51 protein-coding genes and 2 riboswitches (1 of these 53 cut by a window edge) are annotated in these 56,460 nt (G+C 64.8%); of the genes, 15 read left to right on the top strand and 36 right to left on the bottom strand.

The window, feature by feature from the left end; all coding sequences use genetic code 11:
• A protein-coding gene (locus tag B015_RS0117905; RefSeq protein WP_018429106.1) for a glutathione S-transferase family protein crosses the window boundary here: on the top strand, positions 1–661 show its 3' portion. 329 nt of this gene lie to the left of the window's left edge; 661 of the gene's 990 nt are visible here — the last part of the coding sequence; the start codon falls outside the window, past its left edge; its stop codon occupies positions 659–661.
• Positions 662–689: 28 nt separating this feature from the next.
• Here the strand turns inward: B015_RS0117905 and B015_RS0117900 are convergent, their stop codons facing one another.
• Positions 690–1,190, bottom strand: a complete 501-nt coding sequence (locus B015_RS0117900) for an NUDIX domain-containing protein (RefSeq protein ID WP_026227421.1) — start codon at positions 1,188–1,190, stop codon at positions 690–692.
• Between the two features lie 53 nt (positions 1,191–1,243).
• Here B015_RS0117900 and B015_RS0117895 point away from each other — a divergent pair, with 53 nt between their 5' ends.
• Positions 1,244–2,173, top strand: a complete 930-nt coding sequence (locus B015_RS0117895; protein WP_018429104.1) for a metallophosphoesterase — start codon at positions 1,244–1,246, stop codon at positions 2,171–2,173.
• Here B015_RS0117895 and B015_RS0117890 read toward each other — a convergent pair.
• From B015_RS0117890 to B015_RS0117865, 5 genes are all read right to left on the bottom strand, one after another.
• On the bottom strand, positions 2,163–2,771 hold the full coding sequence (locus B015_RS0117890; protein ID WP_018429103.1) for a hypothetical protein: 609 nt from the start codon (positions 2,769–2,771) through the stop codon (positions 2,163–2,165). The genes B015_RS0117895 and B015_RS0117890 overlap by 11 nt on opposite strands.
• Positions 2,772–2,936: 165 nt before the next feature.
• Positions 2,937–3,737: an alpha/beta fold hydrolase gene (locus B015_RS0117885; RefSeq protein ID WP_018429102.1), complete on the bottom strand. Its 801-nt coding sequence runs from the start codon at positions 3,735–3,737 to the stop codon at positions 2,937–2,939.
• 130 nt (positions 3,738–3,867) lie between these two features.
• Positions 3,868–5,610 (bottom strand): hypothetical protein, encoded by a 1,743-nt coding sequence (locus B015_RS0117880; RefSeq protein ID WP_040456298.1) that lies wholly within the window; start codon positions 5,608–5,610, stop codon positions 3,868–3,870.
• A 193-nt stretch (positions 5,611–5,803) separates the two neighbouring features.
• Positions 5,804–7,471: a 2-isopropylmalate synthase gene (gene leuA / locus B015_RS0117875; RefSeq protein ID WP_018429100.1), complete on the bottom strand. Its 1,668-nt coding sequence runs from the start codon at positions 7,469–7,471 to the stop codon at positions 5,804–5,806.
• A 357-nt stretch (positions 7,472–7,828) separates the two neighbouring features.
• Complete coding sequence (locus B015_RS0117865; protein ID WP_051091914.1) at positions 7,829–8,911, bottom strand: AbrB family transcriptional regulator; 1,083 nt, start codon at positions 8,909–8,911, stop codon at positions 7,829–7,831.
• Between the two features lie 182 nt (positions 8,912–9,093).
• Between B015_RS0117865 and B015_RS0117860 the strand changes: the two genes are divergently transcribed.
• Positions 9,094–10,083: a tripartite tricarboxylate transporter substrate binding protein gene (locus B015_RS0117860; RefSeq protein ID WP_018429097.1), complete on the top strand. Its 990-nt coding sequence runs from the start codon at positions 9,094–9,096 to the stop codon at positions 10,081–10,083.
• Positions 10,084–10,198: 115 nt separating this feature from the next.
• On the opposite strand, the gene B015_RS0117855 is transcribed toward B015_RS0117860, so the two are convergent.
• The 8 genes from B015_RS0117855 to B015_RS0117820 all read right to left on the bottom strand — a co-directional run bounded on the left by B015_RS0117855 (position 10,199) and on the right by B015_RS0117820 (position 19,402).
• On the bottom strand, positions 10,199–10,498 hold the full coding sequence (locus B015_RS0117855; protein WP_018429096.1) for a putative quinol monooxygenase: 300 nt from the start codon (positions 10,496–10,498) through the stop codon (positions 10,199–10,201).
• A 100-nt stretch (positions 10,499–10,598) separates the two neighbouring features.
• The gene (locus tag B015_RS0117850; protein WP_018429095.1) at positions 10,599–11,555 is read right to left on the bottom strand and encodes a cation diffusion facilitator family transporter; all 957 of its coding nucleotides are present in this window, start codon (positions 11,553–11,555) and stop codon (positions 10,599–10,601) included.
• Positions 11,556–11,623: 68 nt separating this feature from the next.
• A complete protein-coding gene (locus B015_RS0117845) occupies positions 11,624–13,813 on the bottom strand; it encodes an anthranilate synthase (protein WP_018429094.1) in 2,190 nt (729 codons plus the stop codon).
• 243 nt (positions 13,814–14,056) lie between these two features.
• Positions 14,057–15,064, bottom strand: a complete 1,008-nt coding sequence (locus B015_RS0117840; RefSeq protein WP_018429093.1) for an iron ABC transporter permease — start codon at positions 15,062–15,064, stop codon at positions 14,057–14,059.
• Between the two features lie 53 nt (positions 15,065–15,117).
• Positions 15,118–16,062 carry an ABC transporter substrate-binding protein gene (locus B015_RS0117835; protein ID WP_018429092.1) on the bottom strand — a complete coding sequence of 315 codons (945 nt, stop codon included), beginning with the start codon at positions 16,060–16,062 and terminating at the stop codon, positions 15,118–15,120.
• Positions 16,063–16,080: 18 nt separating this feature from the next.
• Positions 16,081–16,896: an ABC transporter ATP-binding protein gene (locus B015_RS0117830; RefSeq protein WP_018429091.1), complete on the bottom strand. Its 816-nt coding sequence runs from the start codon at positions 16,894–16,896 to the stop codon at positions 16,081–16,083.
• A 107-nt stretch (positions 16,897–17,003) separates the two neighbouring features.
• Positions 17,004–17,211: riboswitch (cobalamin riboswitch) on the bottom strand.
• 32 nt (positions 17,212–17,243) lie between these two features.
• The gene (locus B015_RS0117825) at positions 17,244–18,410 is read right to left on the bottom strand and encodes an MFS transporter (protein WP_018429090.1); all 1,167 of its coding nucleotides are present in this window, start codon (positions 18,408–18,410) and stop codon (positions 17,244–17,246) included.
• 134 nt (positions 18,411–18,544) lie between these two features.
• A complete protein-coding gene (locus tag B015_RS0117820; protein ID WP_018429089.1) occupies positions 18,545–19,402 on the bottom strand; it encodes a LysR substrate-binding domain-containing protein in 858 nt (285 codons plus the stop codon).
• Between the two features lie 96 nt (positions 19,403–19,498).
• Here B015_RS0117820 and B015_RS0117815 point away from each other — a divergent pair, with 96 nt between their 5' ends.
• Positions 19,499–20,404 (top strand): EamA family transporter, encoded by a 906-nt coding sequence (locus B015_RS0117815; protein WP_026227417.1) that lies wholly within the window; start codon positions 19,499–19,501, stop codon positions 20,402–20,404.
• A 48-nt stretch (positions 20,405–20,452) separates the two neighbouring features.
• On the opposite strand, the gene B015_RS0117810 is transcribed toward B015_RS0117815, so the two are convergent.
• Positions 20,453–22,915 (bottom strand): membrane-bound PQQ-dependent dehydrogenase, glucose/quinate/shikimate family, encoded by a 2,463-nt coding sequence (locus B015_RS0117810; RefSeq protein ID WP_018429087.1) that lies wholly within the window; start codon positions 22,913–22,915, stop codon positions 20,453–20,455.
• Positions 22,916–23,085: 170 nt separating this feature from the next.
• Between B015_RS0117810 and B015_RS0117805 the strand changes: the two genes are divergently transcribed.
• Together B015_RS0117805 and B015_RS0117800 are read left to right on the top strand one after the other, a co-directional pair.
• Complete coding sequence (locus B015_RS0117805; protein WP_018429086.1) at positions 23,086–23,541, top strand: MarR family transcriptional regulator; 456 nt, start codon at positions 23,086–23,088, stop codon at positions 23,539–23,541.
• A 222-nt stretch (positions 23,542–23,763) separates the two neighbouring features.
• On the top strand, positions 23,764–24,531 hold the full coding sequence (locus B015_RS0117800) for an isocitrate lyase/phosphoenolpyruvate mutase family protein (protein WP_018429085.1): 768 nt from the start codon (positions 23,764–23,766) through the stop codon (positions 24,529–24,531).
• A 103-nt stretch (positions 24,532–24,634) separates the two neighbouring features.
• On the opposite strand, the gene B015_RS0117795 is transcribed toward B015_RS0117800, so the two are convergent.
• On the bottom strand, positions 24,635–26,017 hold the full coding sequence (locus tag B015_RS0117795; RefSeq protein WP_018429084.1) for an FAD-containing oxidoreductase: 1,383 nt from the start codon (positions 26,015–26,017) through the stop codon (positions 24,635–24,637).
• On the bottom strand, positions 26,014–26,478 hold the full coding sequence (locus tag B015_RS0117790; RefSeq protein ID WP_018429083.1) for a membrane protein: 465 nt from the start codon (positions 26,476–26,478) through the stop codon (positions 26,014–26,016). Before B015_RS0117790 ends, B015_RS0117795 begins: the two co-directional genes overlap by 4 nt.
• 153 nt (positions 26,479–26,631) lie before the next feature.
• Between B015_RS0117790 and B015_RS0117785 the strand changes: the two genes are divergently transcribed.
• The 3 genes from B015_RS0117785 (at position 26,632) to B015_RS0117775 (ending at position 28,547) form a co-directional block, all read left to right on the top strand.
• Positions 26,632–27,186, top strand: coding sequence for a sugar O-acetyltransferase (locus B015_RS0117785; protein ID WP_026227416.1), 555 nt, complete (start codon positions 26,632–26,634; stop codon positions 27,184–27,186).
• A gap of 59 nt (positions 27,187–27,245) precedes the next feature.
• Positions 27,246–27,392: riboswitch (FMN riboswitch) on the top strand.
• A 76-nt stretch (positions 27,393–27,468) separates the two neighbouring features.
• Positions 27,469–27,942, top strand: a complete 474-nt coding sequence (locus tag B015_RS0117780) for a 6,7-dimethyl-8-ribityllumazine synthase (protein ID WP_018429081.1) — start codon at positions 27,469–27,471, stop codon at positions 27,940–27,942.
• Between the two features lie 143 nt (positions 27,943–28,085).
• Positions 28,086–28,547, top strand: coding sequence for a GFA family protein (locus tag B015_RS0117775; RefSeq protein ID WP_018429080.1), 462 nt, complete (start codon positions 28,086–28,088; stop codon positions 28,545–28,547).
• Here B015_RS0117775 and B015_RS0117770 read toward each other — a convergent pair.
• A complete protein-coding gene (locus B015_RS0117770) occupies positions 28,544–29,236 on the bottom strand; it encodes a winged helix-turn-helix transcriptional regulator (RefSeq protein ID WP_018429079.1) in 693 nt (230 codons plus the stop codon). The genes B015_RS0117775 and B015_RS0117770 overlap by 4 nt on opposite strands.
• 162 nt (positions 29,237–29,398) lie before the next feature.
• Between B015_RS0117770 and B015_RS0117765 the strand changes: the two genes are divergently transcribed.
• Positions 29,399–30,571 carry an acyl-CoA dehydrogenase family protein gene (locus tag B015_RS0117765; protein WP_018429078.1) on the top strand — a complete coding sequence of 391 codons (1,173 nt, stop codon included), beginning with the start codon at positions 29,399–29,401 and terminating at the stop codon, positions 30,569–30,571.
• Between the two features lie 172 nt (positions 30,572–30,743).
• Here the strand turns inward: B015_RS0117765 and B015_RS0117760 are convergent, their stop codons facing one another.
• The 9 genes from B015_RS0117760 to B015_RS0117720 all read right to left on the bottom strand — a co-directional run bounded on the left by B015_RS0117760 (position 30,744) and on the right by B015_RS0117720 (position 41,506).
• Complete coding sequence (locus tag B015_RS0117760; RefSeq protein WP_018426510.1) at positions 30,744–32,423, bottom strand: formate--tetrahydrofolate ligase; 1,680 nt, start codon at positions 32,421–32,423, stop codon at positions 30,744–30,746.
• A 209-nt stretch (positions 32,424–32,632) separates the two neighbouring features.
• Complete coding sequence (locus B015_RS0117755; RefSeq protein WP_018429077.1) at positions 32,633–33,814, bottom strand: DUF2333 family protein; 1,182 nt, start codon at positions 33,812–33,814, stop codon at positions 32,633–32,635.
• A 13-nt stretch (positions 33,815–33,827) separates the two neighbouring features.
• Positions 33,828–35,114, bottom strand: coding sequence for a DUF6638 family protein (locus B015_RS0117750; protein ID WP_018429076.1), 1,287 nt, complete (start codon positions 35,112–35,114; stop codon positions 33,828–33,830).
• Between the two features lie 64 nt (positions 35,115–35,178).
• On the bottom strand, positions 35,179–35,592 hold the full coding sequence (locus tag B015_RS0117745) for a DUF559 domain-containing protein (protein ID WP_026227414.1): 414 nt from the start codon (positions 35,590–35,592) through the stop codon (positions 35,179–35,181).
• Between the two features lie 58 nt (positions 35,593–35,650).
• Entirely contained in the window at positions 35,651–37,561 is a 1,911-nt protein-coding gene (locus B015_RS0117740; protein ID WP_018429074.1) for an AAA family ATPase, read from the bottom strand.
• A 1-nt stretch (position 37,562) separates the two neighbouring features.
• Positions 37,563–38,309, bottom strand: a complete 747-nt coding sequence (locus B015_RS0117735) for a hypothetical protein (RefSeq protein ID WP_157632780.1) — start codon at positions 38,307–38,309, stop codon at positions 37,563–37,565.
• Positions 38,302–39,450, bottom strand: coding sequence for a hypothetical protein (locus tag B015_RS0117730; protein WP_018429072.1), 1,149 nt, complete (start codon positions 39,448–39,450; stop codon positions 38,302–38,304). The genes B015_RS0117735 and B015_RS0117730 overlap by 8 nt, the downstream gene beginning before the upstream one ends.
• A gap of 247 nt (positions 39,451–39,697) precedes the next feature.
• On the bottom strand, positions 39,698–40,786 hold the full coding sequence (locus tag B015_RS0117725; RefSeq protein WP_018429071.1) for a hypothetical protein: 1,089 nt from the start codon (positions 40,784–40,786) through the stop codon (positions 39,698–39,700).
• 111 nt (positions 40,787–40,897) lie between these two features.
• Positions 40,898–41,506, bottom strand: a complete 609-nt coding sequence (locus B015_RS0117720; protein ID WP_018429070.1) for a thymidine kinase — start codon at positions 41,504–41,506, stop codon at positions 40,898–40,900.
• Positions 41,507–41,716: 210 nt separating this feature from the next.
• Here B015_RS0117720 and choX point away from each other — a divergent pair, with 210 nt between their 5' ends.
• From choX to B015_RS0117700, 4 genes are all read left to right on the top strand, one after another.
• Complete coding sequence (gene choX / locus B015_RS0117715) at positions 41,717–42,652, top strand: choline ABC transporter substrate-binding protein (RefSeq protein WP_018429069.1); 936 nt, start codon at positions 41,717–41,719, stop codon at positions 42,650–42,652.
• 262 nt (positions 42,653–42,914) lie between these two features.
• The gene (gene choW / locus B015_RS0117710) at positions 42,915–43,769 is read left to right on the top strand and encodes a choline ABC transporter permease subunit (RefSeq protein ID WP_026227413.1); all 855 of its coding nucleotides are present in this window, start codon (positions 42,915–42,917) and stop codon (positions 43,767–43,769) included.
• Positions 43,766–44,950, top strand: a complete 1,185-nt coding sequence (gene choV / locus B015_RS0117705; protein WP_018429067.1) for a choline ABC transporter ATP-binding protein — start codon at positions 43,766–43,768, stop codon at positions 44,948–44,950. Before choW ends, choV begins: the two co-directional genes overlap by 4 nt.
• A gap of 108 nt (positions 44,951–45,058) precedes the next feature.
• The gene (locus B015_RS0117700; protein WP_018429066.1) at positions 45,059–46,093 is read left to right on the top strand and encodes a serine hydrolase; all 1,035 of its coding nucleotides are present in this window, start codon (positions 45,059–45,061) and stop codon (positions 46,091–46,093) included.
• 55 nt (positions 46,094–46,148) lie between these two features.
• Here the strand turns inward: B015_RS0117700 and B015_RS31170 are convergent, their stop codons facing one another.
• From B015_RS31170 to B015_RS0117675, 5 genes are all read right to left on the bottom strand, one after another.
• Positions 46,149–46,661, bottom strand: coding sequence for a hypothetical protein (locus B015_RS31170; protein WP_018429065.1), 513 nt, complete (start codon positions 46,659–46,661; stop codon positions 46,149–46,151).
• Positions 46,658–47,002, bottom strand: coding sequence for a hypothetical protein (locus B015_RS0117690; protein ID WP_157632779.1), 345 nt, complete (start codon positions 47,000–47,002; stop codon positions 46,658–46,660). Before B015_RS0117690 ends, B015_RS31170 begins: the two co-directional genes overlap by 4 nt.
• Before the next feature lie 250 nt (positions 47,003–47,252).
• Positions 47,253–48,212, bottom strand: coding sequence for an AraC family transcriptional regulator (locus B015_RS0117685; RefSeq protein WP_018429063.1), 960 nt, complete (start codon positions 48,210–48,212; stop codon positions 47,253–47,255).
• A gap of 167 nt (positions 48,213–48,379) precedes the next feature.
• Entirely contained in the window at positions 48,380–48,619 is a 240-nt protein-coding gene (locus tag B015_RS0117680; RefSeq protein ID WP_018429062.1) for a YdcH family protein, read from the bottom strand.
• 96 nt (positions 48,620–48,715) lie between these two features.
• A complete protein-coding gene (locus B015_RS0117675; protein ID WP_018429061.1) occupies positions 48,716–49,069 on the bottom strand; it encodes a DUF1428 family protein in 354 nt (117 codons plus the stop codon).
• 187 nt (positions 49,070–49,256) lie between these two features.
• Here B015_RS0117675 and clpS point away from each other — a divergent pair, with 187 nt between their 5' ends.
• Positions 49,257–49,562 carry an ATP-dependent Clp protease adapter ClpS gene (gene clpS, locus B015_RS0117670; RefSeq protein WP_018429060.1) on the top strand — a complete coding sequence of 102 codons (306 nt, stop codon included), beginning with the start codon at positions 49,257–49,259 and terminating at the stop codon, positions 49,560–49,562.
• Between the two features lie 71 nt (positions 49,563–49,633).
• On the opposite strand, the gene B015_RS0117665 is transcribed toward clpS, so the two are convergent.
• From B015_RS0117665 to B015_RS0117650, 4 genes are read right to left on the bottom strand one after another with little or no spacing between them, the layout of a single operon-like run.
• Positions 49,634–51,700: a membrane protein gene (locus tag B015_RS0117665; RefSeq protein WP_018429059.1), complete on the bottom strand. Its 2,067-nt coding sequence runs from the start codon at positions 51,698–51,700 to the stop codon at positions 49,634–49,636.
• Position 51,701: 1 nt separating this feature from the next.
• The gene (locus B015_RS0117660) at positions 51,702–54,521 is read right to left on the bottom strand and encodes a DUF4159 domain-containing protein (RefSeq protein WP_018429058.1); all 2,820 of its coding nucleotides are present in this window, start codon (positions 54,519–54,521) and stop codon (positions 51,702–51,704) included.
• Complete coding sequence (locus B015_RS0117655; protein WP_018429057.1) at positions 54,518–55,432, bottom strand: DUF58 domain-containing protein; 915 nt, start codon at positions 55,430–55,432, stop codon at positions 54,518–54,520. Before B015_RS0117655 ends, B015_RS0117660 begins: the two co-directional genes overlap by 4 nt.
• Complete coding sequence (locus B015_RS0117650; RefSeq protein ID WP_018429056.1) at positions 55,432–56,436, bottom strand: MoxR family ATPase; 1,005 nt, start codon at positions 56,434–56,436, stop codon at positions 55,432–55,434. The genes B015_RS0117655 and B015_RS0117650 overlap by 1 nt, the downstream gene beginning before the upstream one ends.
• Positions 56,437–56,460: the final 24 nt, after the last annotated feature.

Here is a 56,460-nt window from a genome sequence, read left to right as displayed (position 1 = left end):
TGGCCTGGATTACCTGCACCAGATCTACACCATGGCCGATCCGACCTATTCCGGCCGCGTGACCGTGCCGGTGCTGTGGGACAAGAAGGAAAAGACGATCGTCTCCAATGAATCGTCCGAGATCATCCGCATGTTGAACTCGGCTTTCGACGAATGGGGCGACGCATCGGTCGATTTCTATCCGGAAGGCCTGCGCAGCGATATCAATGCGGTCAACGAACTCGTCTACGGCTCGATCAACAATGGCGTCTACCGGGCCGGTTTCGCCACCAGCCAGGTGGCCTATGAGGAGGCGTTCAACGAGCTGTTTGCCGCCCTCGATACGCTTGAGGATCGGCTGTCGCGCCACCGCTATCTGGTCGGCGAGCGGATGACCGAGGCCGACTGGCGGCTGTTCACCACGCTGGTGCGTTTCGATGCCGTCTATGTCGGCCACTTCAAGACCAATTTGCGCCGGATCGCCGACTATCCCAACCTGTCGAACTACCTGCGCGAGCTCTATCAGGTGCCCGGTGTGGCCGAGACGGTCAACATGCTGCACATCAAGGCGCACTATTACGGCAGCCACGCCACCATCAACCCGACCGGCATCATCCCGCTCGGGCCGGAGCTGAACCTCGACGCCCCGCACAACAGGGGGAAGTTGCTGAAGGCGGCGTGAGGGACTTGGCGCGCGCGTCGCCAAAAACTTACCAATAGGGCGACGCTTCCTTGCCTTCGAACACCTCGGCGATCCGTCGCAGCGTCGCCGGCGTCGTCCCTTCCGGCAGCGCATCGAGCGGGAAGAAGCCGGCCTCGGCGATTTCGTGGTCGGGCAGCTTCGGCCTGTCCTGCCGGAAGGCCTGGATCAGATAGAAGCCGACGTGATCCCGTTTCGTCGCCTTGTTGTTGAGGTGGATCGACCTGAGAACGGGCGGACCGGCAAGCGCGATGTTGCCTTCCTCCTCCAGTTCGCGGGCAAGTGACTCGGCAAAAGTCTCGCCGATCTCGACGCCGCCGCCGGGCAGCTGCCAGCCGGGCACATAGGTGTGGCGAATGAGGAAGACGGAGTTGGTCGCCGTGTCGTGGACAAGACCGCGCACGCCAAGCGTCATCGGTCGCCGCATCAGGAAATAGACGTGGAAGAGGCGTCCGCGCAGCCGTGACCACATACTCTGGCGCGGCTGATCTTGCCTTGCAGCATTTGCCATCAGCGCCACCGCCATGGGTGGAAAGCGGCCATCGCCTGACCTACAAGGGAGTAATGTTCAGGCTTGCGCATATTTCCGACGCCCATCTTGGTCCGCTTCCGGATGTAACCTATCGCGAACTCGCCTCCAAGCGGGCGGTGGGCTACGTCAACTGGCAACGCAACCGTCGTCGCCATCATCATGACGGCGTCGTCGACGCCATCGTCGCCGACCTCAAGGCGCAGTCGCCCAGCCATCTCGCCGTCACCGGCGACCTCGTCAATCTGGCGCTCGACGGCGAGATCGGGCTCGCCCGGATGTGGCTCGAAACGCTGGGCGTGCCGGAGGATGTCTCCGTCGTGCCCGGCAACCATGATGCCTATGTGCCCGGAGCCTTCGACAAGGCCTGCGTGGCCTGGGCGCCGTGGATGCGCGGCGACAATGCCGTGGGGCCGGTCAACCAGCACAGCTTTCCCTATCTTCGCATACGCGGCAATGTCGCGCTGATCGGCGTGTCGACCGCGCGCGCCACGGCGCCCTTCATGGCAAGCGGCTTCTTTCGCGATGGCCAGGCCGACCGGCTCGCAACGATCCTCGACGAAACCGGCAGGCAGGGGCTGTTCCGGGTCATCATGATCCATCATCCGCCGGTGCGCGGAGCGGTCGGCCCGCACAAGCGGCTGTTCGGCATCGGCAAGTTCCAGAAGGTGGTCAGGGGGCATGGCGCCGAGCTTGTGGTGCATGGCCATTCGCACCTGCCGACGCTGTACTGGATTCCGGGGACCAAGGGTGCGGTGCCGGTGGTCGGCGTCGCCGCAGCCGGTCAGGCGCCCGGCGCGCTCAAGCCGGCGGCGCAGTTCAACCTGATCGACATCTCGGGCGAGCCCGATGCATGGAACGTCTCGCTGACCCGGCGTGGCCTGCTGTCGGCGGCCGCGCCGGTTCAGATTTCGACGGTGGATCTGAGTTCCGCCGCGCGCCCGGAGGCGCTGGTCAGAAGCTGACGCCGGTCGCGGCGACCCGCAGCCAGTAGAGTGCGGCCATGAGTGCAATGCCTGCGGCAGCACCCGCGACCAGCAGCCCGAAACCGGACAGCAGGCCCGGCCAGGCGGGGTGGCGCAAGCGCCGCATCGCCGGTTCGGCTTCCATCACCGGCTCGCGGGCAAAGCCCTGCGTCGCCGGCATCGCGCCGCCCTCCATCATCTGCTGGCGCTCGACGATGCGTTCGGCGATGTAACGCGTCACCTGCTCGGCAACGCGCTTGACGTCGGTGGTCTCGGCCAGGACGACGCGGCCAATGCGGGTGTCGCGCACGAAGCGGAAGGTGCGGCGGTCGCGGCCGAGCGCGACGTGGCTGACCGCGTCGATCCACAATCTCGGCTGCAGGCCGGACGAAATCGCGAAGTCGAAATTGTCGATGTCCTTGGGAACGTCGGCAAACACCTGCTCGAGCTCGGCGGCCAGCAGTTCCAGCCGCATGCGATGGGCGTCGCGCAGGTCGACCACCACATCGGTGCGGTCGGCCGCGGCGTTCTTGACGTCGCGAATGGCATCCGACAGCGCATGTGCTGTCCGGATCGCGCTCACGTTGTCGTCCTTCATCGCTCCGGTTCCTTGCACGGCGCGCCGAATTTCGCCGGCGTCACCTCGTTAAGCAAGAGTTAACATAGTTGCGATCGCGGCGGAATTGTATCCGACGCGTTCAATCGCCGAGCGTGCAAAAGGTTTTCTGCGCAGGCGCTTAGCCGCTGTCCTGCATGAACTGATTCAGGCTTCGCAGCCGGTCGCAATCGGCACCGCGCGTTGCCGGCGGCGGCTCATGCGGCGGATGATCTCGGCTACCAGCTCAGGCGTTTCTTCCGGCAGCATGTGCCCGACCTCGAGCACGTGATGGATCATGAAGCGGGCCGGTAGCCCGTCGGCCTGGCTGTAAGGCAGCACTGCATCGTCGGTGCCCCACACCACCATGACAGGCATCGGCAGGGCGGCGATGGCTTCACGCGGAATGACCCCCTGGCGGTTGCCCGCGGTCATGGTGTCGGCGAAGGCAATCAGCTTTTCCGACTGGCCGGGCCGGCTGCGCATCTTGGCCAGCGTTGCAACGGCGTGTTCGTTGACGCGGCTGTCCGGGCTCGACATTTCGGCGAGGCAGGCACGGATATCCTCGGGCGCGGTGGCGGCCGCAAATCGCCGGAGCAGGGGGGCATTGATGTCCGGGCCGTAGCCGCCTGGCGCCAAGAGCGTCAGTGACGCGACGCGTGAGGGTTGGGCGAGGGCTGCAAGGGTTGCGACTGCTCCGCCCATGGAATGGCCGATGAAATGGGCGCGCTCGATGCCGCGCTCGGCAAGATCGGCAAGCACGGCATTGGCTGCGACCTTCGCCGACCCAGCCTTGGGAAAGTCGATCGACAGGCCGTGTCCCGGCAAATCATAAGCGATTGTCGTGAATGCACCGTCCAGGCAATCGACGACATCCTTCCAGATGTCGCAGCAACCACCGAAACCGTGAAGCAAGACCACCACATTCTTGCCGTCCCCTCGAACGGCCGCATGGATGGAGTAATTCATCTTCCTTGAAAAAACCTAAGCCCGACCCCGGTTAGAAACTTTAAATATGAAGTATGCAAATGCAATACGCTGTATGAGCGTATTCGGGCGTTATTATGCAGAAAATGGGTCCGATTAAAAGACCGTTAACTCAGCTTTGCTGGCCCAGACCCGCGGCGCGCAACGCTTTCGTCAGCGACTTGGTCAGCTCCTCCGGATACCTGCCCTTGGCGAAGGCGGCGGCGGGGTCCGTGGCAAAGGCCGGATAGGTCGCGGCAATCTCCTTGGCGAGATCGGAGGCCGTCTTCTTGTCGTTGACGAAATTCGCGGCGATCAGCCGGGCGGCCAGGTAATGCGGCCGCTTGGCGGTGGTCAGCGCGTTGGCGGAGCGTGCTGCTGCGTAACGATTGCCGAGCATGAACTCGCCGAGGAACAGACCATAATCCCACCAGCTCGGATGGGCGCTCGAGCTTTCGACGGCGCGCTTGATGATCGGCACACCCTCGCTGTAGCTGCCTGACAGCACCAGGGCATAGCCATAGGCGGCCGCCATCGTCAGGTCGTAGGTGTTGAGTTCATAGGCCTTGCGCATCCAGCGGATCGATTCCGCGGGATCGCCGACGCGCGACTGAAGGTAGCCGTAGGAGCGGTGGGCGAAGGGGCTGGTGGCGCCGGTCTGCACGGCCGAATGAGCGAGCGCGAAGGCACCCTCGGCGGTGGCGTCGGGCGGATAGGTGTAGTTGTCGGTCACGCTCTCCAGCTGTAGGGACGCCATTTCCGAATAGATGACCGGCGACTTGGCGCCGCGCCTCGACAGGTCTTCCAGGCACTGGTAGGCGGCGCGGTGCTTGGCCGAGCTCTGGTCCATATAATAGTCGTCGCTCAGCAGCAGGCAGGTCATCAGGCCGCGCTGCAGGCCGTTCTGCTCGATATAGGCATAGATCATGCCGGAGACGGGAACAGCCGAGGTGACGATCTCGGCGATGCGGTCGTCGATGGCGTCGGGCCTGATGTCCTGAGGCGTCAGCACCCGCGACAGCAGGATGCGACCGCTGGCCATATGCTGGAGTTCGATCAGTACCGAACCGGCGCTCGGGCCTGGATTGACGGTGAAGTCGAAGTCGGTCGGATCGACGCGGCGCTGCCGGTCGGTCTGGTCGCGGGCAATCAGGTCGATCGTGTCGAAGCCGGAGAGGGCGGTTCTCAGCACGGTCGCTACCCTTGCCGTATCGCCGCCTTCCGAGCCCGGATGGATATGCACCGCGGGCAGCTGGTCGACCGCGTTGCTGATGCTCGAGGTGGCATTGCGGAAATCGGTCATGCCGGCGATTTCGGCGCCGATGGGACCGCCGATGTTGCGGAACAAAAGGATGCCGAGCATGACGATGACGAGCGCCATCGCCGCCCAGAAATAGCGCAGCTGGCGGGTGACGCTCGATCCCTGCAGGGCAGGGTCCAGGCCCTGTTCATCGCTGTGTCGATGCTCGGGTTCGGCTATTTCGGCCGCTGCCGGCTCTTCCGCGGGCGTCTCGGTCGTTTCGGGCGGGCATTCGACCACGGCCTCGTAGGTCGGCACATAGTTGCCGCGCGGGATGGAGACGCGGATCGGGTCGCTGGTTCCCTCGGCTGCGTAATACTGAGCGAGAAGTTCGCGCAGGCGACCTGCCTGGACGCGCACCACGGCATCGGTGGCGGAATCGAACTCGGCGTCCTTGCCGAACACGTCGACGGCAATGGCAAAGCCCTTCAGCCGCTCGGCGTCGCCGGCGAGCTCCCTTTCCACGAGATAGCGTAGCAGTTTGCGTGCCCGATCGGACCGGGCAAAGGTCTCGCTGGCAACAAGCCGCTCAAGCGCTTCGCGCACTGCGGGGGCAGCAGGCGTGGAGGCAACCAAGTATCGACCCTTTTCGAACCGGTACGAACAGCCAGATCATAGTCGGCTGGCGCTTGGGCACAAGCGCGCCGGCACCAGATGGACAAACGCCCCGCCCGTTATCCACGGGCGAGGCGCATTTGATCTGGCATTAACCTTAACAAGCCTGTCCGAAAGCCGGGATCGATTTCCCGACGGCTTGCCGTGCCTGCATTCAGCGCGCCAGGATTCGATTGGCTGCCGATACCACCGCTTCGAGCGAGGCCGCCACGATGTTGGTGTTGATGCCGGCGCCGAACAGGCGGCCACCGGGATATTCCACCTCCATGTAGCAGATGGCGGCGGCGTTCGAGCCGCGCTGGATCGAGTGCTCGGAATAGTCGAGCACAGACAGGTCGATGCCGAGGTGGCGGGAAAGGGCGTCGACGAAGCCGTCGATGGGGCCGTTGCCGGTGCCGGAGATCACCATTTCCTTGCCGTTGTCGGTGATGGTCGCCTCGACGACGCGGCGACCCTTGAGCACCGTGTCGGGGAAGGTCTGGTGATCGACGAACTTCAGGCGCGCGGCCGGCTGGTCGACATAGACCTCGAGGAAACGCTCATGGATGCGCTTGGGCGAGACTTCCTTGCCTTCGCTGTCGGTGATCGCCTGGATGTCCTGGCTGAACTCGACCTGCAGCGAGCGCGGCAGATTGAGGCCGTAATCGGCCTGGAGCACATAGGCGATGCCGCCCTTGCCGGACTGCGAGTTGATGCGGATGATCGCCTCGTAGCTGCGGCCTACGTCCTGCGGGTCGATCGGCAGGTAAGGCACTTCCCACAACGGCTTGTTGGCAACCTTGATCGCCTTCATGCCCTTGTTGATGGCGTCCTGATGCGAGCCGGAGAAGGCGGTGTAGACCAGCTCGCCGACATAAGGGTGGCGCTCCGGAATGACCATCTGGTTCGAATATTCGTAGACCTGCTTGATCCGCTCGATGTCGGAGCAGTCGAGCATGGGGTCGATGCCCTGGGTGAACATGTTGAGCGCCAGCGTCACGACGTCGACGTTGCCGGTGCGCTCGCCATTGCCGAACAGCGTACCTTCGACACGGTCGGCGCCCGCCATCAGGCCGAGTTCGGTGGCGGCGATGCCGGTGCCGCGATCGTTGTGCGGGTGCAGCGAGATGATCAGGTTGTCGCGATTGTCGAGGTTGCGGCACATCCACTCGATCTGATCGGCATAGATGTTTGGCGTCGCCATCTCGACGGTCGACGGCAGGTTGATGATCAGCTTGTTGTCGGGCGTCGGCTTGACGATTTCGGCAACGGCGTTGCAGATCTCCAGCGCGACTTCCAGCTCGGTGCCGGTGAAGCTCTCGGGCGAATATTCGAAGCGATAGCCGCCGCCGGCCTTGGCGGCCATGTCGGTGATCATCTTGGCGGCGTCGGTGGCGATCTGCTTGATGCCCTGGACATCCTTGGCGAACACCACGCGGCGCTGCAACTCGCTGGTCGAGTTGTAGAAATGCACGATCGGCTTGTGGGCGCCGTCGAGCGCCTCGAAGGTGCGGGTGATCAGTTCCGGCCGGCACTGAACGAGAACCTGCAGCGACACGTCGTCGGCGATGTTGCCTTCCTCGATGCACCAGCGGGCAAAATCGAAGTCGGTCTGCGAGGCGGATGGGAAGCCGATCTCGATTTCCTTGAAGCCCATGTCGAGCAGCAGCTGGAACATGCGCGCCTTGCGGTCGTGGCCCATCGGGTCGACGAGCGACTGGTTGCCGTCGCGCAGGTCGACCGAGCACCAGATCGGGGCCTTGTCGATGATCCTGGAGGGCCAGGTCCGGTCCGGCAGGTCGATCTTGTGATAGGCTTGGTACTTGACTGCGGCGGACGGCATGCCGGCGCTGCGGCTGGACGCGGGAGTGGTCTTGCTCATTGTCGGTCTCGTTCTCTTGGCCGCCATGCACGACAGAGCGCACATGCTTCAGCGGTCTTAAATCAGAAATTCGGTTCTGTTGTGAAGAGCAAAGGAGCACATGCCTCGGCGGCAAATTCGACCGCCGGACGCTCCCTTAACGAGCCCGGCGATCGCCGATAAGGCCGAGAAGAAGAAGAGCCGAAGAAAGGGCGCGCAGCGTCTCGCCCGCAAAAGCGGCCGGACGGGAGGTGTTGTTAACCTGGCGCGAAGTCATGGCGCTTCCTTACAGGAGGGCACCGGCTGGCGCAAGGGCAAGCTGGGGAAGACCTGTTGTTCTCACGTCTTGATCGTCCGTGCCACCAGCCGCGCCAATGCGGGGCCGAAGATGAGCACGAGCAGGAAGCGCAGCATCTGCAGCGTCAGCACGAAGGACAGGTCGACGTTGGAGGCGGCAGCGGCGATGATCGCAATCGAATCCATGCCCCCTGGGCTGGTGGCCAGATAGGCCGTTAGTGGGTCGACGCCGAGCAGGTGGTGCAGGCCCCAGGCCAGCATGCCGCAGAAGGCCATCAGGGCGGCAATGGAGCCTACCACCTGGGGCAGGGCGCGCGCGGCGTGGCGCAGGATCGGCCGGGTGAAGTTGAGCCCGATCGACCAGCCGATCAGGCCGTAGCCGACGGCCAGCAGCCATTCCGGCAATTGCAGCTCCAATCCGAAGCCGAGATGCAGTGCCGTGCCCAGGATCATCGCGCCGACGAAATAGGGCGAGGGGATGCGCAGGACATGGCCGAGCGCACCGCCGACGACGGCAACGCCAATCATCGCGCCGAACGCCTGCCAGTGAATGGCGGGAAACCATTCGATGGCTGCGAGCTCTACATCAGACGTGTCGACCCAAAGGCGCGCCACCAGGGCTGCCGCCACCGAAACCATGATGACGCGCAGATACTGCATGAAGGCAACCAGCCGGGCGTCTGCGCCGAAGGCATCTGCCATCAGCACCATGGCGGTGGCCGCGCCCGGCGCCGAACCCCACACAGCGGTCGTGCCGGGCAGCACCTTGAGGCGCGAGATGAACCAGCCGAGGAAGCTCGAGGCAACGACGGTGGCGATCGCCGATCCCAGGAACAGCGGCCATTCGGACAGGAAGGTCGAGAAGATGCCCGGCGAGATCGAATTGGCGACCAGGCAGCCGATCAACGCCTGTGCTGCGATGAACAGCGATCGCGGCACCCTGACGGTCGCGCCATTGCTGCCGAGCGCGATCGCCGCCAGCATCGGCCCGACCAGAAGTGCAGCCGGCAGATGGACCATTTCCAGCGCACCGGCGAGCAGCACCGAACAGGCAAGCAGCAAAAGCCATTGCTGCCAGGGCCTGATGGCGGACAATGGGGCTGATGGCTGCGGTTCGGGCTTCATGATGCCCTCTTAGACCCATTCGCTCGGAAATGTCAGGCCCGGCCGGCGCCGAATGATGGCGATCGAAAGCTGTGTTTCGATCTGCCCCCAACGTTGAATTGACAGCGTATGCGAAGCTCATACGTTCGGCAGTCCAGGCGGTGGCAAGGAGGTGCTGCCGCAAAGATGGGAGATGCGCACTGATGACTTCGAAGTTCACTCGCCGTGCGGCGCTGGCCCTCGGGCTTTCCGCTGCCCCGCTGCTCGCCATGGCCCCTGGCGCCGGTGCCCAGCAGTTCCCCGACCGTCCGGTCACCCTTGTCATTCCGTTCGCCGCCGGCGGGTCGACCGACGTTGTCGGGCGCATCATCGCGCAGAAGATGTCCGACGATCTCGGTCAGCAGGTGGTGGTCGAGAACGTTGCCGGCGCCGGCGGCAACATCGGCGCCGACCGTGTCGCCCGCGCCGATCCCGACGGCTACACCATCCTGATGGGCACGGTTGCGACGCATGCGCTGAACCCGCTGATCCTCAAGACCAAGCCCTACGATCCGGAGAAGGATTTCGCCCCCGTGTCGCTGCTGGTCGTGGTGCCGAACGTGCTGGTGGTGAATCCCGCGCTTCCGGCCAAGAACGTCGAGGAACTGATCGCGCTGCTCAAGGCCGACCCGGAGAAATACTCCTATGCCTCGTCGGGCAACGGCACGCCCCTGCACCTGTCGGGCGAACTGTTCAAGGCCATGGCCGGCGTCAACATACAGCACATTCCCTATAAGGGGGCTGGGCCGGCGCTCAACGATGTCGTCGGCAACCAGGTGCCGATCATGTTCGACAACCTGCCGTCGTCCTCGGCCCACATCAAGGGCGGCACGCTGCGGGCGCTGGGCGTGACGACTGCCGAGCGGGCGGCGTCCTTTCCCGACATTCCGACCATCGCTGAATCAGGCGTGCCTGATTACGAGACCTATACGTGGAATGCGCTGTTTGCGCCGGCCGGCACGCCCAAGGAGGTGATCGACCGGCTGAACGCCTCGGCCAACAAGGCGATGAAGGACCCTGCTGTCATCGAAAAGATGAACGGCTTCAGCGCCAGGATCGTCGGCTCGACGCCGGAGGAACTGGCCGCTCATGTGAAGGCCGAGCTCGCCAAATGGGCGCCGGTGGTCAAGAACGCCAACATCAGCATGGAGTGATGCTGCGGGCCGGCCATGCTCGAGCCTTGAAGGCATGGCCGCTCGAATTGTTCTTGTCCGGCAGGCGGTTGGCTCAATCGCCTGCCAATCCGATTCAACGGCTGGTTTGCCCGGGTCAGACCGATGCGAGGCCGAAACCGCCGACCGGCTCCGTCTCGATGCTGGTGTCGAAGCCTGCGATCAGCGGCATCGCCTGCTTGATCGCGGCTTGCACCGCGGGCAGCTGCAGCGACGCCTTGTGGCTGTCCTTGCTGTCCCAGACTTCCGTGACCCAGATCGCGTCGGCATCCGAAGGATCCCTTGCAATCACATAGCTCAGGCAACCCGGCATGGCGTCGGTGCTGGCGAGCAGGATATCAAGCAGCTCGTCGCGCTTGCCGGGCTGCGCCCGCATCTTTCCGATCAGGCCGAACATTTCTGGACCTCGCATATGCCTATCCGTTCGACGGGATGGAGCTTCCATTTGACGGATTTGTCCAGCCGTATGGGACAAGCGAGGCCGTCATTGCTGACAGTTACGCGAACGGCACCGCGACCGTGCCCTTGGGCAGCTTGGCCTCGTCCTCGGGCTCGACATGGATGATGACGCGCACCGAGGGGATCTCTTCCTTCAGCGCGTCCTCGATGCGGTCGCAGATGACGTGGCTGTCGCCCACGCTCATGTCGGCGTCGACCACGAGATGGAACTCGATGAAGGTGGCGCGGCCGGCAATGCGGGTCTTGAGGTCGTGGACCTCGATGGCGCCCTTCGAGTTGGACGAGATGATGTCGCGGATGCGCATGTGCTCGTCCAGTTCGACGGCGCGGTCCATCAGCCCGTCCATGGACGAGCTGATGACGTGCCAGCCCTGCCACAGGATGTTGAGCGCCACGATGACGGCGAGAACCGGATCGAGGATCGTCCAACCGGTGGCGATGGCGCCGACCAGGCCGATCAGCACGCCGGCCGATGTCACCACGTCGGTCATGATGTGATGGCCGTCGGCGACCATGGCCGGCGAACGCTCGGCGCGGCCGACACGGATCAGCATGCTTGCCCACACCGCGTTGATGACGGCAGCGGTGCCGTTGATGCCGAGCCCGAGCCAGGACTGCTGGGTGTCCATGGGGTGGCCCCAGCTGCGCCAGACCTCGAACAGGATGAGCAGGGCGGCGACGACGATCAACACGCCTTCGAGCACGGCCGAGAAATATTCGGCCTTGTGGTGGCCGTGCTGGTGATCCATGTCGGCCGGCTTGTGGCTGACCTTGATCGCCCAGAAGGCGGCCATGGCGGCGACGACGTTGACGATGGATTCGAGCGCGTCCGAATAGAGCGCCACCGAGCCGGTCAGCTGCCAGGCGAGGAACTTCAGGCCCATCACCAGCGAGCCGATGATGATCGACCAGAAGGCAAGCTTGGCGATGCGCTGCTTGGCCGATGTCGACTTGCCAACGGTGGCTGACGAACTCTGGGTTTCGGTCTGGATCATGATCTCGCTTCGGTAACTGGCTTCGCCCCGCGGCGCGTGGCCACGAGGCGAAAGGTCTTGATTTCGGGCTAGGCCGCTTTTTCCTTGGCCTTGCGCGGCATGTGCGCGACGACGTTCTCGATCATCCGCATGCCGGCGTCATGGCCGAGCGTCATGATCGATTCGGGATGGAATTGCACCGCCGCGATCGGCTCTTTCTTGTGTTCAAACGCCATGATGACGCCGTCCTCGGTTTCGGCGGTGACGACGAAGTCCGAGGGCAGCCGCACCGGGTCGGCGAAGATCGAGTGATAGCGGCCGACGGTCACTTCCTTGGGCAGGCCGGAGAAGACGATGCCGGGTTTGGAGACGCGGATGCGCGACGGCTTGCCGTGCATCGGCACGGCCAGCTGGCGCAGCTCGCCGCCATAGGCTTCGGCCAGCGCCTGCAGGCCCAGGCACACACCGAAGATCGGCAGATCGCGGTCGCGCGCCTTCTTGATCGTCGCCGCCGTGTCGAAATCCTTGGGCGTGCCGGGTCCGGGCGACAGCACCACGAGATCTGGCTTGATGCGGTCGAAGATTTCCTCCGGCACCGGCGAACGCACGGTCGAGACGTCAGCGCCGGTCTGGCGGAAGTAGTTGGCGAGCGTGTGGACGAAGGAGTCCTCATGGTCGACGAGCAGGATCTTCACCCCTTCGCCGACGCGCGCGGTGGTGCGCTCGGTGCCTGCGGAGTTGCCGGTCTTGGCGTCGCGGATGGCGGAAAGCATGGCTGAGGCCTTCAGTTCGGTTTCGGCTTCTTCTTCTTCGGGAACGGAATCGTAGAGCAGGGTGGCGCCGGCGCGCACCTCGGCGATGCCGTCCTTGATGCGGATGGTGCGCAGGGTCAGGCCCGTGTTCAGGTCGCCGTTGAAATGCACCATGCCGATCGCACCGCCATACCAGGCACGTGGGCTCTTTTCATTGTTCTCGATGAAGCGCATGGCCCAGAGCTTGGGCGCGCCCGTCACCGTCACCGCCCAGGCGTGGCTGAGGAACGCGTCGAAGGCGTCCATGCCCTCGCGCAGGCGGCCCTCGATGTGGTCGACGGTGTGGATCAGGCGCGAATACATCTCGATCTGGCGGCGGCCGATGACACGCACCGAGCCCGGCTCGCAGACGCGGGACTTGTCGTTGCGGTCGACGTCGGAGCACATGGTGAGCTCGGATTCGTCCTTCTTCGAGTTGAGCAGCTTGAGAATCTGCTCTGAGTCGGAGATGGCGTCGTCGCCGCGCTTGATGGTGCCCGAGATCGGGCAGGTCTCGACCCGGCGACCGTTGACGCGCACGAACATTTCGGGCGACGCGCCGATCAGGTATTCGCCTTCGCCGAGGTTGATGAAGAACGAGTAGGGCGAGGGATTGATGTTCTTCAGCCGACGCGAAATCTCCGAAGGTGCGGTCTCGCAGCGCTCGTAGAACATCTGGCCGGGCACGACCTCGAACAGATCGCCGCGCTTGAAGCTGTCCATCGCCCGGCGCACCAGCTGGGCGTATTCGCCCGGCTCATGGTCGCCGCGCGGCGGAATGCGGTCGGAGGTCTTGAACGGTTCGACGACGCTGTCGCGAGCGACGCCAATGGTCGAGAAGTCTGCGCCGGCATAGTCGTAGCGGTCGTGCCAGGCCTTGGCCGAATAGTGGTCGACGACAAGGATTTCGTCGGGCAGGAACAGCACCAGGTCGCGCTGGCTTTCCTTGCGTTCGAGCTTGTGCTGGACGGGGTCGAACTGGAAGGCGAGATCGTAGCCGAAGGCGCCGTAGAGGCCGAGATTGCTGTCGTCGTCGGTCTTGAACAGGGCGGTGATGGCGCGCAGCACGGTGAACACCGAAGGCACGCGCGAGCGCTCTTCCTCGGTGAAGACGCGGCCGGGCGTTTCGACTTCGAGCTTGATCAGGCGTGCGCTGGTTTCGCCGATTGTCACTTCCGACAGGGCAGCCAGCGTCTTGCCGATGACGGGCAACAGGGCTTCGCCGCGCGCGTTGAGCGCTTCGATCTTCATGGCGCGGCCGCGGGCCGAGATCACCAGCGGCGGGTCGATGATGGCGGTGTCCCAGCGGGTGTAGCGGCCAGGATATTCGTAGTTCGAGGAAAAGACCGCGCCACGCCGGCTGTTGAGTCCGTCGAGATAGGTCTCGATCGCCCCGGCATAGGCGGTCTCGTGGCGCTCTCTCGTGATCGCAATGCCACCTCCGGTGACAAAGCGCTCAGCGCCATTTTCGAGGATTTCCACCGTCATTCCCGTCTCCATCTCTTGCCGCTGGAGGTTCCGGAGCCTGGTTCGAAAAAAGCAAATGGCCGCCCGGAATTCCCGTTGCGGCCACCACAATTTTCACGCGCACGCGCTTCAAGAGGCCGCTGTCAGCTGGCCCGCCACCAAGTGTTCTGGAGCGAAGTCGTGTTCATGGGCAAATGCATAGCGGCGAAAAATCGGCGGCGCAACCGGATTTGCGTCGTGTTGCATTGCATTACCAACTGTCCGTCAATTTGTTGTCCGGCGGCGCATCAGCACCACGAAAGCCACGCCGCCGATCAGTCCGGTGACGATGCCGAGCGGCATGTCCTGCGGCGGCATCACGGTGCGGGCGGCCATGTCGGCGGCGATCAGGAATATGGCTCCGACCAGCGCCGACAGCGGCAGAACCCGGCGGTAGTCGCCGCCGACGAAGAAGCGCACGATGTGCGGGATCATCAGGCCGACGAAGGCGATGACGCCCGAATAGGCGACCGCACAGCCGGTCAGCAGTGCGCAGACGACGAAGACCTTGAGCCGGAAGCGACGAGCCGGGATGCCGAGCGCAGTCGCGCTCTCGTCGCCGAGCGTCATGGCGTTGAGGTTGCGGGTCTGCATCAGCAGCCAGGCGCCGCCAAGCACCAGGGCGATGAGCGGGTAGGGCAGGTGGCTCCATTGCGCCAGGCCGAGGCCGCCGAGCATCCAGAAGATCGCCACATGGGCGGCCTTTGGGTCGCCGATGAAGATCGACAGGTTGGCAGCGGCGGAGATGATGAAACTCACCGCCACGCCGGCAAGGATCAGCTGCCCGGCAGACTGCACCCGCGTCAGGTTGGCGATCGCCAGCACCAGCGCCGTCGCTGCCATTGCGCCGGCAAAGGCGAAGACCGGCACGGTTGCCGTGCCGAACACCATGCCGACATGGATCAGCGCCATGATGGCGCCGAAAGCCGCGCCCGACGAAATGCCCAGCAGATGCGGGTCGGCAAGCGGGTTGCGCGTCACCGATTGCAGTGCCGCGCCCACCAACGCCAGCGATGCGCCGACGACAGCTCCCAGGATGACGCGCGGCGCGCGCACGTCCCAGACGATGTTTTCGCGACCGCTCGACCAGACCACCTCGACGCTGCCAGGTATCAGCTTGTTGGCGATCACGCCCCACACGGTCTCGAGCGGGATCGCCACCGGGCCGACGCCGACGGCGATGACCATGGCGATGACGAGCGCGACCACCAGCCCCGGGATCAGGGCCGGCATGGCATGGATCAGGACATGTCGCGGCCCTGCGACGAGGTGGCGGTGCGACACGGTCAGCCGGCCCGCACAGCGGCTGCGAGGCGCTTGATCGCTGCGATGTTGCGCGGCCCCGGCGTCGCCTCGTTGTATTCGAGCACGAAGAAGCGGTTGTTCTTCACCGCTGCGATGTCCTTGAAGGCCGGGTTGGTGCGCATGAACTCGATCTTCTGCTCTGCGGTCACTTCGCCATAGTTGACGATCACCACCATGTCGGGGTTGCGCTCGATGACAGGCTCCCAGCCGATCTCGGCCCAGCTCGACTCGACGTCGTCGGCGATGTTCCTGCCGCCGGCAGCCTCGATGATTGCCGTCGGCATGGCGTAACGACCGGCGGTAAAGGGCTTCTGCTCGCCGGAATCGTAGAGGAACACGTTCACCGGCTTGTCGAGCTTGGGCAGCGTCGCCTGGAAGTCGGCGAGCTCCTTCTCGTAGCCGGATACCAGCGCATCGGCCTTCTCGCGCACGCCGAAGATCGCGCCGAGATTGAGCAGGTCGGCATACATGTCCTGAAGCGATGACTTGTCCTTCTTCATGATGTGGATGCAGCTCTCGGTCAGCTCGTAGACCGCGATGTTGAAGGGCGCGAGCGTCTCGGGGGTCACGTCGCCGCCGACCTTCATGCCGTAGTTCCAGCCGGCGAAGAACAGATCGGTGTCGACGCCGAGCAGCACTTCCTTGGTGACGTATTTCGGCGCGAGCTCGGGCAGTTCGCCCACACCCTTGCGCAGGTTTTCGTCCAGCGTCTTCCAGCCCGATATGCCGGAATAGCCGACCATGCGGTCGGCGAGGCCGAGCGCCAGCATCATTTCGGTCAGGTTGACGTCGTGCGAGACGGCGCGCTTGGGCGCGGCTTCGAAGGTCACGTCGCGGTTGCAGCTCTTGACGGTGACGGGGAAGCCGCTGGCCATTGAGGAGGCGCAGGTGGCGAGCAGGGCGGCGGCGATGAGGGGCAGGCGCATTGGGGCTCCTTTGGTTTGTCAGCGTTCGAGATGGAAGGAAAAGCGCGGGCGGCCGGTGACGGGATGGTCGTCGAGGGTGGCGCCGACGGCAAAGCTCCGGCGGATGCGCTCGGGCGTCAGGATCTCGGCAGGTTTGCCGCAGGCGATCGCGCGGCCGCCATCCATCACCAGCACGCGGTCGGCATGGGCGGATGCGAGCGCCAGATCGTGCAGCGAGACGATGACGGTGCAGCCGAGATTGCCGAGCAGTTCCAGCACCTCGAGCTGGTGGCGGATGTCCAAATGGTTGGTCGGCTCGTCGAGGATCAGAAGATCGGGCCGCTGCACCAGCGCACGGGCAATCATGACGCGCTGCTTTTCGCCGCCGGACAGCGAGTTGAAATCGCGCGCAGCAAGGGCGGTCAGGCTGAGCAGGGCAAGAGCGGCCTCGACTTTTTCGTAGTCGTCACCGCTGGTGCCGAAGCCGGCCGCATGCGGTGTCAGGCCCAGCTCGACGATCTCGGCGACCGTCAGGCCGAAGTCGGAGGCGCTTTCCTGCAGCACGGTTGCGATGCGGCGGGCGCAATCGCGCGGCCTCATTTTCCAGATGTCGGCGCCGTCGAGCCGGACAGTGCCCGTAACCGGCCTGTGGTAGCGGTAGAGGCAGCGCAGCAGGCTCGACTTGCCGGCGCCATTGGGGCCGACGATGGCCAGCAACTCGCCAGGCGCGACCGACAGCGTCACCGGTTCGAGGATGGGCCTGGAAGCGCGCGGCCCCCAGCTTACGCCGTCGAGTTCGAGAAGTGCCGGGGTCGAGCCGACAAGGCGGCTAGCGGCGTGGACGCGATCGAGCATGCCCTGTCTCCGCGATCAGGCGGAGCAGGCAGAACGATCCGGTCAGCGCGCCGGTACCGAAAAGGGCAGTCGCAACCATCATCATCTCCGCGGCACACCCCGGCCGGTTGAGTTAATCGGATGATGGCAGGTCTCCTGGCTTGCGGGTGATCGCGCCTCGGAGCCTTCCCGGCCTGACGACCAGTGGCAGTTTTCCGAATTGCTATCCGCTCACAGTTGCGGGGGCAGCCACGGTTTCGCGTCGAGGACGTCTCACCGTGTTCCCATTTAACCTGCCGCCCGGAGACGGCAGGAACCATCATTGTCGTCGCTACAGCAGCGACGGGATGCTGACAATCGCTAAAGCGTCATGCCGCCTGCTGAATTGCGTCACGGCGCTCGATGGCGAAGGAAAATACGGCGACGCCGAAGGCGGAGAGCGCGATGGCGGCGCCGACGAGCGGCAGGTCGGCATAGCTTACGCCCATCGAAATTGCCGCACCGCCGACCCAGGCGCCGGCGGCATTGCCGGCATTGAAGGCGCCCTGGTTGAGGGTGGCGGCGAGGTTCGGCGCTTCGGATGCGGTTTCGACGACGCGCATCTGCATCGGCGGCACGATGACGAAGGTGATGACGCCCCACATGAAGACGAGCAGGATCGCCGCCGGCGCCGAAGTGCTGAGTTCGGCAAAGGCGACGTGGATCGCCGCCATCACCACCAGTGCGCCGATGGCCGTCGGCATCAGCTTCCAGTCGGCCAGCTTGCCGCCGATGATGTTGCCGATAGTCATGCCGCCGCCGAACAAAAGCAGGATCCAGGTGACTGATTCAACTGACAGACCGGTGACGTCGGTCAGGATCGGCTTGATGTAGGTGAAGACGGCAAACAGGCTGCCCGATGCCAAGGCCGAGATGATCATGGCGAGCCAGACCTGCAGCTTGCCCAGCACCTTGACCTCGCCCGCCACGCCGCCCTTGCCGGGAGGGGCGACACCGGCCGGCACCAGGAAGGCGATGGCCGCGACCGAGATCAGGCCGATGACGACGACGGCGTAGAAGGTCATGCGCCAGCCGAAGGCCTCGCCGAGCGCGGTGCCGCCGGGCACGCCCAAAATGTTGGCGAGCGTCAGGCCGGCGAACATCAGGGCGATGGCGCTGGCGCGCTTGTTGGCAGGCACAAGGCTTGCCGCCACGACCGAGCCGATGCCGAAGAAGGCACCGTGGCCAAGCGCGGTGATGACGCGCGCCGCCATCAGCGTCCAGTAGGTGGGAGCTACGGCGCAGAGCAGGTTGCCGAGCACGAACAGCATGGCAAGGCCGATCAGCACCGGCTTGCGCGGCAGTTTCGCCGTGCCGATGGCGATGATCGGGGCGCCGATGACGACGCCGAGCGCGTAGCCGGTGACCAGAAGGCCGGCGGCCGGGATCGATACGCCGAGGTCGGCTGCGACCTCGGGCAACAGCCCCATGATCACGAATTCGGTGGTGCCGATGCAAAAGGATGCAACGGCCAGAGCGAGGATCGGCAAGGGCATGGACGGACTCGGGGGAGCTGAAACGATTTAGGTCTACTTTTTCCTCATGCCGGCCACGGTGCAAGCGATGTTGGTGCATTGCAGCAATGCGTGCCGTGCATGGCAGCCATTCGGCGGCAGCAATCCGGCTTAGGTCAGGACTGTTGCGTCAGGTCGCGGCGAAGGAATTCGTAGAGCCGCTCGACGGCCGAATTGCCGGCCTGCGGGTTGCGCAGGATGCCGATCTCCATCTCCGGCAGGGGCGGCAGGCCTTCGGCTTCGCCGATGATGCGCAGGCTGGGCGGCACGCTGCGCTGGGCGAGGCCGGCGACTGCCAGTCCCGCCTGCACGACGGCGATCAGCCCAAGCAGGCTGGCGCTGGAATAGGTGCTGCGGAACGAGCGGTCGGCGGCACCCAGCACCTGCAGCACGATGCGTCGCGCCAAGCTGCCCGGCTCGAACAGGGCGACGGGCAGGGGATCAATCTCCCAGGCGACATGGTTGGGCGAGGCGACCCAGACCAGGCGCTCGCGCTGCAGCACCTCGATGGCCTGTTCGGGGCTGCGGGTGATGATGGCAAGGTCGAGCTTGCCGTCGGCGAAGGTCTTGATCAGCGAGGTCGACTGCTCGCAGACAAGTTCGACATTGACCAGCGGGTGGGCTGCGGCAAAGCGGGACAGCACCGGCGGCAGCAGGAAGGCGGCATAATCATCAGGCACGCCGAGCCGCACGCTGCCGGCTTCCTCGGGCCGGGTGACGCTGGCCCAGGCTTCGTCCGACAGTTTCAGCAGGCGGCGGGCATAGGCCAGCATCTCCTCGCCGATCGCATTGGTGGTCACCGCGCGCGGCCCGCGGACGAGCAGTTGCTTGCCGACGCTCTGCTCCAGCCGCTGCATCTGCATGCTGACCGCTGACTGGCTGCGGCCGACGCGCGCGGCGGCATTGGAAAAGCTGCCGCTGTCGGCAACGGCGACGAAGGTCCTGAGCAGGTCGAGGTCGAGCGGCATTGCCATGGCGGTATCAGCATTTCGAATAGGGTTCGCCAAATCTATTCGTTTGAATGAAATCGTCAATCAGGGCTTGTTTGGGTGTCGCCAAGGAAGATCAGCATGACCAACATCTCCCGCTTTCCCGCCCTCAACCTCACTGTCGCCATGGCGATTTCAGGCACTGTCGGCGCCTTCGTCACCGAGGCGGGCGTCGACCCGGTCACGACGGTCTTCTGGCGCTGCCTGTTCGGCTCGCTGTTTCTCGGCGCCTGGTGTTTTTTGCGCGGCTATCTGCCTGACAATTCGCTGTCCTGGAGTCGCCTGGCGCGCGCCGCGCTGTGCGGCGTCTGCATGGTGTTCAGCTGGACGGCCTTCTTCGCCGGCTTCGCCAAGACCTCGATTGCGGTGATGACCATCGTCTACCACATCCAGCCGTTCTTCGTGGTGCTGATCGGCGTGTTGTTCCTCAAGGAGCGCATCACCGCCGACCAGATCGCCTGGATGGCGGCTGCCTTCTTCGGTGTCGTGCTGGCCAGCGGCCTCGTCGTCTCGGACAATCCGGTCACGACGACCTGGATGATCGGCATCGCCATGGCGCTCGGCGGCGCCTTCCTCTACGCGGTCGTCACGATCCTGGCCAAGGGCCTGGGCGAGCAGCGGCCCGAGATCACGGTGCTGTGCCAGACGGTGGTCGGCGTGGTCATGCTCGCGCCCTTCGCCAATTTTGCCGGTGACATCGCGCCCGCCTCATGGGGCTGGCTTGTCGGCATCGGCGTGCTTCATACCGGCATCGCCTATGTGATGATGTTTTCGTCCTATCCCAGGCTTTCGACGCCAGTCATCGGCGTGCTCACCTTCGTCTATCCGGTCGTCGCCATCATCATCGACTGGGCGATCTACGACCATCCCATCGGCATCGCCCAGGGACTGGGCATGGTCCTGATCGCGGTCGCCACGCTCGGCGTGCGGCTCGGCTGGCGGTTGCCGGTGCGCCGGGGCGGCACGGCCTTCGCCAGCCAGAAATGAAAAAGGGGCGCCCTGAGGCGCCCCTTTCAATATCTATGCCCTGAGCAATCAGTTCTGCTTGGGCAGCCGGTAGGCGACGATGTAGTCGCCGCGGTCGGGCGACTGGCGCGCTCCGCCAGCGGAAATCACCACATATTGCGCTCCGCTCTCGTGCGAGACGAAGGTCATCGGGGTCGACTGCGCGCCAACAGGCATGCGGCCCTTCCACAGTTCCTTGCCGGTCTCCACGTCGAGCGCGCGCAGATAGTAGTCCTGCGTGCCGGCGTAGAAGACGACGCCGCCCGAAGTGGCGATGGGGCCGCCAAGCGTCGGCATGCCGATCGGGATCTGCAGGCCCATCTTCAAGCCGAGCGGACCGGTATCTTCAAGCGTGCCGGCCGGAACCTGCCAGGCGATCTGGCGGGTTTTCAGGTCGATGCCGGTGAAGGTGCCGTAAGGCGGCTGGTGGCAGGGAACGCCGAGCGGCGACATGAAGCCGTTCTTCATGGCGCCATAGGGCGTGCCCTTCTGCTGCGACAGGCCGTCATGGGCTGCCGAGCCGCCATAGTTGTCGGTCTCCTCGCGCGGCATCAGCTGGGCGAACTGCGGCATGCGGATGTCGTTGACGATCAACAGGCCACGCGCCTCGTCGATCGCCGCACTGCCCCAGTTCATGCCGCCGTAATAGCCGGGGAAGATGATCGAGCGTGTCAGGCCGGGAGGCGTGAACTCACCCTCGTAACGCATCTTCTTGAACTCGATGCGGCAGTAGAGCTGGTCGTAGGGCGTCGCACCCCACATCCTCGCCTCGGTGAAGGGCGCGGTGCCGATCTCGGGCATGCCTACCGAATAAGGCTGCGTCGGCGACAGGAAGTCCTCCGGCACGCCGCCGGTCTGCGGGACAGGGCGCTCCTCGACTTCGGCGATCGGCTTGCCGTCGCGGCGGTCGAGCATGAAGATCTGCCCGCGCTTGGTGATCTGGATCAGCGCCGGAACGGTGCCGCCCTTGCCATCGGGCACGTCGTAGAGTGCCGGCTGGGCAGGAACGTCGTAGTCCCAGATGTCGTGATGCACGGTCTGGAACTTCCAGCGCTCGCGGCCCGTGGCGATATCCAGCGCCACGACCGAGGCGGTGTAGTCCTCGGCTGCCTTGGAGCGATGCGCGCCAAAGAAGTCGGGCGTCGCGTTGCCGGTCGGCAGGTAGACGAGACCAAGGGCTTCGTCATAGGCCGGCGTCGACCAGACGTTGGGCGTGCCGCGCGTGTAGCTTTCGCCTTCCGGCGGCAGCTTGGTGATTGCGGGGTTGCCGAGATCCCAGGCCCAGACCAGCTCGCCGGTGCGGGCCGAGAAGGCGCGCACTGCGCCCGAGGGTTCGCCTGTCTCGACATTGTCCCACACCCAGCCGCCGACCATGATCAGGTCGCGCATGACGGTGGGCGCTGAGGTCTGGAAGTAGAAGCCGTCCTTGATCTCGCCCATGCCCTGCTTGAGATCGACGATGCCGCCGGTGCCGAAATCCTGGCACAGCTCGCCGGTCTTGGCGTCGAGCTGGATCAGGCGGGCGTCGATGGTGGTCATGACGATGCGGGCGGCACAGGCCTTGGCCTGGGCGACCGGCGTTGTCTGCGCGACCGGGCTTGCCGGCGCCAGCGGATCGGCGGGGGCAGCTGCATTGGCCGGCGCGGAGTTTCCGGCTTCAGCCGTTGCCGGACCCGGCTCGTAGTAGCTCACGCCGCGGCAGCGCTGCCACAGCGGCGACTTCGCCTTGGGATCGAACTTCCACTTCACGTCGCCCGTATCCGGGTTCAGCGCATGGACGATGTTGTTGGGCGAACAGGTGTAGAGCGTGTCGTCGACGAACAGCGGCGTGCTCTGGTCCTGCGCGCTGCCCTGAGGGGTGTCGCCCGAGCGGAAGGTCCAGGCGACCTCGAGCTTGTCGACGTTGTCGCGGTTGATCTGGTCGATCGGCGCATAGCGCGTGCCCGCCGGGGTGCGGCCGTAGTGGCGCCAGTCGGTGGCGCTTGCGGCGGCCGGGGGCACGGTCGGCTTGGGCTCGGCTGAAGCCAGTGCATTGCGGGTCACGCCATGCGGGGTAAAGCCATAGAAGGCAGTTGCCGCAAGTGCCGCGACCAAAAGGGCTGCGAGCGCGAAAGGACCAGCCTTACCGGGGCGGGGGGTGCCGACGCCAGTCGGGAAGAGGGGGGCGAGCAACAGCGCCGGGATGGCGATGACGGCGGGTGCCACCAGGCGCGGGATCAGCGGCCAGAATTCGAGACCGGATTCCCACAGCGCCCAGGCGACGGTCGCCAGGAAGACGAAGCCGTAGAGCCAGAGGCCTGCCTTGCGGCGCATGATGTAGAGGATGCCTGAAGCGATGACGCCGAGGCCGGCGAGCGCGTAATACCACGATCCACCCAGGCCGATCAGCTGGACACCGCCATAAACGAGCGGTGCCCCGATGATGACCATGAGCAGGCCGAATAGAACCAGAAGCCAGCTGCCGCCGCTCCCGCTTTTCTGTTGTTCTGCCATTTTGGTTACCTGCGAAGATTATCGGACGGTTCGACGCCGCCCGGATGGGTGACGTCGGCTGCGATTGCTCTTGCAGGTCTTGCGCGTACGTCTCCTCGCCCGGCCGTCGCGCTTTTTCTATCTTCAAGAATCTAATCGCATCCTAATAGATAATATGCTATCTTTCTCGAATGTCCAATGCCTCCGCCGCACGCGCCAATTTCGCCAAGAATGTCACATCGGTCGCCCGGCTGTGGCGGCGCGCGGCTGACCACGCGCTCGACGATTGCGGGCTGTCGCACGCCACCGCCATGCCGCTGGTGACGCTGTCGCGGCTGGGCGACAACATCCGCCAGGGCGTGATTGCCGATCATCTCGGTTTCGAGGGGCCGTCGCTGGTGCGCATCGTCGATATCCTTGCCGCCGATGGGCTGATCGTGCGTGTCGGCGATCCCGGCGACCGTCGCGCCAAGATCCTGTCGCTCACCGATGCCGGGCGCGCCCGCGTCATCAAGATCGAGCGGATCTTCGAGCGCCTGCGCAATGATCTCCTTGCCGGCGAAGACGAGCACGAACTGGAAATCGCCGTTACGCTGCTGGAACGGCTCGAGGCGCGGCTGCTCGCGGCGGAACCCGACGAGGGCTGACGCCCGTCATCCGGTGTTGATGGAAAGGCGCTGCCCCTCGACCTGGACTTGGGTTGCAGCGGTCGAGGCCATGCCATGACCTGACAGCTGACGCGATGGTCCTGGCCCAGGCAGCAGCGATTACCCCCGTTTCTGGCAACTCACTTACCGTATTCTGTGCTATGGCAAGAATGCCTCGCGCTGATAGGTTTCGGCCCTCAGTCACCCAAAGAGGCGAATTCCATGACCAGCCAGATCGACAAGGCCAAGGCCTTCCATGCCCTGCACGTGAAGGGCGACCCGGTGGTTCTCTACAACATCTGGGATCCGGGCAGCGCCAACATCGTCGCCAAGGCCGGCGCCAAGGCGATTGCCACGGGCAGCTGGCCGGTGGCGGCCGCCTTTGGTTTTGCCGATGGCGAAAAGATCCCGCTCGACCTCGCGCTCTACAACATCCGCCGCATCGTCGCGGCCACGGACCTGCCTGTCACCATGGACCTTGAGGGCGGTTATGGCGTCGAGCCCGAGGCGGCCGCCGCGACCGTGACGCGGGCGCTGGCTGAAGGGGTCATCGGCTTCAACTTCGAGGACCAGGTCGTCGGTGGCAGCGGCCTGCACGACATTGGGCTTCAGGCCGAACGGATTTCGGCCGTGGCGGAGGCCGTCAAGGCGTCGGGCATCCCTGCCTTCATCAACGCCCGCACCGACATCTTCCTCAAGGAAAAATACGACGATCACAACGACGCGCATGTCGATGCGGCGATCGAACGTGCCCAGGCCTACGCCAAGGCCGGCGCGCATGGCTTCTTTGCTCCCGGTCTCGGCGTCGAGCGGTTGATCGGCAGGCTGTGTGCGGCCGTGCCGCTGCCCGTCAACATCATCGCGCTCGCCCACGTGCCGCCGAAGGCAAAGCTCGCCGAGCTCGGCGTCGCCCGCATCAGCTACGGTCCGGTGCCCTATCGCCAGATGGCCGAATGGCTGGAGGCCAAGGCGCGGGCTGCCTTCGAGTAGACCGAAGAGAAAGGCCCGTCTCGGAGTTGTCGGGACGGGCCTGGCCTAGAGGTTGCTTGCGCAATTCCTGGGAAAACCGCTGCGAACTTTTCCTGGAATTGCTCTAGTCCAGCGGCTTCAGCTCGATGGCAATCGTCGGCAGAAGCTCCGACACCGTTGGATGGATGTGCACCGCGCGCTGCAGCGTCTCGATTGGCGCCTTGGCGTACATCAGGTCGAGCACCGCATGGATCGCCTCGTCACCGCCGGTGCCCAGCACCGAGGCGCCGAGAATTTGCCTTGTGTCGGCATCGACTAGGATTTTCATGAAGCCTTGCGTCTCGCCTTTTTCGACGGCGCGGCCGACGCGTGTCATCAGCCGTTGGCCTGAAAGCACCTTGCGGCCGCTCTTGCGCGCCGCCGCCTCGGTCATGCCGGCGCGGCCGAGCGGCGGGTCGATGTAGAGCCCATAGGCTTCGATGCGGTCGCTGACCTTGCGCGGGTCGTTGTCCAGAAGGTTGGCTGCGACGATCTCGAAGTCATTGTAGGAGGTGTGGGTGAAGGCGCCCTTGCCGTTGCAGTCGCCCATCGCCCAGATGTGCGACACATTGGTCCTGAGCCGGTCGTCGACCTCGATGTAGCCGCGCTTGTCCATGGCGACGCCGGCCTTGTCGAGACCGAGGTCGTCGGTGTTGGGCTTGCGGCCGATGGCCAAAAGCACATGCGAACCCGTCACCGCGCGGTCGCCCGACGTGCAGTCGACGCCGACGGTCACGCCATCAGGGTGAGGAGCGAAGCTGATGCATTCAGCGTCGAGCCTGAGTGCGATGCCCTCGTTCTCGAGTATGCCCTTCACCGCGTCCGACACATCCTCGTCTTCGCGCGAGACCAGTCGCGGGCCTTTTTCGACGACGGTCACTTGCGCGCCGAAGCGGCGGAACATCTGGGCGAATTCCAGCCCGATATAGCTGCCGCCGACCACGACGAGATGGCGGGGCAGGAAGTCGACCTCCATCATCGAGGTGTTGGTCAGGTAGGTGACGTCGTCGATACCAGGCATATCGGGGATGTTGGCGCGGCCGCCGACATTGATGAAGATGCGCTCGCCATGGAGCAGGTGGTCGCCGACGCGCACCTCATGCGGTCCCTCGAAACGGGCATGACCGCGATAGAGCGTGCAGCCCTTCATGCCGGCGATCCAGCCTTCCAGGCTGGCGCGGGAATCGACCGTCACCTTGTCCTTGCGTGCCTTCACCGCCTTCATGTCGACCGAGACGGGGCCGGTCGAAACGCCATAGTCGGCGCCTGATCGGGCGAGATGGGCGGCATAGGCGCTCGCCACCATGGTCTTGGTCGGCTTGCAGCCCGTGTTGACGCAGGTGCCGCCGACAAGCTTGCGCTCGATCAGCGCCACCGTCTGCCCCGCTGCCGCCAGACGTCCGGCCAGCGGCGGCCCGGCCTGGCCGCAGCCGATGATGATGGCGTCGAATTTCTGGGCGGGGCTCATGCTGCCATGCTTACGATCAGCAGTGCGGCGAGTATCGCCACGGCATCCTCGATCAGCGCCGCCGGCAGGTCCTTGCCGAAGGATTTTGCGAGGCTCGCCCGCACAGCCGCGCCGCCGAGCGTACCCAAAATGGCGCCGATGATGCCGGCGGCCAGTCCGCCGATCGCAGCCCCTCCCACCGTGCCGATGACGGCGCCGGCAAGCGCGCCCATGACGATACGCGCGCCGAATTGCTGCGGCACCTTGCGGCTGGGCGTCGAGGGCAACTGGTCGGTCACCAGTTCGACCAGCGCCAGAAGCGTGAAAATCGCAACCGTGATCCAGTGGCCCATGAAGCTTGCCCAGGTACCGGCGACCGGCAGCCAGCCGAGCCAGGCGCCCCAGGCGACAGCCGCCGGGGCGGTCATGGCCCTGAGGCCGGCAACCAACCCGATGAGCAGTGCGAGAAGGTAGATTGCCATACGTTGTCCCCCTGGTGGTTATGGCCGGTACCAAAAGTGCACTTTGCCGGAGGCTAGCACAGCCACATGGTTTCGCCAGAGCAGCAGGGCTTCAACCTTTGCAGCATGAGCCTTTCTGTGGTTTGGCTGGACGAACGGGAAAGGAACGCTGACATGGCAACGAGCGAACGCGACAAGATGGCCGCCGGCGCGTGGTACAATTGCGTCGACGCCGAACTCGACGCGCTGCGCCTTGCCGCCGCCAACGCCATCTTCGAGCACAATTCGCTGCCGCCGTCAGCGCGCGGCGACATCGCGCCCGCTCTCCGCAAGCTGCTCGGCGCGGCCAGCGCCGGCTGCCGCATCGAGGCGCCGTTCCATTGTGCCTATGGTTTCAACATCCATCTGGGCGAGGGCGTGTTCCTCAATGCCGGCTGCACCATCCTCGATACGGCGCCGGTGCGCATAGGCGAGGGCACGATGTTTGGCCCCGGCGTGCAGATCTACTGCCCCGAGCATCACAAGGACCCGGTGCTGCGCCGGGTCGGCCTTGAGATCGGCAGGCCGGTCACCCTCGGCCGCAACGTATGGGTCGGCGGCAGCGCCATCCTGCTTGGCGGCATCGAGATCGGCGACAACGCCATCGTCGGCGCCGGCTCGGTGGTGACGAAGAGCGTTGCGGCGGGCGCGACAGTCGTCGGCAATCCGGCACGTCCGCTCGCCAGATAGCGGAAACTATTATTCCTGACGTTGACAGTGGGCCGGGTCGCCGCCATATCGGATGGCGTTAATGTTCTCAGGGCGGGGTGAAAGTCCCCACCGGCGGTAAGGGTTTTCGAATCCAAGCCCGCGAGCGCCTCCAGGCAACTGGAGGGTCAGCAGATCCGGTGCGACTCCGGAGCCGACGGTCACAGTCCGGATGGAAGAGAACGAACGGGAAAGCGGAGGCGCGAGCCGCCGGGATTCCGTCTCGTGCGTCCTGATTCTGGTTCGAAACGGAAGGATGGACCCATGAATCAGCAATCCCCGAAAGACTTCGATACGACCCGCGTTGCCGTGATCCGGGCGCGCTGGCATGCCGACATCGTCGACGAATGCGTCAAGGCCTTCAGCTCCGAGATCGAGAAGCTGTCGGACGGCCGTATCGCCGTCGACATTTATGACGTGCCCGGCGCCTACGAGATCCCGCTGTTTGCCAAGACGCTGGCCGGAACCGGCCGCCATCAGGCGATCCTCGGCACTGCCTTCGTCGTCAATGGCGGCATCTACCGCCACGACTTCGTGGCGCATGCCGTGCTCGACGGCATGATGAACGTACAGCTGCAGACCGGGGTGCCGGTTCTCTCGGCGGTGCTGACCCCGCACAACTACCATGACAGCGCCGAGCATCACCGCTTCTTCTTCGACCACTTCAAGGTCAAGGGCAAGGAAGCCGCCAATGCCTGCGTCGAGCTGCTCAAGGCGCGTGCGCTGATCGCCGCCTGACGCGAACGCGCACCCGGCTCTCCCCTTTTTGGGGAGGGCCGACGGCCCCTGCGATGGCACGCCGCACCGAAAAGACGATTGTAGGCCTAGGCTTCCAAGCCCCCGCATCGCATGATCGCGCTGCATCATCAGGGGAGTTCGCCATGCCGTCCATTCCACTGCCGCTCAAGGGCGCGTGCCGCTGCGGGCGAGTCGAGATCGAGGTGTCGAAGGCGCCGATCTGCACCGCGGCCTGCCATTGCCCCGGCTGCCAGAAGATGTCGTCCTCGGCCTATTCGCTGACGGCGATGGTGCCTGCCGACGGCTTTGCCGTCACCAAGGGCGAAACCGTCGTCGGCGGGGCGCATGGCGAGCAGTTGCACCACCAGTTCTGCGACCATTGCAAGACGTGGATGTTCACCCGCGTCGTCGGCGTCGACTGGTTCGTCAATGTGCGGCCGACCATGCTTGAGGACACGGCCTGGTTCAGGCCGTTCATGGAAACCTTCACCAAGACCAGGATGTCGTTTGCCGAAACCGGCGCTGTCAGGAGCTTCCCGGAGTTTCCTGGAATGGAAGAGCTTGAGCCGCTGATGCACGAATACCAGGCCTGGGCGGCGAGCTAGGGGACCCGCCTCGCCACCGGCGCGAAGCTGCTCAGGCCCAGCCATGCCTGCATGGCGCGGGCGATGCGGTCGTCGCCGTCGAGTTCGAGATGGCCGGAATCGATCTCCTGGCTCAGCCGCGCCAGCCCCATCCAGACCGCCGTCATGCTGCGCAGCGAGCCGGTGACCTGCAGGTCGACCTCGAAGCCGGGGTCGGAATTGCACAGGTCGACCGTGCCGTCATCGACCACCAGCCACCAGTTCTGCTGGGATTTCGACACTTCGGGGTACAGAAAGTGAATCGTGCAGCGCTGCGGCGGCAAAGGCTCGGGATTGAGGTTGCGCCGCATGTCCCACATCAAGAGCGAAGGGTCGAGATTCCTGAGGGTTAGCTGGCTTTCGACCCAGCGGTGCCCCCATTCGCCGAGGCCGAGGATGATCGGCCGCAGGTCTTCGCCGGCTTCGGTCAGCCGGTATTCGACACTGCCTGAGCCGCCGCGCTCGGTGTGGATCACGCCGGCACGCTCCAGTTCCTTCAGCCGCTTGGACAGCAGTGCCGGCGACATGCGCGGCACGCCGCGGCGCAGATCGTTGAAACGGCTCGATCCCATCAGCATTTCGCGCACGACCAAAGCCGTCCAGCGGGTGCACAGCACCTCCGACGCCATCGAAACCGGGCAAAACTGGCCGTAACCGCCGCGATCGCTCATCTCGCACCATGCGCAGGCAACGTGCGTCTTATAGCGCAAAAGCTGCTTTCCCGCATCTAGCCCATAAGTCTGACCGGCCAGACGGCGATTCAGTTCCTGAACTGGACCGCGCTCGTCTCAGGCGCAATTCTCCGCCCGCCTGCCGTTTCAACTGGAGACAGCATGATGAGGAATGTAGCAGAATCCGCGCTGGCAACCGCCGGCGGACATGCAGTGCCGACCGACGTCGTGGGCGTGGCCCACGACCTCGCTTCCGTCCTTGGCGAACGTGCTCCCAAGTTCGACGAGGGCGACCGTTTCGTCGCCGACAACTATGCGCTTCTCAAGCAAGCCGGCCTGGTTCAGGCGGGCGTGCCGCTCGAACTGGGCGGCGGCGGGGCCGGCCTGCGCGAACTCTCGGAAATGCTGCGCATCATGGCGCAGTCCTGCGGTTCGACCGCGCTGGCCTTTGCCATGCACACCCACCAGGTGGCGATCCCCGCCTGGCGCTGGCGCTACCAGAATGTCGCCGCCGTCGAACCCTTGCTCAAGCGCGTCGCAACAGAGAGGATCATCCTGCTCTCCAGCGGCGGGTCCGACTGGATCGGCGGCTCGGGCAAGGCCGAGAAGGTCGAGGGCGGCTATCGCATCACCGCGCGCAAGGTCTTCACTTCGGGTGCGGCTGCCGGCGACATCCTGATGACCGGGGCGATCGCCTGCGCCGAGGACGGCACCGAAAAGGTCATCCATTTCGGCGTGCCGATGCGGGCGCCGGAGGTCAGCGTCATGGACAACTGGCATACATTGGGCATGCGCGGCACCGGCTCCAACGACGTCGTCATCGACGGGCTGTTCGTGCCGGATGCTTCCGTTGCCTTCTCACGCGCGCCGGGCCACTGGCATCCGGTGTTCCAGATCATCGCCACCATCGCCTTTCCGCTGATCTATGCGGTCTATCTCGGGGTCGCCGAAAGCGCCCGTGACATCGCTGTCGAGATCACCAGGAAGAAGCAGGCAGGCGAGACCACGCTCACCCTTGCCGGACGCATGGACACCGCCTTGCGCGCGGCCCAGATGGCGCATCGCTCGATGATCGAGACGGCCGAGCGCAACACGCCATCGGCGGAAAGCGTCAACGAGGTGATGATCGGCCGCTCGCTGGTCGCCCGCCATGGCCTCGAGGTGGTCGAGCTCGCCATGGAACTCGCCGGTGGCGCCTCCTTCTACCGCGACAAGGGCCTCGAGCGCCGCTTCCGCGACATGCAGGCCGCGCGTTTCCACCCGCTGCAGGCCGGCCCGCAGGCCCGCTACACTGGAGCGATGGCGCTGGGGTTGCCGGTCGATACGATCTTTTGAAGGCAGCCTCCCGGCTGATGCCAGGTTGTTCCTGAAATGCGTCCGCCACGGGCACCCGTGGCGGGTGCGGTTTGCAGATGGGTGGGCCGTAGACACCAACCTTGGCCTTCTGAAATGAAAAGGGGCGGGGCCTTGCGGCCTCGCCCCTTCGTCTTGGAATGTTGGTTTCGCCTCAGAACAGGCCTTCGATCTGTCCCTGTTCGTTGAGGAAGATCTTTTCCGATGACGGCGCCTTGGGCAGGCCCGGCATGGTCATGATCTCGCCGCAGATGGCGACGACGAAGCCGGCGCCGGCCGACAGCCTGACCTCACGCACCGGCACCACATGGTCGACGGGGGCACCGCGCAGGTTGGGGTCGGTCGAGAACGAGTACTGCGTCTTGGCCATGCACACCGGCAGATTGCCGTAGCCCGCCTGTTCCCACGCATGCAGCTGGTCGCGCACGCTCTTGTCGGCGATCGCCTGCGAGCCGCGATAGATGCGCTTGACGATGGTGTCGATCTTGTCGAACAGCTTCATGTCGTCGGGGTAGAGCGGGGCGAACTGCGAGACGCCGCTTTCGGCCAGGCTGACCACTTTCTTGGCGAGATCCTCGATGCCGGCCGAGCCCTTGGCCCAATGCTGGCACAGGATCGCCTCTTCGCCCATCTTGGCGACATAGTCCTTCATCGCCGCAATCTCGGCGTCGGTGTCGGAATAGAAGTGGTTGATGGCGACCACCGCCGGCACGCCGAACTGGCGGACGTTTTCGATGTGGCGGCCGAGATTGGCGCAGCCGCGCTTGACCGCCTCGACGTCTTCCTTGCCAAGGTCTTCCTTCTTGACGCCGCCATTCATCTTCATGGCGCGCACGGTGGCGACGATGACGGCGGCTGCCGGCTTCAGGCCCGCCTTGCGGCACTTGATGTCGAAGAACTTCTCGGCGCCGAGATCAGCGCCGAAGCCGGCTTCGGTGACGACATAGTCGGCAAGCTTCAGCGCGGTGGTGGTGGCGACCACCGAGTTGCAGCCATGGGCGATGTTGGCGAAGGGGCCGCCATGGACGAAGGCCGGGTTGTTTTCCAGCGTCTGCACCAGGTTCGGCTGCACGGCGTCCTTCAGAAGCACGGCCATGGCGCCGTCGGCCTTGAGGTCGCGGGCATAGACGGCACTCTTGTCGCGGCGATAGGCGACGATGATGTCGCCGAGGCGCTTTTCGAGATCCTTGAGGTCGGTGGCGAGGCACAGGATCGCCATGACTTCGGAAGCAACCGTGATGTCGAAGCCGGCTTCACGCGGAAAACCGTTGGCGACGCCGCCGAGCGAGCAGTTGATCTCGCGCAGGGCGCGGTCGTTCATGTCCATGACGCGGCGCCAGACGACGCGGCGGGTGTCGATGTTAAGCTCGTTGCCCCAGTAGATGTGGTTGTCGATCAGCGCCGACAAAAGATTGTGGGCGGTGGTGATGGCGTGGAAGTCGCCGGTGAAGTGGAGGTTCATGTCCTCCATCGGCACGACCTGGGCATAACCGCCGCCGGCGGCACCGCCCTTGACGCCGAAGTTCGGCCCGAGCGAGGCTTCGCGGATACAGACGATCGCCTTCTTGCCGATGCGGTTCAAGCCGTCGCCCAAGCCTACCGTGGTCGTGGTCTTGCCTTCGCCGGCCGGCGTCGGGTTGATGGCGGTGACCAGGATCAGCTTGCCGTCCTTGTTCTTGCGCGCATCGGCGATGAACTCGGCCGAGATCTTTGCCTTGTCATGGCCATAAGGCAGCAAATGCTCGTTCGGAATACCGATCTTCGCACCGATCTCCTGGATCGGCTTCTTCTTCGCGCCACGCGCAATCTGGATATCGGTCTTGAATTCGGCCATTGCCGCTCCTCCGGAGTTCATGTCGCAAATGAGGGTGGTTCACCTTCTCGCGTGCATAGAAGCGCGACAGCGCCGCTCGCCGCCGTCTCAAAACAGCCGCCCAATGCACGGATTGCGACAGGTTTCGTCACGGCTGGTGCGGCCCCATCGGGAGCGGCAACGGGCAGGCGCTGCGCACTCCCCAAGGGCTGGGCATGAACCCGACCGCCTTAGCGGTCGAGCACGCTGCGGATTTCGACGATCTGCGAGCGGGCGCGCAGAAGGTTGAAGCCCATGGTCGCGAGGTGCGAGGGGAACAGGAAGCTCGATTCGTTGCCGTTCGAGATGATCCATGGCTGCATGTTGAGCGCGTCGCGCATCTGCGTCTGCATCGTGTCCCACAGGGTTGCGAGGTTGCGCTCGCGGATGACGGACGAGAAGTCTTCGCGGGTCGCGCTCAGGATGCCGTAATAGGCATAGAGCTGGCCGTAGGCGAACCAGAAGCGGTCGTCGGCGCGCGGATCGAACCAGCCGGCATCAGACGCCTCGATCTGGCTGCGCAGGATGTCGGAGGTCGAACCCATGTCACCGGCGATGCGGTCGAGGAACTGCAGCAGGTTGTCGGCGCGGGCGTCGAAGGTCGCCTGGCACTTCTCGAGAGTGGCGTTGAAGGCGCGCAGCTTGGCGATGCCGTCGCGATAGACGCTCGGCGTCGGGCGCGTCGGGCCGCGCACGCCGATGTACCAGGCGTCTTCGTCCCAGGCCATTGCCGTGCGCGCGTCCTGCAGGTTCTGGTCGATGCGCGAAGTGCCGCGGGCGCGGCCGAGCGTGTCGACCAGTTCGGTCGTCGTGCGGCGCAGCACCTGGTTGATGCCGAGCTGGAAGGCGGCCTTGTTGTCGAAGAAGGGCGTATTGCGCCACGGCATGCCGAAGAAGCCGAGCTTCGACACCAGCATGGACGAGATCCACGCATTGCGGTTGACATTGAAGTCGATGAGATCGGCAGCAACCGCTGCGATCTCCGAGCGCTTGCAGACCTGCGGGGCAGGGGCGGTCTGGCCGGTTGCGGCGGCGGCCGGTGCCTGCGTGTCGGTGGCAGGCGCCGTTGCCGCAACGATCGGGTCGCCGGCCAGTGCGTTCTTGGCCTGGGCCGTGGTCGAGGATGCTGCGACCCGGGTCGGGTAGTCGGGATCGAAATCCCGCCAGAACTGGGTGACATAGAAGAAATAGGCATAGAGGCCGACGAAGCAGACGATGGCGAGGCCAAGCACGGCCTTGAGGATCAGCCCGCGCTGGCCGTACCAGCGGCCCACCCACATGAACGGCCACAGGATCAGGCCAATGACGAAGCCGATGCCGCGTCCGATCCACTGGAATATCCGGGTGAAGAAATTCACGATCGGATCGAGCATTGTGAAGGTCCCCTCAGTCGGTCAAGCCGTAGAGCTGCGCGCGGAATGCCGCTTTGTCTTTCAGATATGAGTTTTTCAGCGTGTCGACAACGTTGGATCGCCAGACTTCGTTGAGACCTTCATAGTCCTTGTAGAAGCCTTGCTTGTTGAAGACATAACGCGAGACGAAGTCCGAGGGCACGAATTCGGAGATCAGCCGGTTGGTCAGCCACGCGTCCGGGTGGTCGGTCTTGGCGCGCACCACGAGGAAGCGGTGTTGCGGAAACACCTCTTCCAGCCTCAACTGGCCGAGCTGGGCAATCTCGCGCTTGGCGCCGTTGAGGAACGGGAAGATGCCGTCGCTGTTGATCGCGTCGGCATGCCCATGGATCCAGGTCTGCAGCCAGACCTTGTCGACCTTGTTCAGATCGCGATTTGGCTCTGCGGCGCGGATCAGCGCCCGCACCGCCATCTCGGCACGATGTTCGAGATAGCCCGAGCTCTCGATCCAGGAGGCGCGCGGCAGGTCAAGCCTGCCAGTCGAGGCGAGGAACTTGAACACCTTGTCGGCGTCGCGGATCGACAGATAGCTCACCTGCCACGGCCGCGAGCGCCGGAAGCCGGGAGCCGACGGGTCGGAGATGACGGTCGTCACGTCAGGGTCGACGAAGACGTAGAGCCCGCCGAAGTGGCTGGTCCAGAAGGCGTTGTGGCGGAAGATCACCTGGTCGGGCACCAGCGCGTTTTCGCGGATGTCGCCGCAGACCTTGGCGAGCTCGACCATGCGGTTGAGCATCTCGTCGTCGCGCCAGGCCTCGGGCTCCTGCTTCAGCCGGTCGACCAGCTTGCCGAGTTCGGCTGCCTTGCCCAGCACGTCCTCGGCAGACAGCACGCGGAACTCGACCTGGTTGATCGACAAAAGGTCTTCGATGTCCTCGACCTTGGAGACGGAATCCTCGATCTCGCCATAGATCACGTCCTTGATCGTCAGCGCGTCGATGGCGCGCTGGTTTTTCGACATGAACTCGAACAAAAGCTGCGAGGTGTTGGAAAACGCCGTGTGCACGACAGGCAGGTCGACCTGCGACGGCGTCAGGATGATGAAGCGGCGATTGACCTCGTTGGGATCGAGATACTGGTAGTCGCCCAGCTCCTCGGCGATTTCAGGCGAAAAGCCGCTGCGGTCGATCTGGAAGCTCTTAAGCCTGGTCGCCGGCAAGCCGAAGGCGGTCAACGCCTTGTTGTAGCGGTCGATCAGATGCTGTTCGTCGACCGGCAGGAGACGACCGTAGATCAGCTCATTGTCGCGCAGGAGGTCCATTATTCCTTCTCCCCGTTTACGGGGAGAAGGTGCCCGAAGGGCGGATGAGGGGCGGCACCAAGTTTCACGGGTGATCCTCGTTCGAATGCGCAGGAAGAAACTTCAGGTCCAAGGCGATTGTCTTGCTGTCGAGCCGACCGTCAAGCGCAGCAACAATGGTGTCCAGCACCCGCTTGCGCTGCTGCAGCACATCGATGTGCCAAAATCTTATCACTGACCATCCGTTTCGATTCATAGTCTCGTTGCGATGCGCATCCCGTGGGTCTTGAGCGTGTTGGCTGCCATCCACCTCGACCACAAGATTGGCCTCGCGGCAGGCGAAGTCTGCGAAATAGGGTCCAATCGGCATCTGGCGAATGAATTTGTGACCGTTCAAGCGTCTTGACCGAAGTTCGGACCAGAGCCTCTCCTCGGCATCATTGTCCACTTGCCGAAGTTGCCTTGCCCGTGAGGTCTTGAGTTCATTTCCACCACGCACAGCGCTGCCCCTCATCCGCCCTTCGGGCACCTTCTCCCCGTGAACGGGGAGAAGGAACTCAAGCATTCCACAGCCCCTTCGACTTCAGTTCCTCCATCTCCTTCGCCGCGCGTTCCCTCAGCCGCGCATCGCGGAGCAGCTTCGACACCGCGGCATCGTCCGACTTGTCGGAGTAGCGGAACTCCGAGTCGGCGTAGCGGTTGATCTCCTGCATCACCATCTCCATCGAGAACGGCCCACGCAGCTCCTCGATCATCGCCTTCTTCTCGTCGTAGCCCTTGTGCATGAACGTCTCGGGTTTCTCGAACCAGTCGTCCGGCAGCTCGATGTCCATGGCGCGCATCTTGATCGCGTCGGTGACGTTCTTGATGGCGCGGCCGGTGAAGCGTGGCTCGGCTTCCTTGATCATGTGCAGATAGGTGCCGATGTCGGCCAGTGTCCTGGGCTCGCCATTGTCCTTCATGAAGCGGTCGTAGACCTTCATCAGCCCGTCTTCCTGAGGCTTTTCGTGCTCCTCATAGGCTTCGCTCACGGCGCGCTGGATCTCCTGCGCGGCATAAAGCTCGTGTTCGCCGAGCGGGATCTTATGGTTCTTGCCGGCGAGCAGGACAAAAATGTCGATGTAGTCGTCGCGGGTCTGCGGCCCGTCGACCAGCCAGCGGGCGCCGGCGCGCTGGCGCAGGGCGTCGTCGACATTCTCGGGATAGTTGGAGAACATGCCGAAGGAGCAGTTGCCGCGCACCACGGTTCCGGCTCCTGCGAAGGCGTCCATGAGCACGCCGGTTATTTCCTGTTGGCCGGCTGACGCACGGTCGTCCGAGCGCTTGGCCGCCACCTGGTCGATGTCGTCGATGGTGCCGAAGCCGATGGCGCGCGGGTTGAGCACGTTGTTGATGAACTGGCGGCAGTTCTGGCCCGACTTGCCCTGGTAGGACGAGATCTGGTCGACGCCGAAATTCTCATAGGCAAAGGCATAGCCGGCGACCTGGCAGTAATTGTTGACCAGGCCCGCGATCATCTGGATCAGCGTGGTCTTGCCGGTGCCCGGGGCGCCGTCGCCGATGAAGGTGAACAGGAAGCCGCCGAGCTCGACGAACGGGTTCATCTCCCTGTCGAAATCATAGGCCATCAGCATCTTGGCCAGCCGGACCGACTGGAACTTTGCGATGTGGTTGCCGACGACCTCCTGCGGCTTCTTGAAGGTCATGACCAGCGGCTTCGACTTCTTGCCCGGCGCCACGTCGAAGCCGTCGAGGGTGAAGTCGTCGGCATCGATGCGGATATGGGCGTTCTCGAAGGCGCCGAGCCCGTCGAAGCGGCCCTTGCGCTGGAGCAGGCCCTCGATGGCCGTGCGGGCAAAGGCGCGGCCGCGCGTCAGGAGATCGGCGTCGTCCTTGGCGCCCGAAAGAGCCCGGTCGAGGCCGGAGACGATCGACTTGACCGCATCCTGCGGCGTGTCGAACAGGAAGTCGGGTTCGCTCACGTCGTTGGGCGCTTCGCCGTCGCTGTCGATCAGCTGGGCGAGGTAGGAGGCAAGCGTGAAACCGGCGACATAGGCCGAGGCCGACAGCAGCTTCTTGAAATGGCCGGCTTCGTCGCCCTCAAGCGGACTGCGGGCATTCCTGGCCTGCAGCGCCTCGAGGTCGGTCGAGCGTGAGAACACGTCGGAGACAGCAAGTGCGACCGCAATGCCGCGGCGGGCGCGGAACAGAAGCGTGTGCTGGGGGATCGACATCAGCTGGTCGTCGGGGCGGATCGCCGTGACGGTCTTCTGCAGCTCGACCTCGCGCGTCTTGCGGATCGAGCCGGTCGAAACCGTCGAGACAAAGCGCCTGTTGGTGCCGGCAAGGGCCGTTCCCGACTGGCCGGAAGAATCTTCCAGCACCACGATGCGGGTGATGAAGCTCTGCGCGGTTGAGCGGTGCTTTTCGATGTCGGCTTCGGAAATCGTGGTCAGGCCGGTGTCCATTTCAAGCTCCTATCCGGTCGAGCCAATCGTTGATTGCAGGCATCACGACCGTCCCGAAACGGTCAAGCGCAAAGATACCGAGAACAAATGCCATGATCCTGGTGAAGACCATTCTCCTGACGCCCACGAATTTCAGCGTGAGTATCGAAAAGAGGATGAAGGTCATGACAGAAACCTGGCCGGCGTCCACCGGGGTCAGGTAGGAAAACGCGTACAATCCGACTGCGGTTGCGACCAGGATCAGCAGATAGAACCTGATCGATATGATCACCCGGTCGCTGTAGATGAAATAGCCGGTTCCGAGCAGTAGGCTGACAAAGATCGCGACGGCATCAAACATCCTGGCTGGCGCATTCAGAACCGTAACCAGCGTGGATTGGGACACCAGTTCGCATATGGTGTAGCGGTCGAAGGCGAGCCGTCTTTCGGTCTTCGTGCCGTAATTGGCTGCGATCGCGGCGCCGGCGCAGATCAGGCAGAACGACAGGGCACCGTGGATGCTGTCCAGCGAGACCCCGAGCAACTGTCCCACTGCACCCCATGCGTGCATCGAGACCGTGTTGAAACCCAGCACGATGCGGCTGAGCAGCGGGCCGAAATCCAGCTTGCTGTTGAAGTTGGCGAGAACCGAGATCGCCGTGGGCACGCCAAAGGCGATCGAAATCCACTTCCAGGCAACTTTTCTCCTACGTGCCTGACTGGCCCACCAAAGCGAGATCGTGTCTCGTATTGAGGACGCCTCAGACATCCGAGATCACCTGTCCCTTCGACAGGATGTGCACCTTGTAGCCCTCGAAAATCTTCTGCGTCTCGCCGGCGGCATAGAGCGCCTGATAAGCCTCGTGCGGGATCAGCGCGTGCTTTTCGTAGCTCGACACGCCCTGGCGCGCAGCTTCGAGATCGTCGGTGTTGATGAAGAATTCCTCGCTCGAGGGTTCACTCGACCACAGGCCCTTTCGTCCCGGCTTCTCCGCCTTGGAGTAAACCTCCTGGATGGTCCAGGTCAGAAGCCAGGCGTTTTCGGCCTTGCGCACCTTGGACAGCACTTCGGCGACGACCGAATTGTGCTCGGTGATCCCGGCCGAATAGAACGGTCCGAGCACCAGCCGGCGCAGTTGCTTGGGGTGGAGCTCGGCAAAATCCTTGTCGAGATTGGTGGCGATGGTCAGCGGCGACAGCGTGTAGGCCGAATTCTTTTCGGTGAAGTCGTCGAACCGATGGGCGAGGTCGGGGTTGAGCAGGCCCTCGACGGGCAGGGGAATGTCGATCTTCTCGTTGAGCTTGCCGCTTTCTCTGTCGACGAGCTGGCTCACCATCGCGTCCGACGAATCCTCGACGGTTGCCATGTAGATCAGCGGCAGGTTGGCCGTGCCATCGAAGCTGCCCCAGTGGACGAGGTAATAGGGCCGCATCGACCGCGGATTGACCGACACCTTGGCCGTCTGTGACAGGATGAAGGGCGAGAAGGTGACGCCGTCCTTGACGTCTTCGAGATAAAGCCGCTCGGCCATCGAGCGTTGCAGCGCCTCGGGGAACTCCTTGTGGCGCAGGATGAAGTCGGCCATCTCCTCGCGCAACTCGCCCGGCGGGGGAATGTTGGCGAGGCGCTGGGCCGCCGTGCGGCGGTCGTTCTCCAGTTCCAGCACGTTCTGGAACACCGGAAAGCCGCTCTCGGCGCGGCTGATCTTGAACGTCTCCATGAAGCCGAGCCGGTTGCGCCAGCAGGCGAAGGACCGCTCCAGCCGCGAGATGTATTCGGCGGCGACCTTGGCGACGATGCCATGCCGGTAGAGCGGCGAGCGGTCGTCGCGCATGAAGATTTCAAGCCCGCTCAGCGCCGCCTTGATGGCCTCGAAATAGCGGACCGCCGGGTCGTCGGTGGGGGTCATGAATGAAGTCTCCGGGGCATTCGCTCGATGTTGCCCCCTTCTGCCCTGCCGGCCATCTCCCCCTCGATGGGGGAAATCACGCTTTCATCGGTCTCATAGCCAGCCACTGACGCTGCAATGCCCAACACAAGAAAACATGCAGGACAAGCGCCGCCGGCAACGTGCCTGATCTCCCCCCTAGAGGGGGAGATGGCCGGCAGGCCAGAGGGGGGCGCGACAGGGCGCGACATAGCGGATGCTGGTCGGCTTACGACTGCACGTAATCAGCCGCGTTGTGCTTCTTCAGCACGTCCTCGAAGCGGCGGGCAAACGCGTCGTCGGCCAGCTTCTTGCGGCGCTGGATATCGGCGGTCGCCACCATGTTCTTCTCGTGCAGCTCAAGCAGGTCGCCGATGTGCTTCTGGGCGGCGGCGCCGATGCCGGCCATCGTCTCTTCGGCGGTGTTGTCGACCTTTGAGCCCAGCGTGTTGATCTTGTGGGCCACGTCCTGCTGGGCTGCCGTCTTCAGCGAGTCCTCCAGCGCCTTGTAGAGCACGATGCGCTGCTCGGTATCGATGGTCAGCTTGTTGATCAGCGTGTTCTGGGCGGCGATCTGGTTGTTGAGCGAATCGACGAAGGTCTGGAACATCGAGGTGTAGCGCTCGAGCGTCTGGCTTTCGGCCAGAAGTTCCTGCTCCTTGGCCTGCTTCTCGTTGTATTCGGTGGCGAGCTTCGAGCGCTCGGATTCGAGCTCGGTGCGTTCCTTCTGGCTGGTCGAGGCGGCGATCCGGTTCTCGATGTCGAGCAAGAGCGGGTTCAGCTCCTCGATGCGCTTCTGGGTCGCCTCGAGATTGGTCATGGTCGTCTTGCGGCGTTCGATGACCTGAGACAGGCTCGCCTCCGAGGTCTTGTAGCGCTGGTCGAGGACCTGCTTCTGCGCCTTGAGGATGCCAACGATGGTGTCGGACTTGGTCAGGAGTTCCTGCAGGTTGCCGGCCAGCGACATGTTGCGGACGCGGTCGGTGCGCATGCGTTGCTTTTGCGCATCCGAGAAGATGCCGACGAGGCTTTCCCAGCCGGTGAAGCTCTTCATGCTTTCGAATTCGGTGCCGAAGACGTTGGTGGCGTCCTCGAGCCCGATGATGAGGTCGGCGATGTTGCCTTCCATCACCTTCTGCTGCTTGAGCACGTCCTGGATGCGCGCATTCTCGATGTCGAAGTCCTGCGCGCCGATCTTGGCGTCGGTCTGGGCGAATTTGTCGAGCACCGTGCCTGATTGCTCGATCTTGCCCCGCATCTCCTCCACGACCTGTCTGGTCTTGGCGATCTCGGCGTCGAAATTCTGCAGCGTGGCCATCAGGTCCTCCGGTCATGTCACAAGGGCATTGGGGGCGAATATATGTGGCGCATCTTTCGATTGAAAGACACGCGCGCCTCGCGGAAAAGATTTAGGAAAAGCTGAACTTCGTCAGGACGCAAAGCCGATGAAGTCGTCGGGCTGGGCGCGGCCCATCTCTTCTTCCCAATGACGCCGGCACAGCGACACATAGACGTCCTTCCCGATTGCCACCTGCTCGCCTTGCTTGGCCACCTTGCCGTCGGGCCCGAGCCTTACCACCATCGTCGCCTTGCGGCCGCAGCGGCAGATGGTGCGCACTTCGCGCAGGTCGTCGGCAATCGCCAGCAGCGCCCGCGAGCCCGAGAACAGATTGCCCTGGAAATCGGTGCGCAGGCCGTAGCACATGACCGGGATGCCCAGCCTGTCGGCAACGCGCGCCAGCTGCCAGGCCTGCTCTTCTTCCAGGAACTGCGCCTCGTCGACGAACACGCAATGCACCGTCGAGTGCTTGTGATGCTCGGCGATGCGGGCGAACAGGTCGTCGCCGCCGCGGAACATCTCGGCGCCCGCCTCAAGCCCGATGCGCGAGGAGATGTAGCCTTTGTCGCCCTTGCGGTAGTGGCCGGCGACGAACAGCATCGTGTTCATGCCGCGCTCGCGATAGTTGTAGGACGCCTGCAGGAGCATGGTCGTCTTGCCGGCATTCATGGTCGCGTAGTGGAAGTAGAGCTTGGCCATGCGTTCTTCTAAGCCGAAGCCGCCGGCTGCGGGGAGGGGACAAGTTCCTCCGTCCACCGCAAAAACTTGGCCGCATGTCGCTCATGGATAAGCCGGCGGCGTCTGTCGCTGCGTCATGTCACTTGAATCCAAAGGAAAATGGTGTTTGGCTCGCGACAAAGACGAACAACAACAGTATCGCGTTGCCGTCATAAAATGGGAGAAATATATATGTCGCGCATGAAAGCACTCGCCGCGGTCATCGGCGTGTCGACGTTTCTGACTGCCAGCGCAGCCTTCGCTGCCGATCCGGCCAGCTGCAAGACGGTACGCCTCTCCGACGTCGGCTGGACCGATATCCAGGCAACCACGGGACTTGCCTCGGTTCTGCTCACCGCGCTCGGCTACGAGCCGCAGGTCATCCAGCTGTCGGTGCCCGTCACCTACGCTTCGCTCAAGAACAAGGACCTCGATGTCTTCCTCGGCAACTGGATGCCGTCGATGACCAACGACATCAAGGACTATACTGCCGACGGCTCGGTCGAGACCATTGGCGAGAACCTCACCGGCGCCGGCTACGGCATCGTCGTGCCGACCTATGTCGCGGATGCCGGCGTCAAGACGCTGACCGACCTCGGCAAATTCAAGGACAAGTTCGGCGGCAAGATCTACGGCATCGAAGCCGGCAATGACGGCAACCGCATCATCCTCGACATGATCAAGAACCCGGCCGACAATCTCGAAGGCTTCGAGCTGGTCGAATCGTCGGAAGCCGGCATGCTGACCCAGGCCGAGCAGTCGATGAAGAGCAACGAGTGGATCGCCTTCCTCGGCTGGACGCCGCATCCTGTTATGGGTGAGATGAAGATCACCTATCTCGACGGCATGGGCGACTCGGGCTTCGGTGCAGCCACCGTCAGCACCAACGTCCGCAAGGGTTATGTCCAGGAATGCCCTAACGTCGGCAAGTTCCTCTCCAACCTCAAGTTCAACCTTGAGATGGAAGGCGTCATGATGGATGCCATCCTCAAGGGCGGCAACGCCAACGACGTCGCCAAGGATTGGCTCAAGGCCCATGCCGACGCCGCCACCCCGTGGCTCGCCGGCGTCACCACCTTCGACGGCGGCGATGCTGCTGCGGCGGTCAAGGCGGCGCTTGCCAACTGACGATGAACGGGCGCGTCATCGAGGGCGCGCCGGGCGGATCGGATTCTGCCTGACCGGACAAAGGGCAGCGGCGCGAGACAGCTGCCCTTTTTCATATCAGGCCTGGAGCGAGCTGCGTCCGAACGGACGCACCGAGGACGCTCCAGGCATTTGAATCTGCGCACCGTGTCTTCCGAAGATCCTTTCCGATTTTCGGGCCATGTGCGCCAGGGAACGGCGCCGGCCTCTGCCTGTGTCGGAGGAAGCGACAGAGAGGGGACATATGGATCCGGTATCAAGCTTGCTGGCCGCCTACAAGATTCCGATCGGAGCCTGGGGCAAGGCGTTCTTCACCTTCCTCACCGACAATTTCAACGCCATCTTCCGGGGCTTCTCCGGCGGTCTCAACTTCGTCCTCAACGGGCTGGTCGACGGGCTGCTGTTCGTGCCGCCGGTGCTGGTCGTGGCGGCCATCGCACTGCTTGCCTGGTATCTGCAGCGCTCGAGGGCGCTTGCCGTCGGCGTGGCGCTCGGGCTTCTGTTCATCATCAACCAGGGCCTGTGGAAGCAGACGGTCGAAACGCTGGTGCTGGTCGTCGCCGCTGCCGCCGCCTCGATGGCGATCGGCGTGCCGCTCGGCATCTGGGCGGCGCACAAGCCCAAGGTCTACCGCTTCATGCTGCCGGTTCTCGACCTGATGCAGACGCTGCCGACCTTCGTCTACCTCATCCCGGTACTCACGCTCTTCGGCCTCGGCAATGCTCCTGGCCTGATCGTCACCATCATCTTCGTCATCCCGACCGCTGTGCGGCTCACTCATCTCGGCGTCGTCTCGGTGCCGACGTCGATCATCGAGGCCGGTCAGGCCTTCGGTGCGACGAAGCGCCAGCTCCTGTGGAAGGTCGAGCTGCCGGCGGCCCTGCCGACCATCATGGCGGGCCTTACCCAGTGCATCATGCTGTCGCTGTCGATGGTGGTGTTCGCCGCGCTCATCGGCGCCGGCGGCCTCGGCACCGAAATCAACCGTGCGCTCGGTTCGCGCAAGATCGACCTCGGGCTTGAAGCGGGCCTTGCCATCGTGGTGCTCGCCATCGTCCTCGACCGCATGACGCGCATCGGCGTGGGAGGCAAGAAATGAACGTTGCCGTTGATTTCAAGAATGTCGACATCGTCTTCGGTGCGGACAGTTCAGCCTCGCTCGCCATGCTCGACAAGGGCGCAACGCGCGCCGAGATCCTGGAAAAGACCGGCAATGTGCTGGGCTGCGCGGGCGCCAACCTCACCGTCAACGAGGGCGAGATTTCCGTCCTGATGGGCCTGTCCGGTTCGGGCAAGTCGACGCTGCTGCGCGCCGTCAACCGCCTCAACATCGTCTCGCGCGGCTCCGTCATGGTCAAGGACGGCGACAGGATGGTGGACGTCGTCTCGTGCGACGAGCCGACCCTTCGCCGCCTGCGCCAGCATCAGGTCGCCATGGTGTTCCAGCAGTTCGGCCTTTTGCCCTGGCGCACGGTCGAGGAAAATGTCGGCCTCGGCCTCGAACTTGCGGGCATGCCGGAAGCCGAGCGCAAGCAGAAGGTCGGCAAGCAGCTCGACCTCGTCAACCTGACGCCATGGGCGAAGAAATACGCCCATGAGCTTTCGGGCGGCATGCAGCAGCGCGTCGGCCTTGCCCGTGCCTTCGCCACCGAAGCGCCAATCCTTCTGATGGACGAGCCGTTCTCGGCGCTCGATCCGCTTATCCGCACCAAGCTGCAGGACGAGCTGCTGCAACTGCAGAAGACGCTGAAGAAGACGATTATCTTCGTCAGCCACGATCTCGAGGAAGCGCTCAAGATCGGCAACACCATCACCATCATGGAAGGCGGACGCATCGTCCAGTCGGGCGCGCCCGAGGATATCGTGCTCCGGCCGGCCAACGACTATGTCCGCGACTTCATCGCCAATGTGAACCCGCTGTCGGTGCTGACGGCATGGAACGTCATGCGCGACCGCCGCGACCTGGAGACGGCAGGCGAGGATGGCTGGCTCTGGCTCGACCGGCGCAAGACCACGCGCTTCAAGATCGACGGCCAGGGGCTGGTGACTGCGGCCGAACGCAACGGCCAGCCGGCCGTCTGGGTTTCGGTCGACGAGATCGAGCGCGTGCCGGAGGATGCGGCGCAGGTGTTCTGGGCCAAGCCCGGCACCTCGCTCAAGCTGGTCATGCTCGCCATGCACCGCTCGCAGACGTCGCCCGTGGCGCTGTTCGACGACCAGTCGCGCTTCGTCGGCGCCATCGGCGTGCGCGACGTCCTGAGCGCCGTGCTCAGGCGCTAGGCTTGCCAAATCCTGGCCGGCCGCCCGGTGAGCGGCCGGCGGTCAATTCGGCGTGAATCCGCTGCGATCCGAATGACTTGGAGACTGTGCCGGGGTAGGGCTGGCGTCATGAAGCGCCGCGCGTTCCTTGTCCTGGCCGGATTGGCTCCCTTTGCATCGCAGGCGCTGGCGCAGCAGGATGCCGCGCCGCCCGTGCCGTTGGCGACATTGCTTGACGACGCTGCCAGGCTGGAAAACCTCAAGGCCGTGATCGTCGCACGCGGCGGCAAGGTGCTCGCCGAGCGCGGCTATCGCGGCAACTCGCCCGACACGTCCACCAACATCAAGTCGGCGTCGAAGTCGGTCATCTCGCTTCTGGTCGGCATCGCCATCGACCGCAAGGTGCTGACGGGTGTCGACGAGCGGATCGCTCCGATCCTCGGCCGCGACTTCCCCGCCGAGCGCGACCCGCGTCTCGACCGGATCACCGTCGGAAACCTCTTGTCGATGCAATCAGGGCTCGACCGCACGTCGGGTCCGAACTATGGCCGCTGGGTCGCCAGCCGCAACTGGGTCCGCTTCGTGCTGGCCCAGCCCTTCGTCGACGACCCCGGCGGCGGCATGCTCTATTCGACCGGCTCATCGCACCTGCTTTCGGCGATCCTCACCCGAAAGACGGGGCGCTCGACGCTCGACCTTGCCCGCGACTGGCTGGCGCCGGTCAAGGATTTCCGCATCGGTGGCTGGGATCGCGATCCGCAGGGCATCTATCTCGGCGGCAACCAGATGGCGATGAGCACCCGTTCGCTGCTGGCCTTCGGCGAGCTTTACCGCAATGGCGGTGTCACGCCGGAGGGCGAGCGCATCGTCTCGCCTGAATGGATCGAGGCGTCCTGGGTGCCGCGCACCAACTCGGTCTTCTCTGGCGACGGCTATGGCTATGGCTGGTTCCTGCGCCGGATCGGCGGCGAGGACGTGCGTTATGCCTGGGGCTTTGGCGGCCAGATGCTCTATATCGTGCCGTCGCTGGGGCTGACCGTCGCCATGACCTCCGACGACGGCAATCCCTCGGCGCAGTCGGGCTATCGCGACCAGCTCCACGGCCTGCTCGCGGAGGTGATCGCCTCGGTGCGCAATGCACCCGCCAAAACGAAAGAGGGCTGAGGCTCCAGTCGCCCCAGCCCCCTGTCACTGAACGCGGCGTCCGCCAGTTGCACGTTCAGTGATTGACGTTCTCGCCCATCACCACATGCAGCAGGTCGGCATGCGGCCGCACCGTGTCGGCAAATGCCTTGCCTTCCTCGCGCAGCCTGGTGATCTCGGCCCACTGCTCGTCGACCATGGCCTGCATTTCCTGCTTCTGCTCCGCGGTCAGCGTCGTGTCGGCCTTCAGCCTGTCGTTGATCTGCTTGAAGCGGCCGGTGAAGGCGTCCTCGGGCATCAGCGCGAGATAGCCGCGGAACGTCTCGCCAAGCGCCCGACGCCAGCTGTCGCGGTCGAAACCGGCCTTCTCGATGATGCGGTCGTTTTCCTGGTCCTGATCGAACCAGGCGTCGGCCTCTTCTTCGTCATAGGCGAAGCTGCCGCCCGTCGGGTAGAGTTCGTTCATCAGCCGGGTCACTTCGCCGGCCTCGTCGTCGGTCAGCGCATTGGCCGGCGCAACGAAGGTGCCGAGCGCCAGGCTTGCCGCCAGCAGACCCGCCGCCAGACAGCGCGAAATTGCCGGCATCATCCCATGCACTCCGTTTCCAGTGCCTTGTCGGCGTCGCCCTGCGCCTTGGCCTGCACCAGCGAGCCGCCGACGGAGACCGCCTGCGCCGCGACCGCGCCGCCACGTCCGCCAAATCCGCCGAAGCCGCCGACCACCGACAATGCGGTGCCCAGCATCGCCGCATTGTTCTGCTTGCGCATCGCGTCCTCGCAGCGCTGGGCCACGGTCTGGGCCTTCTTCGGCTGAGCCTTGGTGGCCGGCTTGGCGGTCGCCGACGTCGTTGCCGGTCCGCCCGATGTGCCCGCGGTCTGGCTGCATGCGGCCAATGCGCCGCACATGATCAATAGGATTGCCCGTTTCATGCATCTCTCTCGATTTTCATGGAGATGAACCGGCGCCATGCCGGAAAAAAGCGGACCGCCCAGGCTGCCCCCTCGGCGGTCCGCTATGGTCGATCCGAACAAGTCCTGGACGAGAGCCCCCGCCAACGAAAACGTCGGTCAACCGTGGCGCCGGTTTACGACGCGGCTGGCCGACGGTCTTGGCTTGGGACGAACAGATGCGGCCTGGAGCGAACTCCCTGTCGATTTTTTTGTCGGCAGGAGCGCAGTCTTATTGGCAGCGGCGCAGGGTGGCCGCTCTGATGTCGCGTGGCGTGGCGCCAAATCGCTGGCGGAAGACGCGGTTGAAATGGGACAGGTCGCCGAAACCGGCGTCGAAGGCGATGGCCGATACCGTTGCCGCTCGTGATCCCGCGCTTCCGAGAGCGTTGTAGGCGGCGTCGAGGCGGGCATCGCGCAGGAATTCGGAGAAGGTCAGTCCCTCCTGGCCGAACAGGCGCTGGATGTAGCGCGGCGTGACGCCGTGGCGCCTGGCGACGTCGGCGACGCCGAACTCCGGGTCGGCCAGATGGCGCAGGATGTCGGTCTTCACCAGTTCGAGCCGTGCCGCGCCGAGGCTCGGCCGCACCTGTTCGGCAGCGTCTGCGCCGGCGCCCTGGATTACCAGGGCGGCGAGATCGTAGAGGTGGCTGCCGGCCAGCCGGCGTCCCGTGTCGGTCTCCGGCGAGGCCGCCCGCAGCAGGTCGGCATAACCCGTCAGGAGGCTTGCGCCCGCCGCTTCGGCGGGAATGTGGTGCAGGGCATGCATCCTCACGCGCGGCGCGATCGCTGCCAGTCGCGCCTCGTCGAGCGACACGACCTTCAGCAGCGTCGCCGGCAGGGCAAAGGCCATGGCCTCGCCTTCGTTGACCAGGGTGATGTCGCCGGCCTTGATGACCAGCGGGCTCTTGCCCTCCATCGCCACCTCATAGTCGGCGGTGTGGATGGTCATCAGATAGTCCTGGCGTCCGTCGACAGCCAGAAGGTCCTTGGGGCGCTGGCCGAGCACAGCCGAATAGCAGGCGGTGCCCACTGTGGTCCGCTCGTCGAGAAAATAGGCCGCGAGATCGAAGGCGAAGGTGTCGCTGTCGGCCGGCTTGAAGCGCAGTCCGGCGACGTGGCGGGCGACGAAGTCGTGCAGATAGGACAGGCGGTCGCGTGCCGGAACGTCGTAGGTCGACAGTCGCTGCATCAGGGCAGATCCGTAGCAAAGCCGGCCGCCCCGCCTGCGACCTGAGCTGGCAGGACGCCAGTCTTGCACTGTATGCGGGTTGAGGTCTTATCGGTGCAAACGGCTTTGCGGTCAACCGGCGATGTCGCGGGCGCGCCCTGGATGGACGCGCCCGCAAGCGTCAGGGATCAGTTCGCGGCGAGGGCGCCTGCGATGGCATCCTTGAGCGCCAGCCGTCGCTTGCGCAGCGACGTTTCGTGTTCCTCGCTCACTGGCTCGATCTTGGTCTCGGCGCGATGGATCTCGTCGTTGACCTGGTCGTATTCTCCGAGGATACGGGCGAAATCGGCGTTGTCGGCCTTCAGCGCGTGGATGGCGTCGAGCTTGCCGGGAAATTCTTCGCCGAGCGTGTGGGGCGTGTTCGACATGACGTGGTCTCCTTGCGTTGTGTCGAAGCAAACCTAGCCCGCCCGGCAGGGCGCCGGTTTGATCCTGGTCAAATCGCCAGTGGGCGGCGTTTGCGGCTACACGTCGAGGAACGGCACGAAGCCGCCAAAGATCATGCGCTTGCCGTCGAACGGCCATGTCGAGGGATCGCTCTTCATGCGGTCATCGGCCATGACTTTCTTCATGACCTCGTCGCGTTCCTCGCGGGAGCGATAACGGACCCAGGAAAAAACGACGATCTCGTCATCCCTGGCCTGCACGGCGCGCGGGAAGGAGGTCAGTTCGCCAAGGGGAACATCGTCGCCGATGCATTCGACATAAGCGAGCGCGCCATGTTCCCTCCAGACCTTGCCGGCCGTGGCGGCCAGGGTCTTGTAGGCCTCGATGTTTGCCTTGGGCACTGCGACCACGAATCCGTCGACATAAGACATCTTTGTCTCCTCCTGTTTGCAGAAACCTCAGTCCAAGGACGAACCGCCGGGCGCCGGGACGACACGCGCGCCTGCATTTTTTTGGCCGGGCGGCCCGGCGATCAATGGGCGGGCAAGTCCTCCAGACATTGCACAGGCGGTCCGACGACCCCATACTATCAGGACGAGCGCATGAGGCACGACTGCCATGCCCGAGACAATCACCGTCCCGCGTACCAAACCCAAGCTTGAGACCGAGCGGCCCAGGCTGCACAAGGTCATCCTCGTCAACGACGATTATACGCCGCGCGAATTCGTCGTCACGGTGCTCAAGGGCGAATTCCACATGAGCGACGACCAGGCCCATCGCGTCATGATCACCGCCCACCGGCGCGGTGTCTGCGTGGTCGCCGTGTTCACCCGCGACGTCGCCGAGACCAAAGCCACCCGTGCCACCGACGCCGGCAAGGCCAAAGGCTATCCGCTGCAGTTCACGACCGAACCGGAGGAGTGAGGGGGCTTCGGTGCTCGGCTGTTGGGAGCGGCATGAACACAGTTGCCTTGCCGTGACGGTGGCAAAACTGCCTACCGTCCCTCGCGATACCACATGGCGCCCATGGCGAGCAGCAGCAGGCCGAGGCCGAGGAAGCCGCCGAACAAAGGCACGCGCGACACCGATTTCAGCACGCTGTCATCGGTGGTGCGGAAGCCGATCCAGTCGCGGCCCGAGGCTTCGGCCGAACCGCGCACCGGCACGACATTCGGCAGCGAGATGCCGTTGCCGAGGATGCCCGACGATGCCAGGCGGCGCACGTCGCCGCCGGTCGCCTGCGCTGCCGGGCGCAGCACCTGTTCGGTCGAGACCACGTCGGCGAATTCGGGCGCGTTGACCGGCCCGACATGGGCCAGCGCCTTCAGGTCGCCATTGCCGATCTGGTAGAGGCCGATCTCGCTGGTCTCCACGCTGCCGGTGAAGATGCCCGGCTCGCTCTGGTTCAGCTTGACGTCGAGCGTCTTGCCCGACGGCGTGATGACGCGGGCCGAGCCGGCCTCGTCGCGCATGGTCTGGCGCCTGATGTCGAGCACCATGCCGCGACCGTCCGCGGTCAGGCGCTCTTCCTCGAGCTCCGGTTCCTTCATCAGCCAATGGGCGATGCGGCGATAGAGCGAGACATGCGGGCCGCCGCCTTCATAGCCGCGCGCCCAGAGCCAGCCCTGGTCGGACAGGAACATGCCGACGCGGCCTTCGCCCTTACGGTCGAGCAGCAGCAGCGGCTTGTCGTCGGCGCCCTTCATCACCACTTCGCCCTCCGGCTGCTCGATGCCGATCTGGCGGAACCAGCGGCTCCAGCGTGGCGGCTCGCTTGCCGCGCCCTCGAGCCCGCGCGTCACCGGGTGGCGCTTTCCGAGGTCGGTCAGGCGCGGGTAGAAGGCCTTTTCGATGACGTCGCCATTGGGCATTGCGGGCAGGGCGGAAATCAGCGGCGTGTTGGCGATCGACTGCTCGCCGGCATATTCGGGGCCGGCGGCGATCAGCAGCGCGCCGCCTTTCTCCACGTATTCGGCGATGTAGTCGTAATAGAGGATCGGCAGCACGTCGCGGTGCTGGTAGCGGTCGAAGATGATCAGGTCGAAGTCGTGGATGCGCTCGACGAACAGTTCGCGCGTCGGAAAAGCAATCAGCGACAGTTCGTTGATCGGCGTGCCATCCTGTTTTTCCGGCGGCCGCAGAATGGTGAAATGCACGAGGTCGACCGAGGCGTCCGATTTCAGCAGGTTGCGCCAGGTACGCTCGCCGGCATGCGGTTCGCCCGAGACCAAGAGCACGCGCAGGTTTTCGCGAATGCCGTCGACCAGGGCTATGGCGCGGTTGTTGGTGTCGGTCAGTTCGCCCTCGACCGGATCGATGGCCAGTTCGACGATGTTGCGCCCGGCGGTCGGCATGGTGATCTGCAGGGGCATCTCGCGGCCGATCACGGCGCGCTGCACCGATACCTGCTCGCCATTGATCGACACCCGCACTTCGGCTTCTCCCGCCGCGCCATTGGTGTCGATGACGCGATAGGTCATGTCGAGCGGCTTGCCGACGATGCCGAAGCGCGGCGCCTTTTCGAAACGCACGCGGCGGTCGCGCTCGTCGGGATGGCCGGTCACCAGCGCATGCAGCGGCGCATTCAGCGCAGGCTTTGCCGGCACGTCGTGCACCTGGCCGTCGGTAATCATCAGGGCGCCGCCGATGCGCGACGGCGGCACGTCGTGGAAGGCGCCGTCGAGCGCGGAGAACAGGCGGGTTTCGGTGCGGTCGTCGCTGCGGCCGGCCTCGACCACCCGCACCTCGAACTGGCGGAACCGCGCCAGCCGTTCCTTCATGCCTTCGACGGCCTGGTCGGTCTGGGCGGTGCGCTCGCCGATCTCCTGGCTCTGGCTGCGATCGACGATGAGGGCGACCACGCTTTTCAGCGGCTCGCGCTCCTCGTCGAGGATGACGGGGTTGGCGAGCGCCAGCGCCAGTGCGGCCAGCGCTGCGAGGCGCAGCCAGGCGCCGCGCTGGCGGAAATAGAGCCCGGCAAGTGCTGCGATCAGCACAGGCACCAGGATCGCGGCCATGACCGGCCAGGAAAGCAGGGGTTCGAAGGTTGCCGACCAGTTCATGCTACTGCCCCAGCCGTTCGAGCAGTGCGGGCACGTGCACCTGGTCGGATTTGTAGTTGCCGGTCAGCATGTACATCATGATGTTGACGCCGGCGCGCAGCGCCATCACGCGCTGCATCGGATCGGACGGCACGGTCGGCAGCAGCGGCGCGCCGCTGTCGTCGACGGCCCAGGCGCCGGCGAAGTCGTTGGCGGTGATCATGATCGGGCTCACGCCGTCGCCGGTGCGCACCGGCCGGCCCTGCGTGTTCTCGGCGTCCAGCGACGCCTCGACCCACAGCGGGCTGCCGTTGAAGCGGCCCGGGAACTCCGGCAGGATGAAGAAGGCCTTGGTCAGCACATGATCCGACGGCACCGGCTCCAGCGGCGGCACGTTGAGATTGCTCAGTATGTCGCGCAGGCGCTGCGTCGCCGGGCTGGTGGAGTCGGCCCCAAGGCCGTTGGAAAACTGGTCGCGGGTGTCGAACAGGACCGTCCCGCCTTCCTTCATGTACTGGTCGATGCGGCCGATTGCCTGCTCGCTCGGCATGGGCGCGTCGGGGTCGATGGGCCAGTAGATCAGCGGGTAGAAGGCAAGCTCGTCCTTGGCGATGTCGACGCCTGCCGGCTCGCCGGGTTCGAGCGCGGTCTTCTCGATCAGGAACTGGGTCAGGCCGGCAAGGCCGGCGCGGCTGACGGAATCGGTGTTGGCGACACCTGTCAGCACATAGGCGATGCGGGTTTTGGAGATCGCCTCGACAGCCTCGATGTCTCCAGGCTTGGAATCCTGGGCACGGGCGTCGGGCACCGTTGCGGCAAATGACGACGCCAGCACGAACAGCGCCAGCATCGTGGTCGCGGCATGGGCCGCGCGCGGGCGACGGCGGAACATGCCGCCCAGCCACAGCACGATCAGGCTGTCGGCCAAAAGCAGTGCTGCGGCGGTCGCGAGAAGCGGCGCCTTCATGTCGCGCGATTCGTCGAGCGCATAACGCTCATCGGCGACGGGCACGGAAATCGCAGGGCGCTCGATCGGCGCAAGCGTGGCGTCGGCCTGGAGCAGATTGTGGGCGAAGATGCCTTCCTCGGTGCCGTACATGCCCGGCGGGTTGTCGAGCGTCACCGCCGGCGCTTTGGCGCCACCGACCAGCAGAGGCCTGGTTTCGCCCGATGGCGACGTCAGCACGCCGTCCGACCCGATCATCCGGTAGGGCGCAAGCGAAGCCGCCGCCACATCCGGGCGCGCGCCCACGGCACCCTGGTTGCGCGACAGCTGCACGATGCGGCGCAGCATCTCGACGAAGCTGCCCGAGATCGGCAGGTTCGACCATGTCGCCTGCGGCGCGATGTGGAACAGCACCACCATGCCCTTGCCGCGGCGGTCGGCGGTCACCAGCGGCGTGCCGTCGGCCAGCACCGCCCAGGTCTTGTCGACGAGGTCGGGCGTCGGCTCGGCCAACACCTGGCGGCTGACGGTGACGTCTGACGGAGGCGACAGGTCGGCAAACGGGCCGGTCGAGGGGAACTGTGCCACCGGCTGCGGTTCGGTCCAGGACAGCGAACCGCCCAGCGAGCGCTCGCCGAGCCTGAGGCTGACGGGCAGAAGTTCGGCATCGTTGCCGGCGGTGATCAGGCGGGAGCTGGCAAAGCGCACCAGCGTGCCGCCGTTCTCCATCCATGTGATCAGCTGGGCGCGGACGCTCTCGGGCACCGTGCCGACGTCGCCCATCACGATGACGGCGGGCTTCTGCGCCAGAAGCTGCGGGATCGCTTCGATCAGATCGGGGCTCGGCGGCTCGACCAGATCGGCAAAGGGCTCCAGCGCCCGGCGGATGTAATAGAGCGGCGACAACAGCAGGCGCGACTGGTCGACGGGTGTCTGCGACAGAAGCCCGACACGCCTGCGCTTGGCATTTTCGTCGAGCACGCGCACCGCGCCCGCCTGGGCCTGGCCGTCAAGTGCTATCCAGGAGAAGTCGTTGCGCAGTTCGAACGGCACGACGATGTCGCCGGTCGCCTGGCTTTCGCCGGGGCGGAACGTCATCGCCGCGTCGCCGATCCGGCGCGCCTTGTCGTCGAACACGCCCGCCGTCACCTGTGCCGGCGCGGGGTTGCCGGGCGCGCGGATGGCGGTGATCGAGAAACGGTCGACCTGGTTGTCGGCAGCGGTCATGGCGACCGTGTTGACGCTGTCGGGCTGGACCCAGATGACGTTGCCCGTCTGCTCGCCGAACAGGCTGGCGAAGGACTGCTGGTCACCAGGCGCGGCAAGGCCGTCGCCCAGCACCGCAACGGTTGCCCCGGGCAGCTCCTTGAGTGCCGCGCCGACGCGGGCATAGACGCCTGGCCGGTCGGTCGGCACCGGACGCGGCACCGCCGCGTTCAGCCGCTCGCGGGCCTCGCGGGCGCTGTAGGGGCCGATCTGGGCATTGGCCTTCTCGGCGGTGAAGGCGAGGATGATCGGCGCGTCCTTGGCCTCGGCATTCTTGATCAGCCGCTCGGCGGTTGCGACGCGCAGCTTCCAGTCCGGTGCGCTCGACCAGCCATTGTCGATGACCAGCGCCAGTGCGCTCGAGCTCGTCGCCACCGGCTGGCGCGGGTTGTAGATCGGTTCGGCCAGCGCCAGCACGACGAGGCCGGCCATGACCAGCCTCAAAAGCGTCAGCCACCACGGGCTGCGGTGCGGCGTCTCTTCCTTCTTGAACACCCGCGCCAGGATCTTCAGCGGCGGAAACACTTCCGTCTGCGGCTTGGGCGGGGTCAGCCTGAGCAGCCACCAGATGACGGGCAGGGCAAGCAGGCCCCACAACACCGCCGGAAAGCCAAAGGAGATCCAGCTCATCGGCGGCCCCCTGGTCCATGTCCATCCGATGTCATCGCCATGTGGATATGCACCAGCGCCTCGGAGGCGAGCCGGTCGGTGTGGTTGACCGTGTAGCTCCAGCCAAGCCGCTTGCACCACGCTGCAAGCTCATGGCGGCGGGCCGAATAGAGATTGCGATAGGCGTCGGCCAGCTCCTCGGCGCGTCCTGCCGTCAGCTTGTCGCCGGTCTCGGGGTCGGTGAACTCGGTGCGGCCGGAATAGGGGAAGCTTTCCTCGGCCGGGTCGGCGACCTCGACCAGATGGGCGCGGGCGCCACGGCGGGCGACCACGTCGAGCCAGGCCATGGTCTCTTCGACCGGATCGAGGAAGTCGCCGACGAGGATGACGTCGGAGAAGCGGCGGATGTTGGACAGATCGGGCCGGGCAGGGGCGGACAAACTCTGCGCCAGCTGCGATGCCAGCCGCTCGGCGCCGTTGCGGGCGCTGAACGGGTCGGTGAGGCCGGGCCAGGCGATGCGTTCGCCGCTGCGCGACAAAAGCTCGGCGAGCGCCAGAACCAGCACAAGCGCGCGCGATTCCTTCGACACCGACGCCGATTTCGACTTGTAGAGCATGGACGGCGACAGGTCGGCCCACAGCCACACCGTGTGCGCCGCCTCCCATTCGCGGTCGCGCACATAGGTGTGGTCGTCGCGCGCCGAGCGGCGCCAGTCGATGCTGGCCATGGATTCGCCCTGCACATAGGGGCGGAACTGCCAGAAATTCTCGCCGATGCCGCGTTTCTTGCGGCCGTGCCAGCCGGCGATGACGGTGTTCATGATGCGGCGAGCCTCGACCAAAAGGTCGGGCACCAGAGAAGCGCGCAGCCGGCCGCGCGCGAGCGCGTCGCTCGACGCAACAGGTGCCTTTGCCTCGCCTATGCGACCCATCAGATGTCCTTGGCCAGCCTCGCCACGACATCGCGCACGCTCATGCCTTCGGCGCGGGCGGCGAAGGTCAGCGCCATGCGGTGCTGCAGCACCGGCTCGGCCAGCGCCTTGATGTCGTCGATCGACGGCGCCAGCCGCCCGTCATAGAGCGCGCGCGCCCTCGCACACAGCGTCAATGCCTGGCTGGCGCGCGGGCCGGGACCCCAGGAAACGTGCTTGTCGGTATCGGCATTGCCCTGTCCGGGGCGGGCCGAGCGGACGAGCTTGAGGATCGCCTCGACCACGCTTTCGGGCACCGGCATGCGGCGGATGAGATGCTGGATGTCTTTCAGCCGCTCGGCGTCCAGCACGTGGGGCGCCCTTGTGTCCTCGATCCCGGTGGTTTCCAGGAGGATGCGGCGTTCGGCATCGATGTCGGGGTAGACGATGTCGATCTGCATCAGGAAGCGGTCGAGCTGTGCCTCGGGCAGGGGATAGGTGCCTTCCTGCTCCAGCGGGTTCTGCGTCGCCAGCACATGGAAGGGCGCGGGCAGGTCATAGCGCGCGCCGGCCACCGTCACATGGTACTCCTGCATCGCCTGCAGCAGGGCCGACTGGGTGCGCGGGCTGGCGCGGTTGATCTCGTCGGCCATCAGCAGCTGTGCGAAGATCGGGCCGGACAGGAAGCGGAAGGAGCGCTTGCCCTGCTCGTCCTGCTCCATCACTTCGGAGCCGAGGATGTCAGAGGGCATCAGGTCGGGGGTGAACTGGATGCGGCGCGAATCGAGGCCCAGCACCGTGCCCAGCGTCTCCACGAGCTTGGTCTTGGCCAGGCCGGGCACGCCGACCAGAAGCGCATGGCCGCCGGCCAGAACCGCCACCAGCGTGCGCTCGACCACGCTTTCCTGACCGAAGATGACGCGTCCGACGCCCTGGCGCACCTTGGAAATGTCGGCGAGCGCGCGTTCGGCGGCGGCAATCATGTCGCGTTCGTTGATGGCTGTGTCCTTGATCATCACGCTCATACGGGCCCGATCCTTCTTCCTGCG

The organism is Hoeflea sp. 108 (genome assembly GCF_000372965.1).
GTDB lineage: Bacteria > Pseudomonadota > Alphaproteobacteria > Rhizobiales > Rhizobiaceae > Aminobacter.
Note: the sequence above shows the minus strand (reverse complement) of the source record. Positions and strands in the feature narration are given on the sequence as shown.

Excerpts from the sequence above, each read along its gene's own strand:
- B015_RS0117900 (WP_026227421.1), bottom strand. The coding sequence starts at position 1,190 with ATGGCAAATGCTGCAAGGCAAGATCAGCCGCGCCAGAGTATGTGGTCA.
- B015_RS0117895 (WP_018429104.1), top strand. The coding sequence starts at position 1,244 with ATGTTCAGGCTTGCGCATATTTCCGACGCCCATCTTGGTCCGCTTCCG.
- B015_RS0117890 (WP_018429103.1), bottom strand. The coding sequence starts at position 2,771 with ATGAAGGACGACAACGTGAGCGCGATCCGGACAGCACATGCGCTGTCG.
- B015_RS0117885 (WP_018429102.1), bottom strand. The coding sequence starts at position 3,737 with ATGAATTACTCCATCCATGCGGCCGTTCGAGGGGACGGCAAGAATGTG.
- leuA (WP_018429100.1), bottom strand. The coding sequence starts at position 7,471 with ATGCCGTCCGCCGCAGTCAAGTACCAAGCCTATCACAAGATCGACCTG.
- B015_RS0117865 (WP_051091914.1), bottom strand. The coding sequence starts at position 8,911 with ATGAAGCCCGAACCGCAGCCATCAGCCCCATTGTCCGCCATCAGGCCC.
- B015_RS0117860 (WP_018429097.1), top strand. The coding sequence starts at position 9,094 with ATGACTTCGAAGTTCACTCGCCGTGCGGCGCTGGCCCTCGGGCTTTCC.
- B015_RS0117855 (WP_018429096.1), bottom strand. The coding sequence starts at position 10,498 with ATGTTCGGCCTGATCGGAAAGATGCGGGCGCAGCCCGGCAAGCGCGAC.
- B015_RS0117850 (WP_018429095.1), bottom strand. The coding sequence starts at position 11,555 with ATGATCCAGACCGAAACCCAGAGTTCGTCAGCCACCGTTGGCAAGTCG.
- B015_RS0117845 (WP_018429094.1), bottom strand. The coding sequence starts at position 13,813 with ATGACGGTGGAAATCCTCGAAAATGGCGCTGAGCGCTTTGTCACCGGA.
- B015_RS0117840 (WP_018429093.1), bottom strand. The coding sequence starts at position 15,064 with ATGCCGGCCCTGATCCCGGGGCTGGTGGTCGCGCTCGTCATCGCCATG.
- B015_RS0117835 (WP_018429092.1), bottom strand. The coding sequence starts at position 16,062 with ATGCGCCTGCCCCTCATCGCCGCCGCCCTGCTCGCCACCTGCGCCTCC.
- B015_RS0117830 (WP_018429091.1), bottom strand. The coding sequence starts at position 16,896 with ATGCTCGATCGCGTCCACGCCGCTAGCCGCCTTGTCGGCTCGACCCCG.
- B015_RS0117825 (WP_018429090.1), bottom strand. The coding sequence starts at position 18,410 with ATGCCCTTGCCGATCCTCGCTCTGGCCGTTGCATCCTTTTGCATCGGC.
- B015_RS0117820 (WP_018429089.1), bottom strand. The coding sequence starts at position 19,402 with ATGGCAATGCCGCTCGACCTCGACCTGCTCAGGACCTTCGTCGCCGTT.
- B015_RS0117815 (WP_026227417.1), top strand. The coding sequence starts at position 19,499 with ATGACCAACATCTCCCGCTTTCCCGCCCTCAACCTCACTGTCGCCATG.
- B015_RS0117810 (WP_018429087.1), bottom strand. The coding sequence starts at position 22,915 with ATGGCAGAACAACAGAAAAGCGGGAGCGGCGGCAGCTGGCTTCTGGTT.
- B015_RS0117805 (WP_018429086.1), top strand. The coding sequence starts at position 23,086 with ATGTCCAATGCCTCCGCCGCACGCGCCAATTTCGCCAAGAATGTCACA.
- B015_RS0117800 (WP_018429085.1), top strand. The coding sequence starts at position 23,764 with ATGACCAGCCAGATCGACAAGGCCAAGGCCTTCCATGCCCTGCACGTG.
- B015_RS0117795 (WP_018429084.1), bottom strand. The coding sequence starts at position 26,017 with ATGAGCCCCGCCCAGAAATTCGACGCCATCATCATCGGCTGCGGCCAG.
- B015_RS0117790 (WP_018429083.1), bottom strand. The coding sequence starts at position 26,478 with ATGGCAATCTACCTTCTCGCACTGCTCATCGGGTTGGTTGCCGGCCTC.
- B015_RS0117785 (WP_026227416.1), top strand. The coding sequence starts at position 26,632 with ATGGCAACGAGCGAACGCGACAAGATGGCCGCCGGCGCGTGGTACAAT.
- B015_RS0117780 (WP_018429081.1), top strand. The coding sequence starts at position 27,469 with ATGAATCAGCAATCCCCGAAAGACTTCGATACGACCCGCGTTGCCGTG.
- B015_RS0117775 (WP_018429080.1), top strand. The coding sequence starts at position 28,086 with ATGCCGTCCATTCCACTGCCGCTCAAGGGCGCGTGCCGCTGCGGGCGA.
- B015_RS0117770 (WP_018429079.1), bottom strand. The coding sequence starts at position 29,236 with ATGAGCGATCGCGGCGGTTACGGCCAGTTTTGCCCGGTTTCGATGGCG.
- B015_RS0117765 (WP_018429078.1), top strand. The coding sequence starts at position 29,399 with ATGATGAGGAATGTAGCAGAATCCGCGCTGGCAACCGCCGGCGGACAT.
- B015_RS0117760 (WP_018426510.1), bottom strand. The coding sequence starts at position 32,423 with ATGGCCGAATTCAAGACCGATATCCAGATTGCGCGTGGCGCGAAGAAG.
- B015_RS0117755 (WP_018429077.1), bottom strand. The coding sequence starts at position 33,814 with ATGCTCGATCCGATCGTGAATTTCTTCACCCGGATATTCCAGTGGATC.
- B015_RS0117750 (WP_018429076.1), bottom strand. The coding sequence starts at position 35,114 with ATGGACCTCCTGCGCGACAATGAGCTGATCTACGGTCGTCTCCTGCCG.
- B015_RS0117740 (WP_018429074.1), bottom strand. The coding sequence starts at position 37,561 with ATGGACACCGGCCTGACCACGATTTCCGAAGCCGACATCGAAAAGCAC.
- B015_RS0117735 (WP_157632780.1), bottom strand. The coding sequence starts at position 38,309 with ATGTCTGAGGCGTCCTCAATACGAGACACGATCTCGCTTTGGTGGGCC.
- B015_RS0117730 (WP_018429072.1), bottom strand. The coding sequence starts at position 39,450 with ATGACCCCCACCGACGACCCGGCGGTCCGCTATTTCGAGGCCATCAAG.
- B015_RS0117725 (WP_018429071.1), bottom strand. The coding sequence starts at position 40,786 with ATGGCCACGCTGCAGAATTTCGACGCCGAGATCGCCAAGACCAGACAG.
- B015_RS0117720 (WP_018429070.1), bottom strand. The coding sequence starts at position 41,506 with ATGGCCAAGCTCTACTTCCACTACGCGACCATGAATGCCGGCAAGACG.
- choX (WP_018429069.1), top strand. The coding sequence starts at position 41,717 with ATGTCGCGCATGAAAGCACTCGCCGCGGTCATCGGCGTGTCGACGTTT.
- choW (WP_026227413.1), top strand. The coding sequence starts at position 42,915 with ATGGATCCGGTATCAAGCTTGCTGGCCGCCTACAAGATTCCGATCGGA.
- choV (WP_018429067.1), top strand. The coding sequence starts at position 43,766 with ATGAACGTTGCCGTTGATTTCAAGAATGTCGACATCGTCTTCGGTGCG.
- B015_RS0117700 (WP_018429066.1), top strand. The coding sequence starts at position 45,059 with ATGAAGCGCCGCGCGTTCCTTGTCCTGGCCGGATTGGCTCCCTTTGCA.
- B015_RS31170 (WP_018429065.1), bottom strand. The coding sequence starts at position 46,661 with ATGATGCCGGCAATTTCGCGCTGTCTGGCGGCGGGTCTGCTGGCGGCA.
- B015_RS0117690 (WP_157632779.1), bottom strand. The coding sequence starts at position 47,002 with ATGAAACGGGCAATCCTATTGATCATGTGCGGCGCATTGGCCGCATGC.
- B015_RS0117685 (WP_018429063.1), bottom strand. The coding sequence starts at position 48,212 with ATGCAGCGACTGTCGACCTACGACGTTCCGGCACGCGACCGCCTGTCC.
- B015_RS0117680 (WP_018429062.1), bottom strand. The coding sequence starts at position 48,619 with ATGTCGAACACGCCCCACACGCTCGGCGAAGAATTTCCCGGCAAGCTC.
- B015_RS0117675 (WP_018429061.1), bottom strand. The coding sequence starts at position 49,069 with ATGTCTTATGTCGACGGATTCGTGGTCGCAGTGCCCAAGGCAAACATC.
- clpS (WP_018429060.1), top strand. The coding sequence starts at position 49,257 with ATGCCCGAGACAATCACCGTCCCGCGTACCAAACCCAAGCTTGAGACC.
- B015_RS0117665 (WP_018429059.1), bottom strand. The coding sequence starts at position 51,700 with ATGAACTGGTCGGCAACCTTCGAACCCCTGCTTTCCTGGCCGGTCATG.
- B015_RS0117660 (WP_018429058.1), bottom strand. The coding sequence starts at position 54,521 with ATGAGCTGGATCTCCTTTGGCTTTCCGGCGGTGTTGTGGGGCCTGCTT.
- B015_RS0117655 (WP_018429057.1), bottom strand. The coding sequence starts at position 55,432 with ATGGGTCGCATAGGCGAGGCAAAGGCACCTGTTGCGTCGAGCGACGCG.
- B015_RS0117650 (WP_018429056.1), bottom strand. The coding sequence starts at position 56,436 with ATGAGCGTGATGATCAAGGACACAGCCATCAACGAACGCGACATGATT.